Here is a 55,755-nt window from a genome sequence, read left to right as displayed (position 1 = left end):
AAGCGCAAGCTCATTTTGGAAGTCGCTTCGGCCGGACCACATTTAGTGACCGTTTCGGCATCAGATTGGACTTCAGCCGATTGCAGAGTTGGGCAAAGAGAATTCTACGAATGAACTCAAATCGTTCATTCCAAGATGCTATGCACCTTCAAAATCTTTCAAGATGGCCCGCATTACGAGTTCGGGCTGACAAAGTCCGAATAGGTCCTCAATCACCCGCCCCCTCACCTCCCTTGCAACCCGGCCCAGCCGGTCGGATCGGGGGCTGGCCGCTTCAGCGAGCGGCAAAGTCTGACTGTCGCATTTCTATCGGGCTAGCGACGTCGCGTTTCTAAACAGCTTTGACAGTTATAACGTTACATTCAACGTCGCGCATTCTTTTAAATGAAGACATCGCCTACAGAGCCTGAAACACGCCTGCTGACCGATCAAAGTATTTCTCGGGAGGAACTTGTCAGCGGTTCAACAGCCGAGCCTGGCTTTACAAGTTTTTCAGCTCTGCCTCGATCAACTCCCTAATTGCTCTCTTCAAGTTATCCACTTTCGGGGACTTTTTATCGTCATAGTAAATGCGATGGATGTTGAAAGATGCGGCGCTTGCGACGACAGGAGAGATGGAGGCAATATCTAAGATCTTGCCTCCGACGCTCACATTGATCTGCTGGGGATGGCCGCCGACGACACCTCTCGTCTTATAGATTGGCCGATTATACGTGTCGTAATAGCAGCTATCGCTCCAGATTGAGGAATCTGCCTGCAGCTTCTCGGCAACAGCCTTACAGATTCCTTCGATCAGCTGAACGCGTGATAGTGCAGTCAGTTTGCTGGTTCCGACGCGTGCGGCAAGTGCTTCGTCGGCTACCTTCCAGATATCGACCATTGGCAAAATCCGGCGGTCCGAGAGTCGCGTCGCGACGTCGCTAACAGAAGGATCAGTCGCTTCGCGCAATAGATGGAGGGATCCCCAAAAGAGCGTATCGTCGAGAAGGTGCGCGTGGTCGAGATTGTCCGGCTCACGAAAAAATCGAATAAATGGGTGGTTCTCCGAAAGACCTGTGGCTGTCACCTCATTTGAGTCGATCAGCTGAAAAACCTTGCTCAAGAGCTGGGCGAACATGAACTCCAGACCCCTTGTCTTCTTGTGCAGATAGATGGTTGGATAGAGCTGGAACAACGTGACTGTGAACTGTTCGAGCGAGATATAGGCCTTGCTATCGACATAGAGAAATTGAGCATCACCGTTCTGACCTGGCTTAAAATTCCGTAAGAGCCAATCAAGGTCGATTCCTCCAGAGGACACACCGGCGAAGTAGGCGTCCCTTTTCGCGTAATCGAGCCTGTCGGCGTCAAGCTGACTTGAAACGATGGACGTATAGACGCAGTTTTCATCCTTCTTCTTAATGATGTCACGGACCATGCCGGGAAATTCAGAACCACCAAACTTAGTTAGCGCCGTGCCGATCGAAGAGTCGGTGATAATCTTTCGGCTAACAGACTCATGATCGACGGCAGCTTCGAAGCTCTCCGCGCGTTCGCCTTCGAGCGAGTTGCGCGCCAGAAAGAATTCCATGGCCTTCTCGAAAGCGTGGCTAAACATGCCGTGGCCGACGTCATGCAGCAACGCGGCTGCCAGGCAAGCTTCGGCCTTGGGCGACCATTTCCCGTCAGCCCCTTCGGGCTCTATAACCATCAGCATTCGTTTTGCAATTTTGTAAACGCCAAGTGAATGTGAGAAGCGAGAGTGAGCGGCCGAGGGAAAGACGTAATCGGAAAAGCCGAGTTGCTTGACACGACGCAGGCGCTGGAAGAACGGATCAGAGAGCAAGTTTTTGAGCTCATTTTCGCGTTCTCCATAAAAATCGATAAACCCGTGGATCGGATCCTTGATAACCTTGTTCAAAATTTCCGGCATTTTCCCCCCAACATGATATTTCCGGAATTGTAGTAACCAACTGCATTAGGCGAACATGCCACGCCTATTCTGCCAAGCGCGTGCGGATGCTTTTGAGAACTTGATCCAAGACTTCATTGCTATTCGTGGAGGTCAGGATGAGAGATTCGAAAGCCGCCTCGTCGGCGATCGCGCGGATCTTGTTAGCGGCTGCGACCCGAAACTCCTGATTTCCATCCCGTCCTTCACCAAGTCCAATTGCAGGATCGAGTTCTGTCATGACAAGCAGATCATAGTCACCCGCATGAGCAAGAGCGATCGAGCGAAGTTCGTTGAGCTGACGATCAGGTAGAGACCGGTCCGAAATTTCGAGGGCGGCATAAAGATAGCCTAACGCGTCAAAAACAGGACGATCGACAAGAACGACCTCGCAGTGCAAGGCAGCTTCAGCTTCCTGCCTCATGCCCTCCGCCATGATCCATAGTGTGCTTTCGAAATTGTGCTGGGTTAGGATCGGAAAGCCGCGGTCCCGTGCCGCCGTAGCGAGGTCATCTACCCGACCGATGGTCACCCCTTCGGTCGATAGGCGAGCGTCCAGTTGCTCCAGGAAAGTTGACTTTCCGGTCGAATGTGTGCCGGCTATTCCGATTTTAACTTTCCTCGCGCTCACAAAAAGCTCTCCTGCGATTTGAAAAGTATATCGGCTTCCCGTACACGGAGATCACGATCGGCGCGATCGAGCGGCCCTAGAAGTTCAACGAACAACAAGGCCGTCAGCGCAACGTCAAATTGAGCGGAATGGTGTTTCAAGCCTGTTTGCCGCTTTGCCTCGGTCGTCAACTTGAGAGCGGCGCCGAGGTTTTCCAAACTGTATGAGGAAAGGCCCGGGCGGAGGGAACGCGCGAGCTTCAAAGTATCGATTGCAGCGGATGGCTGCCATCCTGGAATCGATCGGCTTATAGCATCAAGCTCTACCCGGACGTTGTGACCGACGATCACACATCCGTCAGTCCATGTGACGACGTCGTCAGCAATGTCGTCGATACTCGGCGCACCGGCTACGACATCGTCGGAGAGGCCGTGAATCCTAGTCACGACCGCGGCGATTGGCTGCTCAGGCTTGATCAGCCAGTGAAATTCTCGGCCGGTGGGACGGAGTTCAACGAGTTCCAGCAACGCGATCTCGACAATCTCTGGAGGGGTAGCTCCGTTGCCTTCCACGTCGACGACCCAGGTCTTTTCCCAAATCATTCCCATCCGATCTCCGCACGCCCATGCCGATGCTGCCTATGCGGCTGCGCCCGGTCGTGGACTTGGAAATTTAATGTATGCTGCATGAAGTAGCGTTGCGCTTCGGTGCTGCCACTGACTACGATCCGACGATCAGAAATCTCGATTCCATTTAGGTCCGCCAGCGAGACGCTACGAGCGAGGCTTCGAACAGCCTCAGTGTCAGGTTTATGGTGATGCTTACTGCAGATCTCACGTTGGCCCTCGGGACAGATGCTACAAATTTCGCTGATGCCGAAATGACCATTAAAATCTGGTGTCCCGTGGGCGAAGGCGACCCCGCATGACGTTTTGCGGAAGATCGGGCGCCCTTCGAAATGGGCCAAAATTCGACTTTCGGTATCACGTGGTAAAATCTTTCGTCGGGCCAAATCCGTGTAAAGGTCAGGCACCCCGGCTTCTCGAAAATAGGCCTGGATTTCTTTCCGGTAAAAGAGGCCCGTGAAAACCGTCGCATCCGCTAACTCAGAAAGCCGGCGTGCAGACGCGAAGTGGTCGATCGTATCATTTAGACCCGAGATAATCGGGCGCCAGTAGAGGATCTTCTTCACACGAGACGCCGATTTAGCCAGCACTTCCAAGCTTCCTGCGGCTATCGCCGACGGTACTGGCTCCACACGTTCGTCATGGATCCCTGACCAGGTGACCAAGATCGTCAGTTGCAGGTTCTTGAGAGCTTCAAGACGCTCAACGTCTGATCGATCAATTCGCCATCGGGTGATAACCAGGACTGGATTGCTGAGCCCTCGCCTATCCAGAGCTTCGAGGGTCTTGAAAAGATGCGTCTTCACACCAGGCAGGAAGGGGTCCGTAGCTCGGTTGAAAATCTGAATCGGAGTCGTGTGAGCACGAAACGCCCAATGGCCGATGAGTTCCTGCACGGCGATTTCGTCATCGACGATGAGGTGGGGTCGCTTCATCGAAAAATTCTCGAACAAGTGGCGTACGCAGTAGCCACAATCCAGAGGACACCCGACGATGTGATTGAGACTTAAGCCCGACTTTCGATAGTCAATGAAATTCCGAAGGCTTCGAGGTAGATCATCCGGCGCAGGGCGCACGGACTTCAAATTTAAGAATTCTGCTTTTGTCACGTGTACCTCCCAAACCCACAGTCGGACAGTGAACTGCAACACAGGAAAACACAAGTTAGCCGCGAGGAAACATCAACCACCATCACTCTATGCTGCGATGTTCCTTCGAAGCGACCTCGCATCGACCACGCAGAGAAGCATGTATCCAAACGGGATATTCTCACCGCCAGACACGGACCAGCTAGCGAGCAAACTAGTAGATCATGAACAGTATCGTCACGGAGATTGTCATGTGACACGTTTTAGCGCGACATGTGGTGCGACTGCTTTGAGGAAGAGGGCCGCTACGCGCCTTAATCACATCCATCCAGACGCGACAAAGAGTTCCGCTGCTGTTTCAGCCATTCTGTATTGCCCGATTGCTGGCCATACAGAATTCTGTTATTCGTTCCTCTGCTTGCGGTGAGCAGAGGAAAGTGGTCATGGCGATCAACACAACGAAGGACGCGCTGAATTCTACAAGCCGTCACTCCATAGAGAAGCTCGAAACTCTGAATTTCAAGGTTCCGGCCGACTTCAAGAAGGCATTTAAAGGTTATGCCGTTGCCCAGGGTATGACGATGGTTGACTTGCTTCGTGAAGGATTTGAACTCAGCAAAGACAATCGTAAGTCCTGATGCAGCCGATCAAAAGCGGAATATAGTATGTCCGTCAGCGGCGCGAAAACGGCTTGGATTGAGCATCTGGATGTCAGCAGTGTCCAGATTGATGGTCTAGTTCGGGTCGCAGGATATTTGCCTGATGGCCGTCCGCCCGAAGAAGTTGTGACCATGGAGAAGGCCGCCTCATATGGCGCCTACGCGGTGTTTTTCGAAGCGGGGAAACAAGGCAGGCCGGGGGCACCGCAAGCGTTCTTATTCGTCGATGATGGGCCTGCTAATAATCCGGCGTTTGCGGAGTTGCACAAACGAATCTGGAGTTGGGGCGGCGTTCCACTCCTTTATCGGCGGATACCAGGCCTGGTGCAGCTCTTCCGATGCGCCCACAAGGCCGATTTCATTTCGGCTTCGGGAGATCTAGTCTGCAAACCAGTTAAAACACTGGGACTCGCTTCACGTATAGTTGCAAAAGAAGCTTGGTGGGACGCAGAAAGACTGCGAAACAGCACGCTTTGGGATGATCCAGCAGCTTGCAAGCTACTTCTATCCGCGTCGAAATCGGCACATCGCCTGCTTGTCGATGCCGTTAGTGGCCTCCATTCTAGACTGAAGAGTAGTGGTCTACTGAACGCAGGGCTTCGACGCCGCCTTCTTATCCTTTCACTCCTCATTGCTTATCTGGAAGAACGCGGCGTTCTCCCAGCCGACTTTTTCGGGCAATTTACTGAAGGTGCCACGAGATTTTTTCATGTTCTTGAGGACGGTCCTGCGCTTGTACAACTTCTTCGATCTCTTGAAATGCGCTTCAACGGCCACATTTTCAGAATTCACGACGAGGACCGCGCCGCACTTGAGAACAGCACGGAACTTCAAGGTTTCAGCACGCTGATAGAGGCGCGGGTTGAAGCAGGAGGGCAGCTCAACCTCTGGGCGCTCTACTCTTTCCGCGATTTACCCGTCGAGGTTATCAGCCATATCTATCAGCTATTCGTTTCCGACACCGATAGCTCCGTCTATACACCTCCTTCGCTTGTCCGCCTCATGCTTGATGAGGCATTGAGCTGGCAACGACTTGACCGGGTGATCGACCGAGACGAACTCATCCTCGATCCTGCATGTGGCTCTGGTATTTTCTTGGTCGAGGCTTACAAGCGCCTCGTGCTGCACTGGAGAAGCCGAAACGGCTGGGCTAAACCTGGTGTCCATGTGTTACGCGCATTAGTCGAACGCCTTCGCGGGGTTGATGTCGAAGGTGGCGCGATCGAGCTAGCAGCATTCAGCTTGTGCCTGGCGCTATGCGACGCGCTGGAGCCTGAAGATATCCGCGCAAGTGTTCAGCTTTTCCCAAAGCTAAACGACCGTACACTAATAGAATCCTGCTTTTTTGAAGCAAAGGAGAAAAAACGCATTGTTGGCCCTATCGGCGTCGTTGTTGGTAATCCACCCTTCGTATCCGCCCTCAAGACGCAAGGTGCAATCCGAAGCTATCAGCGCTTCACAGAAGCTATCGGTACTGGGGCAGACAAGCAGATTGCGTACCTGTTCTTGCATGAAGCCATGGAACTTCTCGTTCCTGGGGGTACGCTCTCCATGCTTCAACAGTATAACCTGATCTACAACGCCAGCTCCGCACCTGTTCGCACTGCCTTTTTTTCACGTTGGGATGTGCGCGAAATCCTCGATTTTGTGTCGATTCGTGGATTGTTTAGCAAAGGTGGCGCAGACACTAAAATTGTCGCCGTCGTTGCGGATGCGGCTGAACCACCCAATAACCGCAGAATCTTGCACGCTGTTTTTCGTCGCGCTGGTCGTGCCGATGCCGAACAAGGTTTCGATATCGATTATTATGATTTGCATTGGCTACCGCGCAGTGACGTTCTCGCGGAACCCGGACCTGAAATTTGGCGTTCGGGTCTCTTGGGCGGGGCGCGCGCTTACAGCCTCGTCAAAAGGCTCAAGCAATATCGTACGCTTAAGCAGCATGCCGCTGAACGAGGGTGGCATGTTCGCGAGGGGTTCGTTGAGGGCCAGAAGGGTGTATCCCGGCCCTCTGATCACCTGATCGGCAAGCCACTTCTGCCCTCGACCGCTCTTTCCGTGACCGGCATCGACAAAAGCCAAATCACTGTAGTGCCAGACAAGCCGATTGAGGGCCCTCGCTCGGCCGAACTCTTCACTCCGCCTATGCTCTTGGTCCGCGAACATGAAGATTTGCCAAATGCGATTTGGTCTGAAGAGTATCTCACCTTTAAGAACCAGATCGTCGGATTCGCCAAGGCTGGCCGCGACGATCTAGAGGTAGTTGCACGCTGGCTCAAAACTGAGTCGATCGCGTTGCGCGCCTATGCAGCTGGGATCAGCACGAAGCTCTTCACCCAGAAGGCGACTAATATTGCCGGAGCTGATGTGCTTGCTTTGCCATTTCCTGAGGATGGCGATCTCGACCTCAGCGACAATGAGCGAATTGTTGCCGAGGATATCGTCCACCAGTATCGAGAATTCGTTCGCAAGGGCAACGAGTCTTGTCTTTTACGCGAGGATGCCTGCCAGGTACTTGACGACTTCGCACGTTTGTTCTGCAAGCAGATCAACACAGTTTATCAAGAAAAGCCGCTGATATCGCTGACACCGCGGCGCTGGTCAGGAATCGTCTGCCAGCCCTTCGTGTTTGGGACTGGGGTGATCGATTGGGACGGCGAAGATACGCTGCACGACAAGATTGATGTTCTACTAAGGGAACAAAAGGGCACGTCGGTTTCCATTACACGCATCGCAAGAATATATGACGGGCATTTTATTTTCCTTCTGAAGCCGGATCGTCTTCGTTACTGGCTACGTTCGGTGGCATTGCGCGATAGCGACGACGTATTGGCCGATCTTCGGGCGCAAGGATTTTGAATGCTGGCGGATTCTGACGGAGTTAATGTTCAGAGTGGGGGGTTATCACCCGACCTACATCGTCCGAAGACTTGGCTTCATCAACTGATAACTTTCATTCTGGAAGAATTGCCGAGCTGGCGGGATCGTGGTGGTCGACCAACTGCGGATTCTGAAACACAACTAACCTCGCAACTCTGCGCTCACCTTAACGGCACCACCCGAAAATCTCCCGGCTGGGACGTTCTCCAGTTCCGCATCGAAGAGCCCGACGAAACGAAGCTTTCGCGCCGAATTGATCTCGTTGCAGCGCCAGCGGGAGAGGTCATCTGGATTGAAGGACGCCGGCATGACGATTTTGATACGCTTCTTCCAATTGAATGCAAACGACTTCCCACACCAAAGGGCAAGAACCGAGACAAGCGTGAGTATTTGCGCGTTGCGAACGGCAGCACTGGTGGCGTACAGCGCTTCAAGGCGGGATTGCACGGCGCGGCGCACGAACAGGCAGTCATGATCGCTTATGTGCAGACGGGCGGCATAGTGTCTTGGATCAACCGACTCGATTTCTGGATTCGCGCCCTATCTCGTGTTGGTATTTCCGGTTGGAGTCTTGATGATCGTCTGAATCTAGTCAGCCACGACACCAATCTGCGTATCGCCGTCCTATCATCCGAACACGAACGAGAACTCAACCTAAACAGAATTGAGCTTCGTCATTTGTGGGTCGAGATGTGAACGTCTCGGGTCAATTTCACCATCGAATAGACGTGAATCAACTAGCGGATAAGTATAGGAGCGGTGGCTGAAAATATCAAAAACATTTCGTTTGCCATCTATGTATATTCGTGACGAAGTTGTTCAAATACATTTCGCACGAAACTTGAAAACTAGGCCATTTAATAAACAGATTTGCGGAAAGCCGACATGATGACGTGAATAATGGCGACGCAGGCGCAAAAGTCTCTTAATACGGTCGCCCGTCAATCCCCATGTTTGACGAATAGAGAAGTTGATAAACTCTAATTTTGTAAGCTGCCAATCAAAAGCGCATGGACATGCGCCGCCTCGTCGGAAAAAATCTCACCCGCCTAAGAGATGAGCGGAATATGACGCAAAAGGAAATTGCGGCGATCAGTGGCATCAGCCAGCAATATCTGAGCAGCCTGGAACGCGGAAAACGGAACCCAACCGTTATTACAATCTATCAGATTTCATTGGCGCTCAACGTGGATCCGATGGAGTTTCTTCGACGGATCAAGAAGCCGAAAGATTAGCACCACGGCTCGCGATGTCCGTGCCACGGCCGGGCAAGCCCCTCGTTGATGAGAATTTGGCTTACGTCGTTGCCGTTGACCAAGACCCTTGCGAGGGTGCGGCCATACTTGTCCTTGCCATTTCGGAGGATCTGAATGCGTTGTCCGTTCGCCAACTCGGCGAGCCGGCGCTTGGCCTTCTTTGCCATCTGGATTTCATAGGAACATTTTCCGTCGATCTCGGCGGTATCCAGGCCGAGAACCCGCACACGCTCCGAGCCGTGCTTCATGCCGATCAGGAAACTGTCACCGTCCCAAACGCGCAATTGCTGTGGCTGGCATGTCGCAGCACAGAGATACACGGCAACAACGATGTGGCTGGTCATTCTCTGTTGAAGTCCCCTATTCCGGACAGATCAACGCCAATGTCCGCCTTGTTTGGATCCTGCGCCCATAGCTGTTGCCGGAGTTCATTCCTGGGGTCCGGACTCGCATTGTCAGCCTCTGGCGCCGGCGCTCCCTCCACTGAGGCGGCCGGGTCCGGAGCAGCCAGATCAACGCTCTCTCCTGGGTCTTTTGCCGTGAACACATACTCACCGTCGAAATACCCGGTCTGGTATGCCTCGATGGCATCTTCGAACGCCTCTTGAACCGGCGTGCCGTACCACTTCGTCACGACCCGATAGACGCGGGCGAACAGCGCGGTCCCGATTTTGATGTTGTTGCAGGTGTCGAACACATCCGCGGTGACCTGGGACTTGTCGGTGACGCCAATTCCAACGGGGTATTGCGTGAGCCCGACGCGCACGACGGCTTTGCCGAGGTGATCCTGAACCAGCTTCATCGCTTCTTCGGGTGATTTGACCTTCGGCACCAGAAACGTCTTCGATCCGGCACGAACGGTCACGTTCAACGGATCTTCTGATCCTGCCGCCGCAATGAACTCTTCAACGATGGCAGGGGTCAAGGAAGGGTCGGCACACTGTTCTATCAGGGCGGCATCTATCATGGCTTCACTCGTTGAATGCGATCACCAGCGGAACATCGAACAGCTTTGCCCAGGCTGTGACGCTGGCACGCTGAATAGCGGTAATGTTGCTTCCGCCGGTCCACCAGCCGTTGGCGATCGCCACGATGATATCGGCGTTCAAAGCCATGGATTGCAGGACAGGCCAGATAATCAACTGCTCGTAGCAGATCAACGGCGCTGCGCGATAGCCCGCGACAGGCATAACTGGATTGTAGAATATGTAGGCGTTGGCTCCGCCGCCGTCTCCTGTGAGCCGGCGCCAAGGCTGCCACATGGAAACCGGGACCGGCATGCGTTCGCGATAGAGGATCCGCGTGTCCGACTTCGCGATCTCCACCATCACCGTGTCATAGCCGCTCTTTTGAATGGCCGCGGCGCCCCCGATCACGGTCACTGACAGATCCGACAAAGCATCTGTCCAGAGCCGTTCCGTCGTCGGAGTCCATAGTCCTAAAGCGCTCTCGGGCAGGACCGCTACCTTAGCCCCCTGCCCGGCCGCCTTGCGAACCATGGCGATTGTTTCCTGCTGCTGCTCATAACCGGCGTGCTGTCCAGCCCCTTCATAGCGGAAAGTGGTGTTGATGCCGGTCCAACCCTCAATTACGTTCGGGTCCGTCCAGAATGCGGCGGACCAAGCAGCACATCCGGCGACAATCGGGACCGCGATCCTCCAAAGGCTTGTGGTCATCATGAGCAACAGGATCGCGGTCGCTGCCAGTCCGAACCAGCTCCATCCCGGAAAGAGCACGCCGGCCGCAGTGATCGGGCTGGCCCAACCCATGATTCCGAAGGGTGGCAAGCTCATCAGAACGCTTGCGATTAGATACCGCAGCATTCGCGGCCAACCGGATCGGCCCGACCACAGCGCGGAATAGACGGCGACAAAGACGAGAGACGCTGCGAACCAAAGGCCGATTCCGATAGCATATTGGGATCCGAAGAATATGGACGCGCCCTGCGGCAAGCCTCGTGAGGCTCCGAGGAAGTGCGCCGCTGCCACCAGCGCCGCCACGGATCGGGACGGAGAATAGGCCCAGAAAGCCGGAAACAGCATTCCGGCCGGCAGCAGAAGCACGTTGCCGGACCAGCCGATTGTGCCGGTCGCAATGCCTCCCAGGACGCAAAGCAGACCCCGCGCGAATTTAGGGCTGGAAGGTGAGCACTTCTCGCGCCAGGCCGAGAATGCCGCTCGCCGGGATGGGGCCAAAATATCTTGAATCATAAGAAGCCACGTAATCGGAATGAACAAAGATATCGCCCGCCGGAACGATACCCCCGGCATAGGCGGTCAATGGACGCCCCTGCTCGTCCTTCGCCTGGATGGAAGAATGCGCCAGGAGCTCGCCATCGACGGCAACCTGATTGCCCTCGATGGTGACGGTCTGTCCCGGCAAGGCCACAACGGTTTTGATGAGCGGTGCCATGCCGCCGTTGCACAAACCTGCAGGAAGATAGAGCCGATCGCGCGCCAGTTCGATCGCCGGCGAATTCGCCGGCGGACAGATGAACAAGGTGTCCCCCCGGCGAGCTTCCCTGGACAGTTCCTCGATCCGCCAAAGTCCGAGTGGGAAACTCGGTGTGGTGTTGATCCGGTAGCCGCCGAGAAAACCGGCGGCGGCAATGCCGCCAATCGCTAATCCGGCCAGCGACAGGATTGCCAAGGCTTTCCGCTTGCCCCGTCGCCGCGCCTTCTCTATCACCGGGTCATGCCCTGATCTTTGACCTGTTCCTTTTTCAACACCTGCGCTTGAGCTTTCTCCTGGGAACGCTTCTTTGCATCGACTTTCTGCAGCGCGTTGAACTTCGGCCATGCATCCGCAAGCTTGCTCCGATCTTCATCGGCAACCCGGGCGGCGGCCTTTTCAAAGGCAGGCCCCTCCGGTTTGAGACCGGCCATGAACGTTCTCTCGCCGAACCTCTGGTCCAGCTTCGCGGCGACTTCACCGAGCTCGGCCTCGACCATCTTGTCCGCCAGAAGGAAGGACAGGCCCGCATTCAGGTCGTTGCGGTCGATGGCATCGCGGATCCGCGACAAGACGCCATCGGCCGCCGGCGACAGCGCCGGCACATCGACGCGCGACAGATCCCGCTCCCGTTCCAACTCCACCGTGCGCAAGTCTCCGATCTCGGCCCTGAGACGGATGTAGTTTTTCACATCGTCGCTGAGCTGCGGAACGTTGTTCAACGCCTGCTCGCGAGCTTCGCGAGCGGACTTGCCCGCAAGCATTCCCGTCTTGCCGCGTAGCGATCCGAACTGTTCGGGCGCATTCGCCAATTCTTCAGCGAGCTTATCGCGGGCGGACACCTGCTCAGCGCCACTCGATTTCACGATGTCATCGATCCGCATCGACTTTACGGCCTCGTCCGGCTGCTCATAGACGAGACGGGCGCGGTTCTGGATTTCAACCCAATGGGCTGTCAACGTTGCATCGGACTGCAATTTGGCCTCCACAGTCTCAGTGACGGATAGTGCCCATTCCTCAACGCCTTTGATCCAGGGCTGCAGCGGGGCCGCCTGTTCGCGTGGCTCTGTTTGGACGGTAAGTGCGTTTGTGGCAAGACCGCGTGAACCAATGCCAAGCTTTGCGCCGAGCACGGCAAGCCGCTCGCCGAGCGCCAAGAGCTTCGCCCTTTGCTCGCCAAACCAACGGCGCTGGTTCTGCACCATGGCCTTCGCAACCCGAAGTCCGTAGAGACCCCGACTGCCCGCGTAGCTGAGCGCCTGGGCATAGAGTTCCGAGCCCGCATAATCGAGCGTCGTATCCTTGGCACCTTTCTTGGAAAGAACCTCGACCAGGCCGCCATTCTTCGCAAACGACAACGCTCCGTGATAGAGCTTCACGTCTTCCCGGTGCCTGGTCATCGCGACATAGGTCAGATGCCGGTCCAGCGAAAGCGTTGCCAGAACCTTGACCTTGTCGACGGTCGCGCCTTGAGATTTGTGGATCGTCGTCGCATAGCCGTGATCGACATTGCGATAGGTCTTCTGGTTGACCTCGACGCGCCGGGTTTGATCCGATCCCCCACTACCACCAACAGCCCCGATCTCTGCAACAATGCGCCCCTCACCCGCTTCGACCACGCGGCCGATCATGCCGTTCTTGACGTTTAGGTCTCGGTCGTTCTTCAGGAACACGATCTGATCGCCAGCAGCAAAGAACCGTTCGCCGTCCTCGGTACGGAACTTGTGCCCTTCCTCAATCAGACCGCGTTCAATGAGCGTGGCGCGTGCCAACTTGTTGAGCTCAAAAACATCAGCTCGAAGATGGGCAAGCATCAGCATCGACTTCGAGGGATCGTAGTCGGCCGACCAGTCATCGATCATGCCTTTGATGACCTGATCCTTGAGCGGCATGCTGACAACGTGACCGTTGGCGCGATACGCGTTGATCGCTTTGGCGACATCGCCCCGTGCAAGATCCATGGACGCATCGCGCATCCACTGTTCGCGCTGACGGTAGATCGTGCCAAGTTCCGCGTAGCCCGTTCGGCCCGTCAGGGACCGAAACGCGGCACCGGCTTCGATCGGCTGCAGCTGCTCCGCGTCCCCGATCAGAATGAGCTTGGCTCCGGCCTTCGCGATCGTCTCGACAAAGACGCACATCTGCCGACTATCGACCATGCCCGCCTCATCAATCACAAACACGGTCTTTCTATCCGGAAGCCCCTCACCCCGCGCCCACGACAATTGCCAGGACGCCAGGGTGCGCGATGCGATTCCAGCTTCCTTCTCCAGCCCCTCGGCCGCCTTGCCCGCCAGGGCGGCGCCGGCGACATGATAGCCGTTCGACTCCCAGACCTGACGGGCGGCTTTCATCATCGTGGTCTTGCCCGCCCCTGCCCGGCCGACAACGGACGCCATTCGCTCATCGGCCGTGATGCGCTCAATCGCAACACGCTGTTCATCGGAAAGCTGCTGGATCTTGGAAAGGACCGCGGCGCGAGACCGCTCATCGACGCCATGGGAGGAAGCGGAAACAAGGTGATCGGCCCGCCGCGCCATCTCCGATTCGAGCCGCATCATCTCCCGGCTGGTGAGCTTCGCCGGTTCCATTTCGCAGGTTTCCGGATCAACCGCTTCGACGGCGAGCTTCACGACATCCGGGGAATTCAGAACGCGCGCCAGCAGGTCCTGGAACTTACCCGGATCGTCCACATAGCGATGAAGGTATTTTGCAATGTCCCGCTCATCGAAAACGCTCTTCTCGCGTGTGATCGCATCAATGACAATTTCCGGGCGGCGTTTGATACGCCGAACGTTCTCCAGGCAACTTTCCGCATGCCAGACCGCTCGTTCCAGATCGGCTTCACGTCCTTGGGCTTTGGCTTCTTTGGCAATGTTGCGAGCCTGAACTCCGATCTTGGATGTCGGGCGAAGCTCGATCCCCTGAGCCTCATAGCTGCGGTGATCGATCCGCGTTTCCTGGCCGGCTTGCTCCAAACTCTTGTTTGCATGCGTGGCCCAAAGCTCCCGCCACTGTTTCAGCGTTTCCTTGTCGCCAGCCCATGCCTTGTACTGGATCTTGCCGTTCTTCTGACCTCCCGCCCGAACCGGTTCTCCTTTCGCATCGAGAAGCGTTTCCCACTTCGACCCGAACCCCGCCTCCGTCAAAGGAGCCATCGTCAGCATGACATGGACATGCGGATTGTTTTCTTTGTCGTGATAGACCCAATCCGCAATCATGCCTCTCGATGTGAAGGCTTCGCGGACATAGCCTTGGACGAGGGCAACGTTCTCTTCGCGGCTCAATTCCGACGGCAGCGCGAACACGATCTCGCGGGCAAGCTGCGCATTGGCGCGGGTCTCATGCGCCTCGACCGCATTCCAAAGAGCCTCGCTCGCGCCGGCGACACTCCGCCCGTCGATCAGTGTCCGGAACCACTGTGGCGTCTGATCCGGCAGCGCCAGTTCCTCATGAACCAGATCGCCGTCCTTATGGGCGTAGTTGAATTTCTTGTGGTCCAGATCGTTCGATACCGTCATCTGGGTACGATGCCGGTATGCCGCCGCCGCGACACTCGACCGGCCTTCGCTCCGGGAGATCACCTGAACATGGAAATGATAGATGGCCATGGAGGGCGCTGAACCTGCGGGCGGCGATGATGGGGGCGAACGGTGGCGGGTTGAAGCGAGCGAAGCGAACAGCCAAGCCTCTGAAATTCATTTCAAGGGCCTGGCGTCAAACTTCGCGACAGAGTTGCGAAGACACTTGACGCTTAGCATACCGGGATTGTATCCACAATCCTATAAGTGCGCATTGGTAAGTTCTGCTTGAAAGCAGTCCTCTTAATGAGCAGCCGCCATGCGGCGGCTGGGCGCAAGCCCATCTCTTCGGTTTCAAGTCGCGAAGCTCATTTTCTGAAAAAGGCATTTCCAAACATGTTTGGCTGGCTCATTCGCAGAAAAGCGCAAACACAGGTCACTCCACCCGCCCCCACCTCTGAACGACAAGCTCCAAAAGTCGAAGCCAACCCAAAGGCGGCCTCGACACTGAAGACCGAAACACGCTCTTTTTCACTGGAGAGGGTCAGGCTTCAGAATGCGATGGGCTTTAAGGTCAGCCACGACGATTTGCCTGACAGCTTCCCGCTTCACTATTTCACCAAACGTCCTTTGCCGAATGGATCGATTGCGCTCTTTCCCGGCACGTGGGGAGCGGAAACACTGGAAATCAATCTGCCCATCCGGACGACGGAACAAGCCGACGCCCAGGAGGCGGGAGCGCAGGTAGAGAATGAAAGCGCTCTCATCGATCTGAGGAAGGTCGATAAGATCCCTGCCGAGCTGGATCTCTTCTTGCCGCTCTTCGCCAAAAGCGAAATCCAGCCACTCATGATTGACATGATCCCCGAAACCTCCTTCGGCGCATCCCTCGCAAACATCCTTACGCAAGGGAGCTGGAACGCGTTGCGGCTTGAGGCTACCGCGCGAAGCGGCGGCTGTTGTCAGGTCTGCGGTGACAAGCCCCAATCAATCGAGTGTCATGAGCTGTGGGAGTATCACACTCCGAAACGCCGCGACGCTGTATCGGATACGCGCGGCGTTCAAACTCTCGTAGCGTTGCTTTCCTTATGCAAGGCTTGTCACCGGATGTTTCATCCGTGTCGCGCTGATGCGCACGGCCAGTCTGACGAAGTGTGGGAGCGCATTGCCTGGGCAAACCGCTGGACGGGCGAACAGACTGCCGCCTATTCCCGTATCGTTCAAAAGATCTGGCAACGGCGATCTGCGATCACTTGGGATCTTGATCTAAGGCTGGTTCGCAATTGGGAACTTGTAGTCAGAAAGGCGAAAGTCAATATGCTTGATGACGGCCGTCTCCAGGATCTCATATCGGATCGCATCACCGGTCTGCTCGGCGTCAACTGGCGCTTTTCCAAAGAGAGCGAATTTCAAAAATCGTTGCCTCTTCCGGATTGGTTGACTGTCTAACCGACCTCCCGCCCGGATCTGGTTTACCACAGGCTACGGCTTTCTCTTCGGCGCTTGATGGGGAGCGCGTTCAAGCCTCCGCCCGCTCCGTCCGGTTTTCCTCAAAACCGGACTGCGGCCCTTCGGGCTGGAAAACCAGATCCTCAAAACCCGCATTTCGAAACCGATAGGCCCATCTCTTTTTACCTGAGCGGACTCCGCATGGGTTGAACGAACGGCTCCCGCTGCAACCCGTCTCGACACGGAGTCCCCGACCCGTTAAGAGCGAACCATGCCGCACCGGCAACCATTCACTTGAAGAGGATTATTTCATGGCTCCACGCACTGCCAAAACCGCCTCCGAACAGATCGACGACATCGAAGCACAGATTGCGAAACTGCAGCAGCGCAAAAAGGAAGTGCTCAAGAAGCAGTCCGAGCGCGTTGCCAAGCTCGTCATGGAGAGCGGCCTGGCCGATCTCGACATTGACGAGGCAGAGCTCTCCAAAGCTCTGAAAGATGTTGCTGCCCGATTTCAAAACCCGGCCACTCCACAAGCTCACACTCCGGCTCCGCAAAATTGAGGGGCAATTCCGAACTCTCGAAAATCGGATAAAGCGGGCTCGGTTCATGGACCGCAAGAAAGACGCAAGAGAGAAGATCCAGCTCGGCGGCCTCATCGTCAAAGCCGGACTTCGCGAAACCGACAAGGCCATCCTTCTCGGCATCCTCACCGATGCCGCGAAACAGCTTGGCGATACAAATCAGCGCGACAGATGGCGCGCGATCGGAAAGGCGGCGTTCAAGGATGACAGTCAAAAGGGCAATGTTGATGCTGATCCCGATAGCCCTCATGCTGGCGGCGGTGTGGGGCTTGAGCGGGATTGAGACGAAGATGGCCGCGCTCGCCACAAATCAAAAAGCCTACATGATGCTCGGCAGGATCGGGCTCACCCTCCCCTCCCTCGTCGCTGCCGGCCTCGGTCTCATTGTTCTCTTTTCAGCGCGCGGCAGCCTCGACGTTAGCTGGGCTGGCGTGGGCGTACTCATCGGCGGCCTGATGGTGTTCACCATCGCGGCGCTCCATGAGGTGCTGCGGCTGAATTCATTTTCGTCTCAGGTGCAGCCTGGGACAATCCTGCAATATGCCGATCTCTATTCGCTCAGTGGTGCAACCGGCGCGCTCTTCGTCGGCCTGTTCGGATTGAAGGTCGGCCTGAAAGGAAACACGGCGTTCGGCGTCAATCGGCCGAAACGCGTTTCCGGCCGACGGGCCATCCATGGCGAAAGCGACTGGATGGACAACGCGATGGCTGCAAGGATCTTTCCGGAGCAAGGCGGAATTGTCCTGGGTGAGCGCTACCGGGTCGATAAGGATAGCGTGACGGAGGTCAATTTCGATCCGCGCCATAAGGAGACCTGGGGCAAAGGCGGCAAGGCTCCCCTCGTTGCATTCGATCAGGGGTTTGGATCAACCCACGGCATCGTCTTTGCCGGATCGGGCGGCTACAAGACGACATCGGTAGTCATTCCGACCTGCCTTAAATATCCTGGTTCGATGGTCGTCCTCGATCCATCGACAGAGATAGCGCCGATGGTATCTGAGAGCCGCAGCGCGATGGGACAGAAGGTTATCTGTCTCGATCCAAAGGAATCTGACGTCGGTTTCAATGTCCTCGATTGGGTCGGACAGTTCGGCTCGTCAATCGAAGAGGACATTGCGACGGTCGCGGCCTGGCTCATGTCGGAAAAGCCGCGGCTTGCATCCGGCGCCGATGACTTCTTCCGCACCAATGCGGAACAGCTCATTACCAGCGTAATCGCGCATGTGGTCTTTTCCGATCAAGAGAACGCCACGGGAAGTCGGTCGCTGCGCGCCGTGCGGAGCATTCTGACGAAACCGGAGGAGAACCTGAAAGAGTTCCTGGCCGACATCCACGACACGGCTCCGACCGAGTTCGTGAAAGAGCTTGTCGGTCCGTTCATCAACATGACGCCTCAGACCTTCTCGGGCGTCTATGCGACCGCGGCCAAGGAAACGCACTGGCTTTCCTATGACAACTATGCGGCGCTGGTATCCGGCAACACGTTTGGAACGGATACGATTACCAACGGTCGGACGACGATCTTTCTCAACATCGATCTGTCCACTCTGGAAAATCATCCCGGCATGGCCCGTGTGATCATCGGTGCGTTCTTGAAGGCTGTCTATAACCGGGACGGCAACGTCAACGGCCGGGTGCTCTTCATGCTGGATGAGGCTGCGCGCCTCGGCTACATGCGCATCATCGAGACGGCCCGTGATGCCGGTCGCAAATACTGCATCTCGCTCTTGATGCTATTTCAGTCTCTCGGACAGATGCGGGAAGCCTTCGGCGGGAAAGATGCCACGTCCAAGTGGTTCGAATCCGCGTCCTGGGTCTCCTTCTCCGCGATCAACGATCCGGACACGGCCCGGTACATTTCCGACCGCTGCGGCATGACGACAATCGAGGTGGAACAGGTCAGCCGCTCCTCGCGCGGTGGTCATGTCACCCGTAACCGGTCCCGCCAGCTCTCTCAGCGTCCTCTCATCCAGCCGCATGAAGTTCTGCAAATGCGATCCGACGAACAGATCATCTTCACCAGCGGCAACGAACCACTGCGTTGCGGCCGGGCCATGTTCTTCCGACGGAACGACATGACCGAGAAAGTCGGCGCGTCCCGGTTTGGCAACTCAAGCCAGGCGAAGAACTGATGAAAAGCAGGATTATCAAACGTCCTATCGGGGTAGGTCCCTGGGGATAGAAGTTCGGCGATACCCTACCAAGACGGTCTGGCGCGCTCGATGCGCGCCAGGCTGTCACCATGATGAAGACTGCGAGAGGGCTTTCGCCCTCTCGCGATTGAACGTTTCAAAAGCCAATATCGAGAAATGCGGCTGTCCGGCCTGACGCCTCCAGAATGGCAAGGGCGCGCGGGTTGGCCTTCAGTGCCTCTTGAGCGGCGGCTAGACGATCCCACGGTTCAACGTTTTCAAAGACTTCCTGTTCGCCGTAAGCATCGACAAATCCGCAGTACTGCGGTTCCGTTTTAAGAGCGTCTAGTCGAAACTGCACGCTGGCGATCACTTGATAAGCCTCGCGGAGCTCGGCCCAGTAAGCTGCACTGCCGCCGTCGATGGTGTTGACTTGATTGATCATTGATTTGTCCTTTCGTTTTTCTGACGAAAGGTCCCCACTTCTGCACGACGAGGGAGTCAAGGACCGCGCAGCGGCCGGCGGAGCCGGTGAGTGGGGGAGCCGATTTTCTCGTGGACGCGCGCAGCGTGGCCGCGTGAAAATTGGGGGAACCGCTCATCCTTTACTCGTGAGGAGTTGGAGTACGATGGGCTTTCACAGAAGAAGCATAAACCTCCCGGCTGGGTGATGCCTCATCGGCAAGCGGAGCGCGCAGGGCGAAGCCCGGAGATCAATTGGGCCTTTCATCGGCCCGAAGGCCGGGGGATTAACCCCGGCGATCGCTGTTCAGATAGTCATTCGGAATGACGGCCTGAAGTGCATCGTCATCCTGATCCGGATACCGGCCGAGGTTCGCGTAGAACTTCGAGTGGCCCGTGTTGATGGTGAGCGAAAAGTACGGATCGCCGTTGGCGTTGTTTCGCTCCCAGATGCCACCGATATCGATGCGCTTGCCGGCTGGGCTCTTGGCATAGAGCCGGAACTTGGGGGCTTTCTCGTTGTCGCTGTGCAAGGCTTCGCCGGTCACATCGACGTCGAAGGCCAGAGTTGCAATGTTGCCTGTGAGCTTGTCACCGGCGAACTGGATGTAGTTGGTGAGGTTGTCGGTCATCTTCCGGTTCCTTTTGTTCGAATTGCCGATGGACAAAAAGAACGGCCGCCAAGAGCGCGGGCCGCACCCCGAAGGGACCGCAACGCCAGTGCAGGACCGCAGGGCGGGAAGAATTTGGGTAGCGAGGAGCCGGGAACCGGCGGGGAAATTCTTTGCGCCCAAGGTTGAGGACGAGCTCAAGGCCGTATTGTCCAATCGTCGGCATATTCGGATAGCTCCAATGGGAACCGGAAGATGACCGGCCCCCTGCCCTCTCCGCAATCTGTTTCGCCTGGCTAGCGGACTGGCCCGCCCTTGCCTCGCTCCGCCGACTTCGCTTGTTCCAGCTTGCGGGCTTCCTGTCGAACACGAACCTGCCCCTTGTCCAGCACTTTCAAGGTGCTCTTCACCCGCTCTATCTGTTTGGGATCGAGGCCGTGTTTCTGGGAGAGCTCCGCATGCCTTTCAGGCTTCATGTGCGCACGGATCTCCCTCAAGTCCGTGCCGAAGCGTTTTTCCAGCGTGGCCATCACCTGCCGGAGCTCGGCCTTGTGCGCCTCGGTCAACGGCATGGTTTCCTGAATGGCTTTCATCAGCGATTGGCTTGGCGCGCTGACCTCAACCCGCGCCTGGTCGACAACGGCGCGGCGCTCCTGGGCCATCGTCTTGCGGATCCCGTGCACCACGTTGATGTGGGTTTCCACGATGGCACGCAGGTTCACGGTACCGGCAAGGGCATTCCGGCGCGCAAGCCGCTCTTCGCGGCTGGAAGTTATGCCGCCTCGCCCTGCGAGTTTGCCGAATTTCTCGGGACCGTCCTTCAATTCATAAGCCAGCGAGGCATCGCCAAGTTTGCCCAGTTCTGCGGCGTCTTTCACCCGATTGATAACCTTTTGAGGATCCGCGAAGACGACCTTGAGATGGCGCTCCAGGCTCTCGGTCGATTTGATGGCAGCTTTTGAAACCGCAAGCCGGTCCTGCAGCTCCTCTCTCGTCACCTCGGGGCTGAGCACCTTTTCCGGCACCATGACGCCGGCGGCTTCATAAACGAGAGATTCAAGGCGCTCCTTGGTGGAGCTAAGAACACGTTCGGCATTCTGTGCCGGCGGCTGGCCCAGAATGGAAAAATCCGATTGGACCGTGATCGTGATTTCTGCATCGCCTGCCGGCAACCTGACAGGAAGGTCCGCCCGGTCCAGCGCGACGATGCCCTTTTCGGTCAACAGGCTGGCAACGCGGTCGCTGTGTCCCAGGATTTGACCGGTCAGGGTTTCGCCTGGACGGGATGCGCGTACATTGTAGTCGAACGGGTTCTCTCCAAGCCGTTCCAGATCCGAGAGTGCGCCCCGGATGGCCTCCCGCCGATTGGGATTTAGGGAGTCCTCGAGGAGATGTTGCATCAACGGGCTTTTCGGATCGTGGGTCGTCTCGATGGAGGCCTCGATCATGCGTGCCTTGGTGATGACGGATAAATCCACCTCGCGGCCATAGTGCTGACCGAGCATCGTAATGAAGGCTTCCTGGGCGCGGCCATTGCCTTCCCGAAAGGGGTGAACGTAGTTGAGCTCCGACAGCGCCAGGGCCGCCCGTCTGGCGAATTCTTCCGGGGTGGCCGATTTCATGACACTCTGGTCTTGAATCGGCTTCAAGGCTTCGTTCAAGCCCAATTCCAGACGGGAACCGTGCAAAAAGGACGTTCCGCCTTTCGATATGACGCCGATCGGCTCAACGCGCTCGCCATCAATGACAGGGCATTCGTTCCGGGTATGCCCTGCCCACTCGTAGACATCCTGAAAAATGAAGCGGTGTATGGCTTTTAAGTGAGCAGCGTCGAAGTTGCCCGAGGGGCCACGGCCTTGAACGACTTCTGCCATCCGCGAGGTCGTTAGCGCGTATTCGGCGGTCGTCAGATCACTTCGGGTTCTGAGGTTCAACTTGTTCCGCAGGACGCCTGAGCGCTCCGGATCCCCTGGAACGTCCGGATAGGTGTAAGAGCCTTTTTGTTCGTTGCTCAAACAGAATTCCTCACAAAAATAAGCCGCCCATTCCGGGGCGGCCTGGACCTTCTCTGAAGGGAATTCAGGACTTTTGAAAGCGGGCCATCATCTCGGCGCGGTGCTCTTCAATCGTTATGTCGCCGGCGACATAGCGAGCGTTGGCGTTTTCCAGAACCGGATCATGAACATAGCCCTGCCGTTTGTTCGCTGCGGTGGCTTGCTCAATGGCTCTGCGGCGCTGTTCCACGGCTTCCGGGGAACGATCTGGACGGGAGGAATGAACGTTCATGGGGTAGTCTCCAAACTACGGACCTAGCAACTGACGCCATAGAGAGCCTGAACCGGGAAAAGTTCCTAACTCTCTAACCTATAATAGCATTTTTGGCTGTCGAAGGCGAATGCCGAGCGTGTTTGCCGTTCATCTACCGAAGGTCCGGCCTTGCAAGCGAGCGATCGGCAAAGCTTATCCCGGATTTCGTCACCGAACGCGGATCTGGCAATCAAGACTTCCAATCAAACGAATGGATCGACAAGTTGCACGCCTGTCGGTTCAAAATCAGACGCGTTCCCGGTAACGACCCATCCGTTACGGGTCAAAGCCTGAGCAGCAATCATCAGATCAGCGCCGTTGTGACCAATTCTCGCGGAGAGCTCACCCCAACATAAGGCATCTGATGCGGTAAACTCCAACAACCGGTCTCCAAACATTGAAACCGTCCGGTCCAACCACTGACGAAGATGCTTGGCAAAATCCATATTCCGCCGTTCCTGAAGCCGGATTCCTCTTTCAATTTCGCCAAGCGTGACAACGCTCACATAGAGCGTTTCCTCCGGCTTATCCGACAACCAGGCAGCGACCTTGGGCGCTCTTTCCGCACGCCTTGCGGCAGTAATCACGTTTGTATCCAGAACATAGATCAAAATTCGACATCCCGGGGCGTTACCTTTGATCGCTCAATGCCCTCTCCCGGGAAGCTGAGGACATGGTCTGCAAAGCTCTCGCGCCGCCCCTTCGCTTCTCTGAGAAGCCGGCGATACTCTTCCGAGGAAATAACGACGACAGCTGGTTTGCCTCTGCGGGACACTTCCTGAGGCCGGCCAGCCATTGCGGCTTCAACCACAGCGCTGAATCTGTTCTTTGCATCTTGAAGAGAAATCATCTCGCCCTCACTAACTGGCTAGCTATCTAGCTAGATAGCATTTTCTTCATCGATTTCCAAGTCTATCGTGTGGTCAGCGCAAGTTTTCGCCGCCCGGTCCGCGCGTCCACCGCCTCACACCAGCCCATGCAGAGACTTGTGAAGGTGGAGTTTGCCCTCCCCTGCCCTGTCAATCATGGCGCGGAAATACCCGCCGGGCGAAGCAATGTGCTCCGGATCCCGCAGCGCCTTCTCTGCGACAACCACAAGGCAGGCCGCGGCCAGATATCTGCCTTGCCGCTCGACAGCGAGCTGATATCCGGCTGGACTTAGGCCGATCAGCAGGCGCAACTGTTCAGCAGCTCCACAAAGGGCTGGCCAACTGTTCAAGTTGATCCCGGTTTCTGCCTGTACCGATGAACATGCCGACTGGATGAGTCCTATGGAAACGCCATCCAGGTTGGTTTCGGGTAATTTGCTTGGTCCTGCCCTGCCCGCTTGCGATTTCGGCCGTTGTGTTTCCGAGCGACCGCCGCAAGGCTCTTTTTCAAGAGCCATTTCAACGGCGAAGCCGTTGTCAGAAGGAAACTTAGTGTCTTGCTCGTTAGAGCAAGTCCGCTGAGAATTACTTCTAAGAGAGTCGGTTTGGGTTGTAATAGATAAAGGGCTGACATCAATGTCACCCGCGGATGACAATTTATCCTTTATTTCCAACGAGTGGGCGTCATGGAGAGCCAGAATTTCCGTGTAGATCGTTTCCAGGATCCCCGCCTTTTCCACGACAGTCAGTTCATCCCGGTTCACAACTGAATGGGCCCGTGCTGCAAAGCCGTGAAACTCCGCAGGCTCCAATTCGACCACGTCGGCGATCGCCCGTGAAAAGCGCGTGACGGCCCGCTTGGCTTCCTGCTCTGCCTTAATCCGGCGCTGGAACGCATCCGCCTGAGCCTTGAAGGCTTCCAAGTTGAAGCATGCAGGCGTGAAGTCGAGCCCGTAGGCCTGCGCGAAATCTCCGTCTGAACCGCGGTACATATAACGGCGCCCAGTCGGGCTGTCCCGATAGGCAAGCACTCCGGCTTCGACGAGCTTCTTCAGGCAGCGGGTGACGGTGCGTGTGGTGCGCCGTGTGTATTCGGCGAGCCGTTGATTTGAGATCGCCACCACCGGCCGTTTCCCTGTCTGGAAGTCGTCCGCCTGGACGAGGCCCAGGAGAATATCCAGGACATGGTAGGCCGTGCCATCAATACCAAGCGCCGGCGCGACGCGTTTCAGAACCAGGGAGATTTCCTTTTTGGTGACCTTCGGCCGATCCTCCTGGGACGCCAGATGCGCGCTCGCAAGGATCCCGGCAGACACCTTGCGAAAACTCGCAATCTGCTGAGACGAAGACATAAGTCCTCCTTTGCCGGAAGCGCATAAACGCGACCGGACACTGAGTGTTCAGATGCGAGACAAGCAAAAAGACGCAAGAAATCGTGCTCTGCTCAAAGACAGAACTTGCGTTGCGCTACAAGTGATTCTATGATTTTAGCTGCTACACATAGAGCATAGGCACTCGTGCTTATCTCAAGTTTGGACCCGCCCTTGTGGCGGGTTCTTTCGTTTAGAGCCTCATTTACTCCCCCCTCTCTTTCATGTAATCCGCATAGAGACTGTTCAGTTGAGCCTTCAAAAACTCATCGAATCCTGGAGCTTTAGCTCCATTTACGGTGAACGTAGTGCCGCTTTTGGTCGATCTGATCGTCACCGGTACGTGCTCAACATGTTGGACCACCATCTTTGGTTTTTTCGGCTTTATTGCTTTCTTCGCGCTGCGAAGCACGAATTCGAAACGCTCGTCCGAAGTCAGCTCTGCGATGTTGTCCGCGGACAACATTTCTCGAAGTGGCTTCCAATCAACCAATTTTGCTAACTCAGCAAGTTCCATCCATTTTCGTCGCCCTGTACCAGGAGCGGCGCCAATCGCAACAATCAATTCGACGGGCAATTCTCTGATCAGCTTGATCATTTTTGATACAGCCGCTCTGTCCACTTTGAGCGCAGATATAATGACATTCCGCTTGAACTTTTGGTCTTCCAATCGCGCTGCAAACAACGCACGTTCTATATAGGAAAGATTGGTTCTGGCACTGTTTTCCTGCCCTTGAAGAACGACCAGTTGCTCATCGTTCAACTCCCGAACGACAGCCTTGACCTTTCGATTGAGGCTTCTGGCCGCCCGAAGTCTACGATGGCCGAATGCCACCTGCATGCGACCCTTTTGAGCCGGGTTTGGACGAACAAGGATTGGTACTAATTGCCCGTGCTCATCGATTTGTTGAACAAAGTCCCTCTCGACTTCCGGGTCCGCTTCCAAACGGTCGCGAACAAATGAATCGTCTATTTGAGAGGGATCCAGTTCAACGACCTTTTGTCCTTCCAACAGTTGCCGTTCTAATTCACTAGCACGGTCCATCTGACTTGAGAGTGAGCCAAGAGTTTTTGCGATGCCTCCAACCGGTGAACTTGACCGTCTATTTGGCGTGATGCCCGCCAGTGGGCGATCCGATTTATTTGGATCCCCTTGGATTTCACCATCCTCGTCCGACGAAAAACTGATCAGGTCTTTGCGTGCCATCCCTTACCTCCGTCCCCAAGTCACGTTTAAGAGGTCTTCGATTTCCTGGTTCACGAGAGACATAGATTCCATTGCGCGATCATAAGTACCGCGCACAAATTGGCTTCTTTCGACTTCATACAAAGTTTGCTTGGTAACACCGGCATCAGAAATAGCAGTAGATTTAAGCATCGCATGTTGAAGCATGCGATTTCCAAATATTGAACGCATAAACCCGGTCATCTGGCTTTGTGGTCCATCGTTTGGTTCGAAGCGAGTAACCAAGTAACGCATCCAATCATAGCTGGTACGCCCTCCGGCCTTTTCGACAACACTCATCAATTCAGCTGTCATAGAAAGAAATTGGGACATAGACATAACGTCCAACATCTGTGGATGTACGGTGATCAATACTCCTGTGGCCGCACTTAAGGCCGACATCGTTAGAAAGCCAAGCTGAGGTGGGCAATCAATGACTACAACGTCGTAATAGCTTTCAACGCTTGTCAGCACCTCCCCTATTCGGGCGAAAAACATGGACGCTGAACGTCCTTCAGACATTGCTTTGGGCGTTTCATGCTCGAATTCCATCAATTCAAGATTGCCTGGAACAATATGGAGGTTTGGCGTATATGTGGATCGAATGATTTCGCTTAAGGCTCGAGGGTCTTCATAACGGATAGCACCGTAAAGCGTTTCTCCCTCGTCGACATCTAGTTCGGGTTGATGTCCGAACATCGCTGACAATGATGCTTGTGGATCAAGGTCAATTGTTAAAACGCGGTATCCACGCAACGCCAAGAACTGAGCCAAATGAGCAGATGTGGTGGTTTTTCCGGAACCACCTTTGAAGTTCATTACAGTGATAACCTGAAGCTTTTCATCTCCCCGACGGATCGGCACATATTTTGGCGTGCCATTTTTCTCGTCCAAGACCTGACGTATATGATCCATGTCCTCGACAGAATATGTGCGCCTACCGTTCTCGTTTGGTTCGGGGCCATGCCCATCAGCGGCGACCTGACGTAAATAGCCTTCCTTAATGCCAATCAATTTAGCTGCTTCTGCAGGCGAAAATCTTCGGATAGTCTTTTGAGAAGCAGGTGGAAAGATTTTTCGTTGATGTATCTGCAATTGATGAGCGAGCTCATTCGCGTCCGCCGAAAGTGTCGTTGGCAGGTGTTCAGCAGCACCTTCAACCAGAAGATTGGTGTCCATCTCGAAAAATCCTCGAACTGCGCATTTTTGAAAACTACGCCTCAAACTGCGCTGTTACAATATGCTCCGATTCGTTACCAATTTACAAACGCTTAACCAAGTGCATTTTTCAGCCTAGTTTCGACAAGAACTTCGCATTGTTGTCCGCGGACAACTTTTTGGAGTCACCCGGCACATTTCCTTCAACCTTTTGCCGCCAAAGTGACAGCACTTCCTCGTCGAGCCAAGCATCTCTGTATTGACAAACGCACGTGGATGATGGCCGATGGCAACGTTACCAGGGGTGCCCCGGCAAGGGGCTGAGATACTGCTGGGCCGTTGATTGATGGCAGCGCAGTGACCCGTTGAACCTGATCCAGTTCATACTGGCGTAGGGACGGTGCAAGCGCTGCAGTACGACGTTGCCCAGAATCCGGAGCGTCATGGCGTCTTTCCATCATTCCGGCTTCGAACTGGGTCTCCAACTTGAAAGATTGGAGCCTCAGAATGAACATTGCCACCAAGACTATTACGCCCGAAATCACCAAGGGGCCGCTGCCTGCCTCTACAAAGGTTTACAAGCCGGGCGAAATTCATCCCGATATCCGCGTACCAGTGCGCGAGATCGCAGTCCATCCGGCCGCCGGCGAACCGCCCGTCACGGTCTATGATGCCTCCGGTCCCTATACCGACCCGACCCAGGCGATCGATATTGAAATGGGACTGCCGCGCCTTCGCGCCGAGTGGATCGCCGCCCGCGGTGACACGGAGGAATATGAGGGCCGCATGGTCAAGCCGGAAGACAACGGCTTTGCCACCGGCGAGCGCCTGACACTGCAATTCCCTAACCTGCAGAAACCGCGCCGCGCCAAAGACGGCAAGACCGTCACCCAGATCGCCTATGCCCGCGCCGGCATCATCACGCCAGAGATGGAATTCATCGCCATCCGGGAAAACCTTGGTCGCAAGGCTGCAAACGAAAAGCTTCCCCGTGATGGAGAGAGCTTCGGCGCGGCGATCCCGGATTTTGTTACACCGGACTTCGTCCGCGAGGAAGTCGCCCGCGGGCGCGCGATCATCCCAGCCAATATCAACCATCCGGAAGCGGAGCCGATGATCATTGGCCGGAACTTCCTGGTGAAGATCAACGCCAATATCGGCAACTCTGCCGTCACCTCGTCGATGGCGGAGGAAGTCGAGAAAATGGTCTGGGCGACTCGCTGGGGCGCCGACACCGTCATGGACCTATCGACCGGGCGCAACATCCACAACATTCGTGAATGGATCATCCGGAATTCGCCGGTTCCGATCGGCTCGGTGCCGCTCTACCAGGCGCTGGAAAAGGTTGGCGGCATTGCCGAGGACCTTACCTGGGAAGTCTTCCGCGACACGCTGATCGAGCAGGCCGAACAGGGCGTCGACTATTTCACCATCCATGCCGGTGTCCGGCTCTCCTACATTCCGCTCACCGTCAACCGCGTTACCGGCATCGTATCGCGCGGCGGTTCGATTATGGCCAAGTGGTGCCTGCATCATCACAAGGAGAGCTTCCTTTACGAGCATTTCGAGGAGATCTGCGACATTTGCCGTGCCTACGACGTTTCCTTTTCACTTGGTGACGGCTTGCGTCCGGGCTCGATTGCCGACGCCAACGACGCAGCGCAGTTCGCCGAACTGGAAACGCTCGGAGAGCTGACGAAGATCGCCTGGGCGAAAGACTGCCAGGTCATGATCGAAGGCCCTGGTCATGTGCCGATGCACAAGATCAAGGAGAACATGGACAAGCAGCTTGCGGTCTGCGGCGAGGCGCCGTTCTACACGCTCGGACCGCTGACGACCGACATCGCGCCGGGTTACGACCATATCACCTCGGGCATCGGTGCCGCGATGATTGGCTGGTTCGGCACGGCGATGCTCTGCTACGTCACGCCGAAGGAACACCTCGGCCTTCCCGACCGCAATGATGTGAAGACCGGTGTCATAACCTACAAGATCGCCGCCCATGCCGCCGACCTCGCCAAGGGTCATCCGGCAGCGAAGGTCCGCGACGACGCCCTGTCGCGCGCCCGTTTCGAGTTCCGCTGGGAGGACCAGTTCAACCTCGCGCTCGATCCGGAAACGGCCCGTTCGATGCATGACGAGACCTTGCCGAAGGAAGCCCACAAGGTCGCGCACTTCTGCTCCATGTGCGGTCCGAAATTCTGCTCCATGCGGATTTCCCACGATATCCGCGACGCTGCTCGTCAAGAGGGCATGGAGGCGATGGCAGTCAGATATCGTGCTGGCGGCGATCTCTACATGCCAAAGGATCTGTAGTTCATTCGCAGAGGGGAGGGGAGATTCGAGGGGAGGGGTTTAGGGCTCCCTTCGCCCGATGGCCTACCGCTCGATGCGGTAGGCGAGCGGAATGGGCTCCAAAATCGGTATTTTGATAAAAGGCCTTTGCTCAGCTATTCCGGGAGCGGTCCTGCGGCACCGTTTCACGGTTTTGTCACGCTTGGCCGCCGTTTTTCACGTTTGCACACTACCGGCCGATGTCGCGAGGACATCCGATTGCCTGTTTGACATCCATCATTTGGAAAATTCAGAGAATTGACTTATATTCTTGTCCGGAGTGGGATGGCAGGTTTCCCCGCCGCCCCCTTCCCTAAAGTATGAATTGGACCCGGATTTCGATTTGCAAGGTCGTCCGGGTCTTTTTCACTTTAAGGGTAACGCTGATAGGCCAATGCCACATCGTCGTTACCTCCGGTTTGAGAGCAAGGCTGTTGCCTCAGCCGGGCTAGCCAATCCGGCCCGGTCGCGCCGCTTGCTCTGCGCTGCTGCTTTTGCTGCTCAAAACTGAATCAGGTTTCCTCTTTGTAGAGCGCTAAAACTCTCGGGTTCGTTAACTGGTCGTGCGTTGTCTCAAATGTGGCACCGTCCCATTCAATCCACGCTTCCCAACCGGTCGGCGTCGCTCTGCCGTACCATACTCGAACGCTAATCCGATTGTTCGGCAATTCTTCGACTATGGAAACTGTGTGCGTGCCGCCGAGGCCGGAATCAATGTCATAGACTTTGACTTTTCGTATCGGTCCCATGGTTCCCCTCACAGCAACGCAAGTTGTTCGGCTGGGCGAAGTGGGACGACCGGGACCGGCAGGGCGCTTAGGCGCTCCTGCACCTGACCTTGCCGGGCGCGATCCTGGGCAAACTCGTAGCAGGCAATTTCGCAAATGATCGAGGTATCCTTCCAATCGTCCCTGTACATCGAGGTATCGACGCCCGCGCCTTCATACATGTGGAACCCTGACAACTTCTGATATTCAGCCGCAGGACCGGTTTCAACCCTCTGAAAGCATTGCGCGCCGGAATATCGGAAGGCGGCGGACGCTTGCGGGACGATGAATGCGCCCCGATTGGCCAGTTCGGCCGCGATGTCGATCACGTGAAACTCAAACTGGCGGCCACGATAGCGCGGTCCATTGCCGGCGCGCTTCACGGCACCGAACGGCGGATTGGACACGGCCACGTCAAAACGCTCTCCACCAAGCTCCCTTTGCCAGTCCCTCCAGTCAAAGACATCGGCGCAGATCCAACGAGCCTCCGGCAGCAGCTTTCTGCCCACCTCGACATATCGGGGATTCAGCTCAACGCATGTCAGGTCCGGGCAATTGTCGGCCCATTTCGCGCGGTGGTGCAGGAAGTAGGACAGGATTCCGATCCCGGCGCAAAGATCGATGACGCGGCTGCCAGCGCCCCCGGCATCGATGGAGAAGTCTGCAGCCAGCCCCCAGGGCGTAAAGAACGCCCCGGATGCTCCGTTGATGTGGTTCGCGCCTTCGTGCCAGTTCTGAAACACGAAGTCTTTTTCGTCTTCGCTCAAGCGATCCTTGGTCAGGACCGCCTCGGCCTCCGCGTGGGCCTTGCGCTGCGATTTGGTGAGTTTCGCCATGGCTTAAAACTCCCCATCTACAACGATGATGGGTTCGCTCTTGTCCATGCGAATATTCAAACCTGTCAGGCCGATTCCGATCAGGTCCGGGCCTTCGAAGTTGGTCAATTCAGGATCCATCACAGGCCGGTAAACCGTGATCAGCTCCGCGATCTCCTCGACGGTCATGCGAGGCTCGGCAATGTCTCCGTGCTCATCCCTGCCCACGATGACAAGGTTTCCGGCAAACGGATTTGGAAAGTCCTTGAGGCGAACGATTGTATGAAGACCGTCTGTCAGGCCGTTGTCGTCCACGAAGACATCGTGATTGTCATCGAGGCGGGCGACATCGAAAAAGCTGCACTTGATGCGCTGTTTGACTTCCGCAATGTAGTTTGCCCGGCTTAGGGAGATATTGGCCATTGCCCCGAAAAAGGCATCGTAAAAATAGGCCGTGACGAACTCGGATTTGTTGGTCATAGAGCGATCCCTCAACCTGCGAGGCCGACACAGCAAGCGACCAGCCCGAAGCTGAACAGGCTCACGCTGACAAGCGCGCAGAATTCTTTGATAAACATCTATTTCTCTCCTTCTTCCCGTGGAACGCGGGTTCTGTCCCCGAAAGGGCAGGAGCCCGGCTCCTGCTCCTGAGACCTCGGCGGCGAGAGTGTGGGGGAGGGGGACAAGGGGAAAAAACGGAGGGGACTCCCCACCTATTTCAAGTGCTAATTTCACTTGTTTCGATCCTTGATTTCCCGGCTTCTCCCGCTGCCTTTCTGCGAGGGTTCGCAGCGCTGCGCTGCAACCCTTGCCTCGCGGCGAGCAGCGGGTGTGCAAGCGGAGAGGTCCTTCGCGGGGACCCTGCTGCACGAAGCGTGGAACGCGCGTAGGAAGCTGGGCGGAAGGCACCTTGAAGCGCGCCGAGGGCGGAGCCCTAAGCGTTTTCGAAGGAAGATGTGGAGCGTGCTTTGCACGCGATTCCATTGTTGGCGGCGCGTTGCGCCGCATCGCCGGCCGGGCTCTTCGCTATTTGGGGCTTCGCGCTCGTCCGGCAATCACCTATGCAGCCAGGACCTGTGGCTTTCTATCCTTGTCGAACAGCTCTCCGCTTTCCAGCATGGCGCAGGCGACGCCTATCAGACGACTACCGACCGAACGTAGAGCGCGAGCATGAGAATGCCCTCGTTTGCGCATGTCACTGTACCGGTTCCGGGAATGGAAATCGTGCAGCACAGCTATTCGTGCCCAATGGAATACAGCCGTTCGAAGCCTATGCGGGCAGGACTGGCGCATCGCGACAATATATTGTTTCCCGCTACGCCGGGTCACCGGCGCTACACCCGACAGGGCTCGAAGAACGTTGGCATCCCGTCGGCGAACAGCTTCAGGCGCTTCTGAAAGCAATGCCGCCAGGACGATTGGCCCGATGCCAGGCAGAGATCTCAATATCTCCGGATCACAACGCGTATCCGGGTCTGTTGGCTCGGTCGAGGGTAACTCGGCAACCGCGGCACACAGACGTTCAAGGTGCTTCATGCCGATCTTCATTTGCTGCATTACCAGCCGAAGACGGGCAAGGATGACTTCGCAATGGGCGACGCAGGCCTCCGTAACCCCAGGTGCGACGGAGATTGGTGTCGAACGAAGGTGAGCAAGCAGGGTATCCGCCGTCCATTTTCTGACCCGGCACCTTTTTAACAGTCGTGCGATCGTGGCCTGCCGAACGTTCCGCGCTTTCGCTGGCGTCGGCACAAGTTCCCACAAGTCCAAGACCCAACCTCGCGCCCAATCTTCCGACAACTCAATTACTTGCGGGTAGTAGCGCCAGAGTTGATGACGAAACCGGTTGGCCAGCCGGTTCCGCTCAGCCGAAAGATCCTCAACCATCCGAGACCATTCCCGAAGTTCAATGACCGTTGGATGAACAGGCCTCAGGAAGCGGTAAAACCGCGCGTCAGTTCGCAAAGAGTCAGCCAAAACGTAGGCATCCAAACGATCATCCTTGGCTCCTGCCACGGTGAAGCGGTCACGGAGCCGGTCGAGCTGTTTCGGATTGATGGCATGCACCAGGAAGCCAGCGTCCATAAGATGTTCAACGACCGGCCCATGGGGCACTTCTATACCGACGGCGACATTCTCCGGTTCCTGACCTGTGACCGATCTTATCCAGGAGGCAAGTTCCGCAAGCCCGTCACCACCGTGCGAGAATGCACGATGACCTAACTTCTCCCCGTCTACATCGAGGGCATAGGCATAGTGGGTCGCCGAAGCCCAATCCACGCCCACATACGCTGCAATCGTATTTTCCATGAATTCTCCTTCGTAGCTCGAACGGGCGGCCGCGAACCTCGCCGGACCTGTTCTGGCGCTCGAAGGCGCAACTCCCCACGGGGCGTCGATCGCGGCCAATCCAACGGGGCACTTGTCCCCTCTAGGCGCTCGCGGCGCAGTATCACCAGGTTACTCCCGAAGGACTGGCCCGCAGGTCGATCTATACCACCCCGCGAGGAGCGTTTTGATTGGAACAGGGATCGCCCACCGGGACGGCCAGGTGTGGATCCGCGGGCCCGGCCGGCACGCGGATCTGCGCCTGGTCCTGCACGAGGGAGCGACGCCGGCGTGCCGGCTGCGTGAGTGAGGAAGGATGGGGAGACCGATTTTTGCCCTTGGTGGGGGAGGGGGAGCGGCGTTTCCCCTCTCCCGGCAGGGGTGTGATGACCGCCTGCAGGGCGGCCTATTTGAGGATGGCAAGCGGAGTGCGCAGGGCGACGCCCGGAGGTGGGAGGATCGTCACCGGATGGCCGAGACGGGCGCTTGCGCCTGGCTCGGGGAGCGCAGCGACTAGAGCCGTGCCCAAAGGGTGCCGCCCGAACCTATTTACTTAGTAGTATAACGAGCCTAAGAACGGTTCTTCACTTACATTTAGGTAATTGGCGAAAAGGAATTCTTATGTCCGAAGCTGCTCAAAACGACATCTCTCTTGAGCCTGATTTCGTTGATCTGACGGCGGACATAGTTTCGGCCTATGTGAGCAACAATACGGTCGCCTCGGGCGATCTGCCGGCGCTGATCGCAACCGTTCACGCGGCGCTGTCATCCACCGTTCAAGAAGCTTCGGAGCCTGTTGTTGAAGAGCTGAAACCTGCGGTTCCGATCAAAAAGTCCGTGACCAACGATCACATTATCTGCCTGGAAGACGGCAAGAAGTTCAAATCCCTGAAGCGGCATCTGCGGACCCACTACGACCTGACGCCGGAAGAGTATCGAGCAAAGTGGGACTTGCCGACGGACTATCCGATGGTCGCGCCGAGTTATGCGGCTGCCCGATCCGAGCTTGCGAGAAAGATGGGCCTAGGTCAGAAGGGTGCGCGGAAGACAAGAAAGCCCCGTTCCAAGTCTTGAGGATCCAGTCGGCTTCAATCGCTGTCGGTTTTGGGTTCGCTGGCGCTGTCCCGCAAGACTCGAATTCCATGCCGCAATAGTGTCCGATCCTTGGGACTGTCGCTCATCACCGTTCGGAAAGCGTCGTGTCCAATTGATATCTTTTGCGTCGCGACCAGAAGCTCAAGTGGCTGTTTTCCTTCGCGGTCCCAGGTTTCGACCCGGAAATGCAAGCCTCGAACGAATGGGTCGGAATCGGTAATGAGCATGCGATCGGCAACCAAAACGGCGGTTTCCGGGGAAAGCAGTACTGGTTTCTGTTTGCCGATAGCTTGTTCCAGGATCATGCGAGCAAGCTGATCGACGCTTGCCCACTTTCTGCGGTATTCAGCCATTAATCGGTTGCTCGGTCGCGTGATGGATCGATCACATAGAATGTTCTCTTTTTGTTTCTGTGACAATTCAAATTGTAGGCCGCCCATCTAGCTGTCGCTGCTCGTCAGGCCAGTCAGAGATCTGAGCTCCCCGGCAAGCGTTCGAAGTTCATCCTTATGGTCCCGGACCCATTCGAGAGTCCGGAGGGCGCATTTGAGCCGGAGAATGTGTTCCTCCTCCTCGCTGGCCATATGGCCGCGCAGGCTCGAAAACCGTTGTTCGCGCTTTTCAAGAACATCGCGGATTTCATCGATCTGGGCGTAAATGGACCGTTCCGGCACGACAGACCCTCCAATTATCGTTCGCGTTGAACGAATTGGAGCCGCTTAGCGCGGATCGCCTCGGCGAGTTTTCTCAAGATCTGCCCAACGAAGGCGTGGCTGAATTTTCCATAGGATATCGTCAGCGGATCATAGCTGATCGGCTCAACATGAAAAGATCCGGGCAGAATGTCCGTATTGGCTTCATCAAGGAGGATCCAGCAGGGGGCGTCACCCTTGAGCTTCAGGCGTTTGCGTTCGGTTTCCGGAACGCGCAAGCACAAGCGGCCGACGCCTGGATCTTTCGTTGTGAGGGGAAACAAAACCACGTCGCCACTTTTGGACGTCAATGGAACGACAACGCATGCCGGCCGTGCCTTTCGGCCTTGTTCCTCGCCTTTTGCGTTTTCTCTTGACCAAAGGAAGCTATAGGAGATGACCAGACCAGTTTCCGGATCAATCATCTGCGCCTGTTCCTTGCTCATATTGGTCTGCCAAGGCCAGAAGCCCGTCCTCGACGTCGGCAGGCATCGTCTCCAGCGTCACGGCTTTGCGGGGATCCTTGGTGCCCTGCAAACGCTCATAATCTTCGAATGCCATGAGAACGAATCTCGGTTTGCGGTGATGGGTGATGCAGACGGGTTCCCGCCTGGCTGCATCAGTTACGTCGCCGACGTGTTTGTTGAGATCGGCGGTCGTGAAAGTTCGCATCGGAAACTCCCTTAAAATCCAAATTTTATTGATAATATGGATATTCTGGAATTTCAAGATGTGAGGCACAGTCGTGCAGATATGAATCAGCTCTATGTTTGAGGGCATGGCGTTGATTTCCCGCCAGACAACGCCATACCGGTACAACACTGAAGCACAGGGCGGAAACAAAAAGCCTCCGGGCGTTCCGGAGGCTTAGCGGGGACTGATGATTTTTCGAGGAAAATCAGGCTTTATTGTTGTGTTGATTGTCGTCCAAACAACTTAAGAATGGCTTTAAGGCCATTCGTCAGAGCAGGGAAGAAAGCCCGCACGGGCTTGCCGCTAAACAGAACCGATTGCCGGCCGCTCGATGCGGCTGGCAATCGGCCCCCGCCGCGCCGACCTGGTTAGTGGCGCCAATTACGACGGCCATATTTGCGCCCGTCGATGATGATGCGGTCCTGCTGATCGATGGGCGTTCGGGCGTGGCAGAGGACTCCGGCTTCATCAAGGCGGTAAACGACGCAATCGGAATCCCCGAGTGCATAGACCACAAAGCACCACGGGCCTTTCCCGTCTTCGCGATCCTGAAACCATCCGTTCATGTTCCGGCACTGCCAACGCCCGGCCCACCATGTGGCTCCGGGCTGTCCTTTGTCTGTGCGCTGGAAGAGTTCAAGCTGAAGCATGATCCTGTCCCGTGAGCTTTCGTTGGAAAGGGAAGCCGGTCGCGGGAGGAGAGGCCCGCGACCGGCGACGGCTGATTATTCAGCCGCCACGGGAAGAGTTTCGACGTTGCCCATGTCGTCGTCGGTTTGCTGCTCATGTGTGGGCATGCCGCAGCGGATCGGTTCGGGCAGCCAATCCTTATCTTTGAGGGCTTTCTGGGCGAAGGCTGGACATGCAGCGGCTTTTGAAATCGACCATGCGCTTGCGTCCCGACAGGATCATTGTCGGCGAAGTTCGCGATGGTGCGGCGCTGACGCTGCTCAAGGCATGGAATACGGGCCACCCGGGCGGCATCGCCACGGTTCACTCCGACAACGCCTTCACCGCACTGACGCGCCTCGAACAGTTGATCGCGGAAGTGTCTCAGCAGCCGATGCCCCAAGTCATCGCAGAAGCGGTTGACCTCATCGTCTCGATCGAGCGCTCCCCCGAACACGGGCGCATCGTTCGGGACATCGTGACTGTGTCCGGCTTTCGGGACGGCACGTATGACGTCCGCTCAGCCGTTGCATCTCAGTTCCTCAACAAAAATTCCAACGACAGACAAGGGACCCTTCATGTCGCGTAATTTCTTGACTTTTCTGACCCTGGTCGGGGCCGGACTATTCGTCATCGAACCAGCCTTTGCCTCCGGCGGCGGTTCGCTTCCCTGGGAAGGTCCGCTTCAACAGATCCAGGCGTCTATCAACGGTCCTGTCGCTGGCGCCGTTGGCCTGATCGCGGTTGCGATCGCCGGCGCAATGTTGATCTTCGGCGGCGAACTTAACGACTTTGCCCGTCGTCTCGCCTACGTCGTTCTAGTTCTCGGCGTGCTGCTCGGCGCGTCCACCATCGTCGGCCTGTTCGGATCCTCCGGCGCCTCCATCGGAATTGCTCCGGAAGGGAACACGGCAATCGTGGAACCGGCTCGTGACTGATGCGCCGGGCCTCAACAGAGCGCGGGTTCACCGCGCTCTTTCACGCCCGACACTGTTGTTCGGAGCAGACCGGGAGCTGGTGCTCGTGACCGGTCTTGCCTCGGTCATTCTGATTTTCGTGATCCTGAAGCCCTATGCCGCTGTGCTCGGCGTGGCGATCTGGATCGTGGTCGTTGGCGTGCTGCGGATGATGGCCAAGGCAGACCCTCTGATGCGCGCTGTCTATCTGCGGCACGTCAAATACCGCGCCTACTACCGGCCGACATCCACGCCCTGGCGGAAATACTGAACATGGTTGCCCTCAAAAGATTCCGGCACGTCGCGCCATCCTTTTCCGACCTGCTCCCTTATGCCTTCATTCTGCTCGCCGGCATGGCAATTGCCGAAATGCGCGGTGCGGTTATAACGGGTCGCAACGGCCTGCTCTGGGGCGTTGCAGGGTTCGTCGCGTTCCACTTCGCGCCCGGATTCAGCCTAGCTCCCGAAGTGCCCGGCGTCGCGGCGGCGGATGTTTTTGCCCGGCAGATTTGGTGGTGGGCCACCGTCCTTACCGCAGGCGCCGGATTGTGGCTGATCGCATTCGGCCGTAACTGGGTGGCCTGGGGCGCAGCAGCAATGCTGCTGCTGGCACCACACGTGATCGGCGCGCCAGAGCCGGACACCTTCACCGGCCCAGTTCCGACCGAGATCGGGGCAATGTTTGCCAGCCGTGCCTTTGGCGTCGGAATGGCAGCCTGGCTTCTGCTTGGTTGTTTTGCAGGTTTTTTCTGGCAGCGCGAGAGGGCGAGGGTCGGCGCAACGCAGGCGGCCTGATCCGGAATCTAAATCATAACCGACCGGGCGAAACATCTCGTTTTGCCCGGTTTCTTTTTAAGGAAACCTGAAACCCCATGGAACGCTCTCTCGCACTCTTCGCCATCGGGCTGGTCTTTGGCGGAGGCATCGGCTTTGTTGTTGCCGCAAGCAATGGTGTCGCACTTGACGGTCACGACCACTCATCAGCCAGCGATCACCAGATGCAGACCACATCAGTGCAGCTCAGAACTAATCATTCCGGCCAAACCGCTGGCCACGACCACAACAGGACCACCTCAGTACCTGGCGGTCCCGATGCACCGTCCTTGAAAATCAGTGTCTCGCAGGATCCGGTTAGCGGCTACAATCTCCATATCATGACAGAAAATTTCACCTTTGCGCCCGAGCGGGCTGGCTTGGATCATGTGTTGGGCGAGGGCCATGCTCACGTATATGTAAATGGCGTGAAAGTCGCGCGGCACTACAGTGCATGGCTCCACCTGCCGACTCTTCCAAAAGGTGATGCGACGGTTGAGGTTACGCTCAATTCCAACGATCACCGAATGCTTGCTGTCGAGACGGAACCGCTCAAGGCTGCGGTAACTGTGAACGTGAAATAGGCTTATAGCGCCGGAATGCGCGCTCTGAGGCAGAACCGGAGACGTCCACATGGTCGGGCGTCTTCGATCCAGCCTTTGTCCGCTGCCAGAAAGTTTCCGGCCGTCGAGACGATATCGGCAATGTCGTCCGGAAAGATAACACCGGAAAAAAGGTATGCCGCTCTACCAACTCCCTGAAACGCAACCGTAATTGGCTGCTCGCAGGCCCCCATGCATTCAATCTGTGTAACTTCCATTGCCATTCCTGCCTCGTTCAATGATCGACGCAATGCATCCAGATCTGGCGGAGGGTCGCTTTTGCATGTACTGCAAACGATAATACGGTTCATTCGGTCACCTTTGCCGGCAGTGGTGGCACAGCACTGCGAAAGCGTACAAAGCAACACATTTTTTGTCATTCGGATTAAGTCGTATTGTGTTCGACAAATTTATTCTTCCAATTGAGAAATCACTTGAATCTATAGTGGCTAGAGGGTGTATACGCCTGACGAATTAAGAAATCCGACTCAGGCACATCTTTTGGCCAAATCGCAATCTCGTAAATACCCGGCTACAGGTAACGGCTATAAGTTTGCCCATTCTGCTGACCTCGACGGGCCTGCGCGCGCGCTCTGGCTATTGTTCCATGATCCGGCCTATGTATCCAAAAGTTGCCTGCCGGAAGCAACTGCTCTGAAAGTAGCAGTTAGGGATGACTGTCAAGTTCCTACAGACGATCTAGCGACTAAGCGTCATCACTGGCCTCATTTTGCTCTGGAACAGCACGACCAAAAGATCTTCAGAACCATAATCTCAATGCTAGCAAGGCTGGCAATAGTACTTGAGCCAAATCTGCCGGCCTCATCTCTGAAGGTTTCCCGCAAATGAACAACAAATCAATTGTTCTCTCAGTGGCTGTATTTGGGCTGATACTGCTCAGCGTTGCGGCCTGGTTTTTCGTTCGTCCGATGTTTATGAGAGCAGCGATTCCAACCGAACAGACACTGGCGGTGTTGAGGCCTCATTCGCCCATTATTGGGCCTGAGGACGCACCTGTTACTATCGTCGAGTTTTTTGATCCTACTTGCGAAGCCTGTCGCAAGATTTATCCGGTTGTTAGGGATATCATGGCTGAGTATGGCGATACAGTGCGCCTGGCGATTCGCTACGTGGCCTTTGAAGGCAAGGGATCAGTGGAAGCGATCCGAGTACTGGAAGTTGCGCGGAAACAAGGGGTGTTTCAACCCGTGTTAGAGGCACTTTTGCGCGACCAGAAAAGATGGGCCAAAGACGGAGCGCCAGAACAAGAACTCATCATTCAGATATCAACGGAGGCCGGCCTCGATCCAGAAGCTGCGCGAACTCAGATGCTGGAACCCATTATAGCTGCAACGATTAACCAGGACCGCGCCGATGCTGAAGTCTTAGGCGTAACCCAGACGCCCACGTTTTTCGTTAACGGCCGGTCCGTCAATTCGTTTGGCGAGGCGGAACTGAGGGCTTTGGTGAACGAAGAGGTGGCCGCTTCGCGGAAGTAACCAACAGCAAACAGGGAACAGGATCTGTTTGAGGGGCGATGGCAATCTAATGGCATCGCGCTGCACAAACGAATTTGATCCGCAGATTAGTTGCCTAACATCGGACAGATTGCAATGCACTTTGGCGCTACCCCAAACGCCCAGTCCTCAAAAATCGAACTCGGTCAAGAACCGCCGCTGCTTGGTTACGAAGGGTTGTATGGCATGCCGGACCGGCGAGGGGTTTCACTGCGCTGGTTCGCTGGTTCAGCACTCACTGGTGTCACATCCCTGTTCTTGATGGGCGGCGCGCTATTCGCTGCCTTTGACGGCCAATACGAAGTTGAAAGGGCGAAATCCTCGAGTGCTTTATTGAATGAGTTGTCGATCTCGAACAACGGTTACAGCAAAGAAGACAGGGTTCTGCGATCGGCGACTGAATATTCCAGCAAGCAATTAATAGATGTGAATATTGTCTCCCGTGAGGGCGACAGAGATAACATTCGCGCTCAACCACATATTTTCATCAGCGCTACGCTTGCTACCAAGAAAGACCCGTCGCTTGCATCTCAAATTCCGGCCTTCAGTACGCTGAACATATTTTCTAGGAGTGCGGAGAAAGAAGCGACAGGGGCAACCGAGGGAGTTGCAACTTCTCTTCTTGCCGACTCGCTGTACGGTGCGAAATTGGCCAATGATGTCAGTATAAGCCTTACACCATTTCCATCATCGAACACGGATTTCGATTTGGACAAGACGTTGTCAGAATCGGAAATTGAATTGAAAGTTCGCAAATTTATCCGGACCCGTTCGGTGGATGCAACTAACATGGGTTATGAAGCAGTGATTGATCCTGGGCGTTTCGACTTCAATTTGGCGCTTCAGCCAGATTTGGAGCGCTATGCGGTTCGGATAACGCCGGAAAACGTTTCTTTCGTGTCAAAACGCGATGACGATATTCGGTTAGCCGGAATGGATGAAAGCATTGTGCCAGTGGCTCAGGGGCAAAACCTTACGGGGACCCTCCTAAATCAGCAGGTTCCAGAAGTAGAAGCTGCATCGATCACACTTGCGTTTCAGCGATTGTATGGAATCTCCAAACTTGAAGACGGACAACGACTCCGAATAGCGTACGCGCCCTCACAGGACGATCCGGAGCGAAAGCTGCCCGTGCGCATCAGTCTGTATAGCGATACGAAACACGAAGCGACCGTTGCCCAATCAGACGGCGGCGATTACATCAAAGCCCGGCCGCCTAGCACCTTTCCAGCAGCAGCCTTTGCTGACGCGGATCGTGTCTCCCATAGCGGGCCAACGCCAGCGCTATACGATAGTCTTTATCAAACTGCACTTGAGCAAGACATACCAAAAAACATTGTAAATGAACTTGTTCGCATGTTTTCCTTTAGCATCGATTTCAATGCCTCGACTAGGCCTGGTGCTACCATAGAGCTTCTATATTCCAGAGATGACCGTAACTTCGGATCTGAGATCCACTTTGCTGCGCTGAGCAATGGCAAGACAACGCTGGAATTTTACCGTTTCCGGACGCCTGACGATGGAGCTACTGACTTTTACGATGCGTTCGGCCAAAGCGCAGAGAAGTTCCTGATCAGGAAACCGATTGATGGTGGCAGGTTCCGATCCGGCTTCGGCATGCGTCGGCATCCCGTCTACAAATATTCAAGAATGCATAAGGGAGTGGACTGGTCTGCTCCGCGCGGGACACCGATCATGGCAGCTGGAGATGGTACCGTGATAAAGGCAGGTTGGAGTTCCGGCTATGGGAAGCGAATTGAACTTCAACACACCAATGGATACACGACCACCTACAATCATCAGACCGGATTTGCCAAAGGCATAAAGGAAGGTGTTCGCGTCAAACAGGGACAGATCATCGGCTATGTTGGCTCGACTGGACTTTCAACAGGACCTCACCTTCACTTCGAGATGCTAGCTAATGGCCAACCTTTGGATCCAATGCGAGCCAGGCTTCCAGAAGGACGCGTGCTCGATAGAGAAATGCGTGAAAGATTTGAGTCCGAACGAAGTGCGCTCGACAACTTATTACGTGACGCCCGTAGGCCCCGAATTTTGCAACATGACTACAATGAGGAAGCGTTCAATCAAGCAATCTGATGTTGAACTAAAAAGAGGTGTTTCTTAGAGGTTGTTCGATCCTTTTCATTACACTAAGGCCACCGCAAGTGTGCGTTACCATTTGGAACCGTGCCGCCGGTAAAGCCAGCCGGGTCTGCAACACGTATACTGAGTGCTTGTTAGCCAGATCCAAAATATCCTTCTGCCGCGTCGTTTGCCGCAGTGCATAATATCGGAAGTCTTTGGCTGCAAATCTCCTCCGGCATGAAATCAGCGCCCATAGGATCAAACTCGGGGAAACGAAAGGCCGTTCCATAAAACTGTGCTTACCGTCGCCTTAGTCTTTGAAAACTCAGTTGCAGAAATCTTCCAAGAGCTGTCATCCATTCGTCCAACGAACGATCACTCACAATCGGCCGCGTTCTTTGAAAGAACAGATGAAAGACTGCGAGAATGAGTAGCAGCGTTACGCCCCAGGAAATTAATGTGTCAGAAAGGAAGTGACCGCCGAATGCGATTCTGTTGGATGACAGGATGAAGCAAAGCGGCAGCACCAATAGCAGCATCGCTTTGCGCCACGTAGCGGGAACTAGAAAGGCGACTGAAGTCAACCAAATGGCGGAAGACGCTTCTCCAGAGACGAAAGAACAGTTTCGGTCACAATAGTCAGTGACTTTCCAGACAGTTTGATAGGGTAGGTCTCCGCCGAACTCAGCCACATGTTGCGGTCTCGGGCGACCCCAATTGTCCTTCAAGATCAAATTTACGAGCACGCCGGGGCCAAGAACCAGAGTCGACAGCAGAAACAAGGGTTGGCGGAGTGGCATGAGCGGTGTAACCGTCCGGTGAACACCGCGGCGATGGCGGTTTGATCAATTGTCGGATTTCGAGCGGGTATTCTTTGTCAATCGCACTTTGGCGGCATTGCGGCGGTTTGCGATGCGCAAAAGCGCATATTTGATCGGAAGTTCGTCGATGGTGTCCGGGTCGTACTCGTCGGCCCATTCAGTTGCGTCGGCGTGATTGGGATGGCTCGGATCGGCCAGCGCGTCAAGCATGCCATAGAAGCCAGGAATTCCGCCGCAATCCTCTGGTGGTGCGTTTCTACCGCCGCCGACATAGCACGGATAGGGGGTCGCCGGATTGCCGCTCCGGACGTCGGTCACCGTGAGCCGATGCTCCCAGCTGTCACCGAAGTCATAGAGGTAATTGATCGTCGTCTTGCGAGGCTTCAGTATGTCGCGCAGACGCACCGTGGCCGCCTCCCTGCGTGGCTCCGTTCCCCAATTTTCGTCCATCGGCAGGCCGTATCTTTGCTTGTCGACGGTGAACTCCCAGAGATGGTGGTCGAACCAGCCCATCACGGCCTGGATAACGTCGTGCAGCACTTTCAGGGTGATTGAGGTCGGCACTTCGACCTCGCGCCAGATCAGGGGATCGGTGTCCTGCAATTCGATGCGGACCGTTGCGATCTCGTTTATGCTGTCGGATGCGGCGGTTTTTGGTGATTTGCTCATGCCGCCGATCTCGCAGATTTCGTCTGCCAGTTCCAGGGTAGCAGTTCCTCGACCTGGGATACGGGCGTTTCGGCGATGCGGCCGAGGACATCGGCAAGCCAGGCTTGCGGGTCGACATCGTTGAGCTTTGCCGTGTTGAGCAGCGTCGCCATGAAGGCGGCGCGGTCGGCACCGCGATCCGATCCCGCGAACAGCCATGACTTCCTTCCGAGGGCAAAGCCTCGCAAGGCCCGTTCGGCCGCATTGTTCGTCAGGCAGATCCGGCCGTCGTGAAGGAAGGTGGTGAAGCCGTCCCAACGCTTGAGTATGTAATCAATTGCCTCGGCAACCGAGGAGCTGCGCGACAGCTTGCTCCGCTCAGACCGCAGCCATTCCTCAAGACCTTCAGCAAGCGGAACGCTGTCCCCGCGCCGCCGCTCCAGGCGTTCGCCTGCGTTGAGCCCGTTGATCTCGCGCTCGATGTCGAACAGGGCATCGATGCGCTTGACCGCCTCCAGCGCTATCGGTGAGATCGGTGCAGCGTTCTTCCTGCGCCTGGCGTTGGCGGCGATATCGGCAAGCACGAAGAACTTGCGGCGCGCATGTGACCAACACAGCGCCTGGGTCAGCGGACCAGGATCACGGTCCACCTTGAACAGCGGATTGTAGCCGCTGTAGGCGTCAGCTTGCAGAATACCGGTGAAGCTCTTCAGATGGCGCTCGGGATGTTCCTGGCGCCGGTTGCGAGAGGCATAATAAAGGGCTGCCGGCGGAGCCGTCCCTTTGGCATTCGGGCCGCCGAATGGGCGATCGTCGCGGACATAGGTCCAGATGCGGCCGGTATCGGCCTTGCCCTTGGCCAGGATCGGCACGGTGGTGTCGTCGCCGTGCAACCTCTCGGCACTCAGCACATGCGCTTCGATCAGCGAATGGATCGGCTTGAGTGCCCCCGCGCAGGCGCCGACCTGGTCGGCCAGCGTCGACAGGCTGAGATCGATGCCCTCGCGCCAATAACGCTCACTTTGCCGGTTCAGCGGCTGATGCTGTGCAAACTTCTCAAACAAGATCATCGCCAGGAGGTTCGGACCGGCAAAGCCGCGCGGCGTCACATGGAACGGAGCCGGTGGCTGGGTGATCTTCTCGCACTCCCGGCAGGTGAACTTCTCCCGCACGGTCTGGATCACCTTCCACTGGCGCGGGATCACTTCCAGCGTCTCGGTGACATCCTCACCGAGCTTCGCCAGCTTTGCGGACCCGCAGCACGGGCAACTCTCCGGTGCGGCGACAACAACACGCTCGCGCGGCAGATGCTCCGGAAACGGTTTCTTTGACGGACGTCGGCGTTCAAACGCTTTGATGGTCGATGTTCGCGCCGAGACCTCAGCCGCCAGCTCGTCCTGGGCTGCATCGGCCTCCAGCTCTTCGAGCTGTAATTCCAACTGTTCCAGAAGACGGGCCTTGCGCTCAGAACGGTGTCCGTGGATCTCCCGCTTGAGCTTCTCGATCTCCAGCTTCAGCCGGGCGATCAGGACTTCCGAGTGCGAGTTCACCGCCTGCGCACGGGTGGCGAGTGCCTCAGCTTCACGGCGAGCCGCACGCTCTGCGAGGATCATCGCGTGTGCACTGGCAAGGTCGTCGGGAAGGTCTTCGGCCGCATCGAGCATGGCTGGATGGAATCACATTCGTACCCACCACGCCAGCGCTTTCCACTATCCGGCCGAGCTCGGCCGCCAGGTTTTTTGCGGCATCCGCCAATCGATGCCTTCCAGCAGATATCCGAGTTGGGCCGGGGTGATGGACACCGTGCCGTCCGTCGCCGATGGCCAGATGAACCGGCCGCGTTCCAGCTTCTTCGTGAACAGGCAGGCCCCTTGTCCATCGTGCCAGATCACCTTGATCAAGCCGCCGCTCCGGCCGCGGAAGACAAACAGGTGGCCGCTCATAGGATCATGCCTCAGTGTCTCCTGAACCATCAGCGACAGGCCGGGAAAGCCTCTGCGCATATCCGTATGGCCTGTCGCGAGCCAGACCTTCACACCGCTCGGGACCGGGATCATCGCCGCTCCAGGAGATCGAGAATGCGTCCCAGAGCTTCCGTGTCGATATCACTGTCGACCCGGACCCGTTTACCCCGGCCCAGATCGATCGTTACAACGCTCGGCTTGCGACGCGCACGTTGCGGCGGTGTCGGTTCCGGCGACTGATCCGGAGCCAACAGAGACCGCGCATCGGAAATTGTCACCGGGATAAATTGCGGAGCAGGCGAAGGTGCGGGTGTTGCACGGTCCGTCGACGCCCGACCGTCGGAGATCGTGCAGAGTTGTTTGCGCCACCTAAATAACTGGCTCACGTGGCAACCCGCCGCCCGGGCAATCTCCGACACGCTTGCTCCAGGTTCAAGGCACGCCGCGACAAGCCGCTCCTTATCTTCCTGCGACCACCGCCGGCGGCGCTCCACCGACGTGATCACCTCAATATGCTGATTGGTCATATGACTACTCCTCTTATGTTCGTTTACAAGAGGTGGAGACACAACTTCCCCGCCGCCTTGAGGCGGATGCGGCTAATCAACACCGTTGAACAAAGCAGGAGGCAAGGCATTTCGACGACGGTTGGCATACTCTTATTCGCGGGTTGATTACCGCATTTCCGTTTGTTCGTCTGGGGCTGCCTCGGTCTAGTGTCGGGCGTAGAATAAATCTGCCACATAGGAGTATCGAGGGTTCCCCACCGCGGCCCTGCCTCCAACTTTGATCAACAGATAATGTTTTCCAAGAGGACCTGATCGGACGTGCAGCAGGCCTGTTTCAAGGTTTACTGAGGGGCTCTACTTCTTGCCCGATCGCCCATATGAAGGCGGCCATTTCTCGCGCGATGGCTGTCACGGCGACTGTCTTGGCCTTGCCGGCACTTATCAGTCTTCGATATCGAGTGCACAGCCTCACTTGCCCTTTCCAAGCAATCACGCAGACCGACTTCGGCAGGCCTGCCAGTCTCGCGCTGATTGTGGGGCTGATCCGTGCTGGATAACGGTATGTCCAGGCCCCCTCAATCAGCGCTCGGCGCGCCCGAGCATTGCCTGCTTTAGTGATCCCTCCGCGTCTGACGCGATCGCCCGTTGAACTTTCTGTAGGGACGAGTCCGAGATAAGCCATCAACTGCCGTGGGCTGTCGAACCGACGGACATCTCCAATTTCGACCACCAACGTAACGGCTGTCATGAACGCCACCCCGCGCATCGCCTGGTACGCGGCGACCACTGGGGCCATTGACCACGAGGAAGAAGTTTCTCCAATCAGTTTGTTCAGTCGATCAAGACGAACTCCGGCGTCCTCAACGGTCTGACAATATTCGGCGAGCAATATTTGATGCGCGGGATGATCGAACGCTTGAGATGCCAGCCACCGTCCATGCGCGCGGGTCCAGGCTTTCCGTCCTGCATAGTATCGGCCATGGCGGAGTAAGAACGAATTGAGTTGTTGTCGCGCCTGTTTTTGTGCCTCGAAAGCCGCGTCGCGGGCACGGACGAGGTCGCGAACTGCTTCATGCGCTTCATCCGGCACCCAGACAGGTGTCAACTCGCCAGCTCGATGGAGCCTCGCAAGACTGATAGCATCGCGACGATTGGTTTTTACGCGATCACCGGCACGCTTTGGTACCAATGACGGCGCGACAACACTGCATTCGTGACCCAATTCAACGATTTGCCTATAGAGCCCATACCCGGTAGGGCCGGCTTCATAGCAGAAGTGGAGCTTTGCCCCACGCTTAGCCAATTTCTTGACCATTGCTGCTACCGAAGATGGTTCCGAGGATATGTCGCCCAGAAACCGTACCTCGCCATTGCGCTCGCCGTCGGCAATCGCCACCGAAATCTTCAACTTTGATGTGTCTAGGCCGATGAAAGCTGCGTGCTCGTTTGTCATGTCTTCCCTCGCTGGTCGGTAGGTCGCCCTGGCCAATTCCAGAGCCCACACAATCTACAGCGTGGGTAAGCGGCCCTCGCCAACGAACATACGGTCTAGTGCTATCACTAGGACTGGCAGTCTTCAGCCTACGCCAGCAAGACGGCCTTCACCGGAGGGGTACTGAGCGGTGGACGATCGGGGATAAGCAACTTCAGAACGAACACAGCAACACAAGTAGTCGCAACCACCTGAACGAGAAATATGCCGAGATACCTTACGTCTCTGAGAAACGCCATGTTCTTCGCCCAGAAACCGAAAACTTCTGAATAAAACAATCCGGTCGACCAAATATCGGCACCGGGAAAGATAAAGAAAAACAGCGACACGGCACAGACATACAACCCGACCGAAATCATCGGATGTGAAACACAGGAGTCGGTCAGCTTTTTTAGAATCGGCTTCCGGCCGTTTTCATTAGGAACTTTGTTCTTCATCGCCGCCATTTTGAACGAATTTCGAGGACTGATCCTGAGCATCTAGAAGGTGTCCGAGGTGTTTCACAGGTGTCAAAATGCCGCCAGCTCGAACAAACCGGAGACGTGTTCAAGCCAACGTTCTGGGTTAACCGTCAACCTGTTGTTGGATGCCTAAATCCGGTTCATTCGAAGGTCGATTGCTCGCGCTGGCCTTCTTCCTTGGAGCTGATCTTGCTTCGCCAGCTGTACAACTTGCGATTAGAGTTTCTGGCCGATCAAGGATAAGTCGCTGCACGACCCACAGCGGGGTTTCATTTAGTTTTGCGGCTTCGCGTTGAGTGCACAGGTTGGTCCCATTCCACTCAATATGCTCTTTGCTGGGTTTAGAAGATTGATTTGACGAAAAGTTGCCGCCAACTCGAGCGGTGCTCAGTCGGCGCCGGACGCGTTTCTTTTCACGAAATCCTGAAACACTTTCAGCGTCTCTTCGCTGACATGATGCTCGATACCTTCCGCGTCTTGCTCGGCCACTTCCGCGGAAATTCCTAGTGTAATCAGGAAATCGACGACAATCCTGTGCCGCTTGCGGCAGGCTTCCGCCAGTTGGCGGCCCGCCTCGGTCAAGCGGATATCGCGGTAGCGCTCCTGAAGGATAAGTCCTTCTCGCTTCAGCCTAGCAAGATTTTTCGATACCGTCGGCTGCGCAACACCGAGCCGCTCGGCAATTTCGACCGGACGCGCAGACCCGTTCAGGTGAATCAGTTCCGCGATGAGTTCCACATAGTCCTCGACCATTTCACTCTGGTGCGCGGTGCGCACAGCCTCGAACCCGCTGGCCTGTTCATCGACACTTCTATCGGACACCTTGGGTGAAGGACCGGTCATGAATGGAACACATCCTCTTTGTTTTCATTGTGATTGTGTATGCCGCGAAATTTGCCACTTGACAATGTGTTAGATTACCCTAAGAAAATTTGCCAGAGCTAAACTTAATAGGCGTAGCTATGAAAACTCTCCTTGCCAGCGCGGTGATCTGCCTTGTTCCGGTCATCGCGCAAGCCACCGCAATCAAAGAAGCCCTCTGGGCTCCACGTGCAGCCGCCTATCGGCACACCTTGTTTCTGGGAAACCTTTCCCCAGTCCCCTGGGAGAAAATCGAAGCCAGCTGGAACCGTGCCGTTCCAGGCAGCTCACTTCCGGATGCCGCGGTTTCCCGGGCAAGTGACGAGGAAGCCGCTGCTCTTAACAGTGCTCTTCAGGTGCAGGACAGGCAGGCGCTGTTTGAAGCGGCAACGGTCATCGTTGCTCAGGGGATACTGCGTCACCTGGAAAATGCGGATGCCGGGCTCGGAACTCCGGAAGCAGCCACTGAGTTGGCCAAGGCCGAAACGCTTTACCGCGCCTTTGAAGATGCTATTCGCACCGTCGATGAGCCTGCCGCTCGCCAGCTTGGCAGGGCATGGCTCATCCTGAACTCGTCCCTAGGCAGTGGCGGCGTTCTGGGCCAAGGCGGACAGGAAAGCAACAAGTCAGAATTCGCAAACGCCCGCAAAGATGTTTCCGATTACATTCGTACCAACTACCTGCCGGCAGAATTTGCAACCCGTGACAAGCTGGCTCCTGTTCCGGAAACGGTTTTCCTTTCTGGACAGGAAGTGAAACTGCCTGCAACATTGCCTCCGGGATCAAACATCGCCGATCAAAGCGAGCTGCCGCGCCTTATTCTTCAACTCGAGGAAGCCGGTGAAGACGAAGCCAACCTGCCGCTTGTCGCTTATGGCGACATGCTGTTTGACAGTCCTGAGATCTTCGGCGGTCCTGCGCAGGAACTCGGGATTGCCTGTTCCACCTGCCATAACAGATCCGACATCAACAGGGAGTTCTTCATTCCGGGCCTCAGCTATCGCCCCGGGGGAATGGATGTCGACGGTGCCTTCTTCAATCCGATGTTCAATGACCGGAAGGACGATCACCTCGATACGCCGTCGATGCGCGGTATACGGTTCACCGCGCCTTATGGCCGTGACGGACGCGAACCCAGTCTGCGCCGTTTCATCCGCAACGTGATCGTTACCGAATTTGCCGGCAAGGAGCCGACCCCGTTCCAGCTTGATGCGCTAGTCGCCTATGTCCGTGAGTTCGACTGGCTGCCGAATCCGCAAATCGACCGGGCAGGCCGGTTGACCGACAAGGCCTCCGACGCGGCAAAGCAGGGTGAAGCCATCTTCAACACTGATTTTCCAGGACTGAACGGCAAGTCCTGCGCGTCCTGCCACACGCCGGATCAGAATTTCACCGATGGACTGACACACGATATCGGCAGCTCGGAGCCACCCTTCCCCGGAGGCACGGCTACCGCCTTCGAAACGCCAACGCTGCGCAACATTAACTTCACCGCCCCCTATATGCATGATGGTTCGCTGCCGACGCTGGCCAGCGTTGTGGATTGGTTCAACGACACCAGGAATCTTGGGTTGGACGAAGAGCAACGAGCAGACCTGACGGCGTATCTGGAAGCCATCGGCGATGGCGAAGAGCCCTATCAGCGCTTTGAAGGCCGTGACAGTGTCTTCCGCCTGTCCTGGGAAGAGCTGACTACTTTCGCGTCAACCCTGGACACTCTTCTGCCCGCCCGCGATGTCCAGAATATCGCGTTGCTCATCGATACGGTTGCGCCGGATCTTGCAGCCGACGCCAGCGTGATGACCAATCAGGCGGCAAAATCCGAAATCTATGAACTCAGCGCCATCCTGAGGGCCGTGGGCGATGCCAGCGCTGAAGGTGACTGGGGCGACGCGGAACAGCAATGGCAAAAGTTCAAGACCATGCAGGCCGCAATTGACGAGAGGATGTTTTGATGCTGAACCGCCGTACGTTCTTGGCCGCTGCCTCCGCCAGCTTCGTCCTGCCGGCTTTTGCCGCCGAGGAGGGTCTGACCTTGGCCTTCATACCGCAGGAGAACCCGGAAAAGCTTCTGGGAGATATCAAAGTCATCACCGGCTGGCTTTCGGAGCAAATGAGCGTCCCCGTCACCGGTTTCGTCACTTTTGACCATGCAGCCGCCGTCGAGGCGCTTCGAAACGGCGATGCTGACATTTCCTTCATGGGCGCCCTGCCATTTGTTCTCGCGGAAGATCAGCTCGGAGCGGTACCGCTTTTGTCGGAAGTCTACCGGGGTCAGCCCAGCTACTCCGGACGAGTCTTCGTCCGCAAGGACAGCGGCATTGAAACCCTTGCCGATCTCAAGGGGCGTGACATTGCCTTCGCAGACCCTGTATCGGAATCCGGTTATATCTATCCGCTGGATCTGTTTGTCCGCGAGGGCCTGATTGCCGATGCGGCGGATGCCGACAGCTTCTTCGGCAGGAAATTCTTTGCCGGTGGATACCAGCAGGCGATGCAGGCCATGGCAAACGGATTGGTCGATGCCTCCGGAGCGAGCCAATATGCGGACCTCTTTTTAACACCGGACCAGCAGGCAGAAGTCAGGGTTCTGGCGGAATCGGAACAGATCCCGAGTCATGCGGTCATTGCACGCCCCGGCCTTGATGCCGGATTGCAGGCAAAGTTCGTTAAGGTGATGCTCAGCCTGAACGATCCGGAAAACCGCTACCTGCTGGCCTATCTCTACGGCCCGGACGGTTACGTTACCGCCGACCCGGAAGTCTATGAAGGCGTTCGCGAAACCGCGCGGCGCTATGGTTTCCTGAAATGAGTGTTGCCGCCGCCCTTTGCGATGTTACGCATCAGTTCGATGAGCATCCAGCCCTGTCGAATATCTCCCTGACCCTGAAGGAAGGAGAGACCGTTGCGTTTCTGGGGCCGTCAGGGGCGGGAAAGTCAACCCTGCTGGCACTTCTCGACGGGCGGTTGCGGAACTGGCGCGGTACGGCAGAAGTTCTGGAGACACCTTACTCGGCGACAGCACGTCCCCCGAGAGATGCAAGATCGGAGGTAGGCTTCATTTTCCAGGAATTCGCGCTGGTTGACCGGTTGAGCGTTTACCAGAACGTGATGAACGGAAGGCTTGGCCGGATGCGGACCTGGCAATCGCTCTGGAGCCGCTTCGGTGAACGCGATCACCTTGTCGTCTCCGGTGTTCTGGAGGATACCGGATTGACCGATCTGGCCGCGCGCCGCGCGGACAAACTCTCCGGCGGACAACGGCAACGCACCGCCATCGCCCGGTGTCTGGCCCAGGAACCGAAACTGATCCTGGCAGACGAACCGGTCAGCAATCTCGACCCGGCCAATGCCGAGAAAATTCTCGGCCTGATTACAGGTGCTGCCCGCAAACGCGGCATCACCGTCGTCTTCAGCTCGCATCAGCCGGAGCTGTCACAGCGTTTCGCCGATCGCATCATCGGCCTGCGCGACGGCAAACTGCTCTTCGACCGGCCTTCGGGGCAGGTAAGCGCTGCCGATATTTCGGAGCTTTATCATGGCGCGTCTCCGAGCGCCGAACTGCGTGTGGTGAGTTGATGTCGCGCACCGTGACCTGGCTTGTGCTGGCCGCTGCCATCTTGTGGTCACTGGGAAGCGCAGATATGGGATTGGAAAAGCTCCCCGGCGCAAAGGCGCGCCTGGGCGAATTTTTCGGCCGGATGCTGCCGCCAGACATGTCCATTTGGCCGGAAGTTTTGCAAGGTCTGGCGGAGACCCTGCGCATTGCCATTCTGGGAACTTTCTTCGCCGTCCTGTTTTCCGTCGTTCTTGGCATTTTGGCAGCGGAAACACTGGTTCCGCCGGCAATCTGGCGGCCCGTCCGATCGCTGCTTGCGATCGTGCGGGCAATTCCGCTGATCCTGGTTGCCATGCTGATGGTCGGTGCAGTCGGCCTTGGACCGTTGCCCGGTATCCTGGCAGTGACATTTCACGCAACGGGCATGCTGGCGAAATTTTACGCAGAGGCGATCGATACCGTCTCGCCCGAACCGGTGAAGGCACTGGAAAGCGCGGGCGCCAACAGATTACAGCAACTGCGCTGGGGGATCTGGCCGCAAATGGCGCCGCTGGTTCTGCGCGATACCGTCTTCCGGTTCGAACTGAATTTGCGCGAGAGCCTGATCCTCGGCGTCGTCGGCGCAGGCGGCATCGGTCTATATATTCAGACCTACGTCCGCTCGTTTCAGTACGACAAGGCAGCGACGGTGACGCTGGCGATCATCATTCTTGTGCTGCTATCAGAAGCCGTGAACACCGCTTTGCAGAAACGCTTCTCCTGATTAGATGTGCAGCTTTTCGAACTGATCATGATGTCCAAAGAAGCTGCGACCCTAAAAACGCAACTAATTCCGAAGCCTAATCAGCGGGCTCCTTCCTCACTGTTCTGCGCATCAATTAAGACCGCGGTCCCAGAGGAAGGCTCCAGGACGTCTAGAGTAAACCGTTACTTCCTTGGTACGCTGGCAACAGTGGTCACGCGGGCGTCGTCAATCCCGGTCCAAAGCGCGGCGGAATACGGAGATTGACGTTTAATGTATCGGTACGGCGTCGAATACCAAGGCAGAACTGTTTCAGCTTGGTTGTCCAATATCATGTCCCCGTAGTCCGTGCGGACTGTCAGCACAGCATGACCACCATTCTGGAGGTCCTTTGCGACGGTGATTAGCAGAGTGCTGCGCGGCCATCCCGCATTTAGAAGCTCTCGTTGCTTTTCAAGGACATATTCCTCACAATCTCCATATCCGTCGTCTGGGTAGGTCCAATACTCTGGTTTGCCATAGAGATCGTCATCGGTCATTGGCCGAACACGACGATTTACATCCGTGTTAATCGCGAGCAATTCCTGCCATCTTTCTTCCGTCAATTTTACGACGACCGGCTCATAGCGTTCATTTGAACAAGCACCAATGTTGTCTCGGCAAAACTGTACGTATCCGATGGGTGCTTTGACGTCTTGTTTCATGTCCATAAAGCGCCCGGTATCGGCTGACGCAGACGCGGAAGAAGTTACCAACAATGCCAGAAAAGTTGTTGGCAGAAGTATATTTTGTAGTCTTTTCATCCCAAAGCCCTCCCTTAAGGCTGGCTTCACGATGTCATCTTGAATTTTATTTTAATAAAAGCTTCTCAGTAAGTATTGAGTCAAATAAAAAGAAATATAAACTAATATTTGAATTACATTTTACTATAATTCTAATTAGACTTGTCTAAAATTTTATCTTTCTCCTGCAACAAACTGATATGCTTACATTTCTTCCGTTGATGGTCCTTGAATTAAATAAAGGAGGATTTGGCGTGCACCCTGACAATCGAGAGCTTAAAAAGAAATCCAGAAGGCAATTCAGGTGAATATTTCGGCAAGTTTTTTGAAGGCAGAGCAACCCATTGATTGGATCGCCGCGACCAAACGAGGTTCCACAGCATACGTCCAACAACTACAGGCGGCCTGATCCCGCTCGTGACAATTCAACCTTTTTGAGAATGGCCTTACGGCCGAAAAAGACGGCCCTCGCAGAGGGCCTCTCACTGCTACCTTGGAAAAACAATCCAACACAGTTCCAACGTCGTATGTACAGTACCGATATGTTGGCTGGGTATAGTCGATGGACGCACTTGAAGAATGGATCAGAGTAAATTCGTACTTGGTATACGGGATACTATTTTTTTATTGTGCGATGAAAAGTGGGGCTCTGCCGCTGTTTGCTGCTATCTTTGCCAGCACTGATGATCTTTCGATATTTGCAGTATCTGCGGCATCCTTTCTTGGCGGATACTTAGGTGATGAAGCACGGTTTTATCTTGCGCGGCGATATGGTGACTATTTGACAAGCCGGCTGCCAAGATTAGGTGTGATTGTCAAACGAGCTGAAGGCTTGCTTGCGAGGCACGGAGCCAAATACATTTTTTTGTACCGATATCCAAAAGGTATGCGAACGATCGGCGCATTTCCGGTCGGGTTAAGCAATATGTCCTGGTTGCGTTTCACTGTTTTCAACGCAGGATCCGCTGCCTTGTGGACCACGTTGCTAGTTGCGTTTGGATATGTGTTTGGTGTTGCGATAGTAGAGACTGTAGAACGTAATTGGGGCTGGCTTAGCGTTGTCGCGATAGGGGTATTCGCACCTTTGGTTTGGCTTGTGTATCGCAATAATTTGACGAGTGCGCAAAAGGGATTAAGAACTCCCTAGTGTCAAAAACAAAAAATAACCACTTTTCCGGACAATCAAATGTACGGTCGATGTGCTCGCATTTGTAACAGCTCTGTTCTGTCCTTGTTGCGAGAGAACCAGAAGACCTCAACGATTCCTATTGCGAGGAAACCGAACAATGAACGTTGCCCTCCTGAGATGCGAGTATTCTAGCGAAATGTCAGGTAGTTATGCGTCCGGAGATATTTGAA

General features: G+C 56.0%; 58 protein-coding genes, 2 pseudogenes and 1 riboswitch (1 of these 61 only partly in view). Of the genes and pseudogenes, 23 read left to right on the top strand and 37 right to left on the bottom strand.

From position 1 onward, the window contains the following. Positions 1-114 carry the end of a DUF1194 domain-containing protein gene (locus tag J7447_RS30520; protein ID WP_152508016.1) on the top strand. Its footprint begins 732 nt before the window's first position, so the window shows 114 of its 846 coding nt (coding positions 733-846); its start codon lies off the left edge, out of view; it ends in the stop codon at positions 112-114. 367 nt (positions 115-481) lie between these two features. Here J7447_RS30520 and J7447_RS30515 read toward each other — a convergent pair whose 3' ends face one another. The 4 genes from J7447_RS30515 to J7447_RS30500 all read right to left on the bottom strand — a co-directional run bounded on the left by J7447_RS30515 (position 482) and on the right by J7447_RS30500 (position 4,275). Further along, positions 482-1,912 carry an HD domain-containing protein gene (locus J7447_RS30515; RefSeq protein ID WP_062492166.1) on the bottom strand — a complete coding sequence of 477 codons (1,431 nt, stop codon included), beginning with the start codon at positions 1,910-1,912 and terminating at the stop codon, positions 482-484. Between the two features lie 64 nt (positions 1,913-1,976). Beyond that, positions 1,977-2,561 carry an AAA family ATPase gene (locus J7447_RS30510; protein ID WP_152508015.1) on the bottom strand — a complete coding sequence of 195 codons (585 nt, stop codon included), beginning with the start codon at positions 2,559-2,561 and terminating at the stop codon, positions 1,977-1,979. Continuing rightward, the gene (locus J7447_RS30505; RefSeq protein WP_062492232.1) at positions 2,558-3,142 is read right to left on the bottom strand and encodes a 3'-5' exonuclease; all 585 of its coding nucleotides are present in this window, start codon (positions 3,140-3,142) and stop codon (positions 2,558-2,560) included. The genes J7447_RS30510 and J7447_RS30505 overlap by 4 nt, the downstream gene beginning before the upstream one ends. Next, positions 3,139-4,275 (bottom strand): hypothetical protein, encoded by a 1,137-nt coding sequence (locus J7447_RS30500; protein WP_062492234.1) that lies wholly within the window; start codon positions 4,273-4,275, stop codon positions 3,139-3,141. The genes J7447_RS30505 and J7447_RS30500 overlap by 4 nt, the downstream gene beginning before the upstream one ends. 422 nt (positions 4,276-4,697) lie before the next feature. Here J7447_RS30500 and J7447_RS30495 point away from each other — a divergent pair, with 422 nt between their 5' ends. The 4 genes from J7447_RS30495 to J7447_RS30480 all read left to right on the top strand — a co-directional run bounded on the left by J7447_RS30495 (position 4,698) and on the right by J7447_RS30480 (position 9,028). Then, the gene (locus tag J7447_RS30495) at positions 4,698-4,892 is read left to right on the top strand and encodes a hypothetical protein (protein WP_062492162.1); all 195 of its coding nucleotides are present in this window, start codon (positions 4,698-4,700) and stop codon (positions 4,890-4,892) included. A gap of 27 nt (positions 4,893-4,919) precedes the next feature. Beyond that, positions 4,920-7,772: an N-6 DNA methylase gene (locus tag J7447_RS30490; RefSeq protein WP_209171745.1), complete on the top strand. Its 2,853-nt coding sequence runs from the start codon at positions 4,920-4,922 to the stop codon at positions 7,770-7,772. After that, on the top strand, positions 7,773-8,489 hold the full coding sequence (locus tag J7447_RS30485; RefSeq protein ID WP_152508014.1) for a hypothetical protein: 717 nt from the start codon (positions 7,773-7,775) through the stop codon (positions 8,487-8,489). It begins immediately after the preceding gene. 314 nt (positions 8,490-8,803) lie between these two features. Continuing rightward, a complete protein-coding gene (locus J7447_RS30480) occupies positions 8,804-9,028 on the top strand; it encodes a helix-turn-helix transcriptional regulator (RefSeq protein WP_062492156.1) in 225 nt (74 codons plus the stop codon). Here J7447_RS30480 and J7447_RS30475 read toward each other — a convergent pair. From J7447_RS30475 to traA, 5 genes are read right to left on the bottom strand one after another with little or no spacing between them, the layout of a single operon-like run. Beyond that, on the bottom strand, positions 9,025-9,393 hold the full coding sequence (locus J7447_RS30475) for a thermonuclease family protein (RefSeq protein ID WP_062492154.1): 369 nt from the start codon (positions 9,391-9,393) through the stop codon (positions 9,025-9,027). The two genes, J7447_RS30480 and J7447_RS30475, sit on opposite strands and share 4 nt — an antisense overlap. Beyond that, positions 9,390-10,016 (bottom strand): TraH family protein, encoded by a 627-nt coding sequence (locus tag J7447_RS30470; protein WP_062492152.1) that lies wholly within the window; start codon positions 10,014-10,016, stop codon positions 9,390-9,392. The genes J7447_RS30475 and J7447_RS30470 overlap by 4 nt, the downstream gene beginning before the upstream one ends. A gap of 4 nt (positions 10,017-10,020) precedes the next feature. Further along, positions 10,021-11,259 carry a conjugal transfer protein TraB gene (locus J7447_RS30465; protein ID WP_077294757.1) on the bottom strand — a complete coding sequence of 413 codons (1,239 nt, stop codon included), beginning with the start codon at positions 11,257-11,259 and terminating at the stop codon, positions 10,021-10,023. Continuing rightward, positions 11,180-11,734, bottom strand: a complete 555-nt coding sequence (gene traF, locus J7447_RS30460) for a conjugative transfer signal peptidase TraF (protein WP_077294863.1) — start codon at positions 11,732-11,734, stop codon at positions 11,180-11,182. Before traF ends, J7447_RS30465 begins: the two co-directional genes overlap by 80 nt. Beyond that, entirely contained in the window at positions 11,734-15,111 is a 3,378-nt protein-coding gene (gene traA / locus J7447_RS30455) for a Ti-type conjugative transfer relaxase TraA (RefSeq protein ID WP_152508012.1), read from the bottom strand. Before traA ends, traF begins: the two co-directional genes overlap by 1 nt. A 216-nt stretch (positions 15,112-15,327) precedes the next feature. Here traA and J7447_RS30450 point away from each other — a divergent pair, with 216 nt between their 5' ends. From J7447_RS30450 to traG, 4 genes are all read left to right on the top strand, one after another. After that, positions 15,328-16,470 (top strand): hypothetical protein, encoded by a 1,143-nt coding sequence (locus J7447_RS30450; RefSeq protein ID WP_152508066.1) that lies wholly within the window; start codon positions 15,328-15,330, stop codon positions 16,468-16,470. 311 nt (positions 16,471-16,781) lie between these two features. Beyond that, on the top strand, positions 16,782-17,033 hold the full coding sequence (locus tag J7447_RS30445) for a TraC family protein (protein ID WP_062492145.1): 252 nt from the start codon (positions 16,782-16,784) through the stop codon (positions 17,031-17,033). A 46-nt stretch (positions 17,034-17,079) separates the two neighbouring features. Further along, positions 17,080-17,337: a conjugal transfer protein TraD gene (traD, locus tag J7447_RS30440; protein WP_062492143.1), complete on the top strand. Its 258-nt coding sequence runs from the start codon at positions 17,080-17,082 to the stop codon at positions 17,335-17,337. Beyond that, positions 17,282-19,186, top strand: coding sequence for a Ti-type conjugative transfer system protein TraG (gene traG / locus J7447_RS30435; protein WP_265733584.1), 1,905 nt, complete (start codon positions 17,282-17,284; stop codon positions 19,184-19,186). The genes traD and traG overlap by 56 nt, the downstream gene beginning before the upstream one ends. A gap of 157 nt (positions 19,187-19,343) precedes the next feature. Here traG and J7447_RS30430 read toward each other — a convergent pair whose 3' ends face one another. The 10 genes and pseudogenes from J7447_RS30430 to repA form a co-directional block, all read right to left on the bottom strand. After that, positions 19,344-19,631 carry a hypothetical protein gene (locus tag J7447_RS30430; protein ID WP_062492139.1) on the bottom strand — a complete coding sequence of 96 codons (288 nt, stop codon included), beginning with the start codon at positions 19,629-19,631 and terminating at the stop codon, positions 19,344-19,346. A 304-nt stretch (positions 19,632-19,935) separates the two neighbouring features. Next, positions 19,936-20,280 carry a DUF736 family protein gene (locus J7447_RS30425; protein ID WP_062492226.1) on the bottom strand — a complete coding sequence of 115 codons (345 nt, stop codon included), beginning with the start codon at positions 20,278-20,280 and terminating at the stop codon, positions 19,936-19,938. 275 nt (positions 20,281-20,555) lie between these two features. Further along, the gene (locus tag J7447_RS31460) at positions 20,556-21,287 is read right to left on the bottom strand and encodes a BID domain-containing protein (RefSeq protein WP_228148177.1); all 732 of its coding nucleotides are present in this window, start codon (positions 21,285-21,287) and stop codon (positions 20,556-20,558) included. Between the two features lie 96 nt (positions 21,288-21,383). Continuing rightward, positions 21,384-22,274: pseudogene (locus tag J7447_RS31455) on the bottom strand (Fic family protein); the annotation flags it as partial. Positions 22,275-22,338: 64 nt separating this feature from the next. Continuing rightward, positions 22,339-22,545: an antitoxin VbhA family protein gene (locus tag J7447_RS30415; protein ID WP_062492137.1), complete on the bottom strand. Its 207-nt coding sequence runs from the start codon at positions 22,543-22,545 to the stop codon at positions 22,339-22,341. 224 nt (positions 22,546-22,769) lie between these two features. Then, positions 22,770-23,177 carry a type II toxin-antitoxin system VapC family toxin gene (locus J7447_RS30410; RefSeq protein ID WP_062492135.1) on the bottom strand — a complete coding sequence of 136 codons (408 nt, stop codon included), beginning with the start codon at positions 23,175-23,177 and terminating at the stop codon, positions 22,770-22,772. Next, complete coding sequence (locus J7447_RS30405) at positions 23,174-23,416, bottom strand: type II toxin-antitoxin system Phd/YefM family antitoxin (RefSeq protein ID WP_082809967.1); 243 nt, start codon at positions 23,414-23,416, stop codon at positions 23,174-23,176. The genes J7447_RS30410 and J7447_RS30405 overlap by 4 nt, the downstream gene beginning before the upstream one ends. A gap of 114 nt (positions 23,417-23,530) precedes the next feature. Further along, positions 23,531-24,787: a plasmid replication protein RepC gene (gene repC, locus J7447_RS30400; protein ID WP_062492133.1), complete on the bottom strand. Its 1,257-nt coding sequence runs from the start codon at positions 24,785-24,787 to the stop codon at positions 23,531-23,533. Between the two features lie 223 nt (positions 24,788-25,010). Continuing rightward, complete coding sequence (gene repB / locus J7447_RS30395; protein WP_152508057.1) at positions 25,011-26,012, bottom strand: plasmid partitioning protein RepB; 1,002 nt, start codon at positions 26,010-26,012, stop codon at positions 25,011-25,013. A 3-nt stretch (positions 26,013-26,015) separates the two neighbouring features. After that, entirely contained in the window at positions 26,016-27,209 is a 1,194-nt protein-coding gene (gene repA, locus J7447_RS30390; RefSeq protein ID WP_088665297.1) for a plasmid partitioning protein RepA, read from the bottom strand. A gap of 269 nt (positions 27,210-27,478) precedes the next feature. Then, a riboswitch (TPP riboswitch) is annotated at positions 27,479-27,604 on the top strand. A gap of 91 nt (positions 27,605-27,695) precedes the next feature. On the opposite strand from repA, the gene thiC reads away from it, so the two are divergent. Beyond that, positions 27,696-29,504 carry a phosphomethylpyrimidine synthase ThiC gene (thiC, locus tag J7447_RS30385; protein WP_152508056.1) on the top strand — a complete coding sequence of 603 codons (1,809 nt, stop codon included), beginning with the start codon at positions 27,696-27,698 and terminating at the stop codon, positions 29,502-29,504. Positions 29,505-30,279: 775 nt separating this feature from the next. Here the strand turns inward: thiC and J7447_RS30380 are convergent. From J7447_RS30380 to J7447_RS30370, 3 genes are all read right to left on the bottom strand, one after another. Then, positions 30,280-31,125 carry a methyltransferase gene (locus tag J7447_RS30380; protein WP_062492124.1) on the bottom strand — a complete coding sequence of 282 codons (846 nt, stop codon included), beginning with the start codon at positions 31,123-31,125 and terminating at the stop codon, positions 30,280-30,282. 3 nt (positions 31,126-31,128) lie between these two features. Then, complete coding sequence (locus tag J7447_RS30375) at positions 31,129-31,584, bottom strand: hypothetical protein (RefSeq protein ID WP_062492122.1); 456 nt, start codon at positions 31,582-31,584, stop codon at positions 31,129-31,131. Between the two features lie 579 nt (positions 31,585-32,163). Next, positions 32,164-33,414: an IS110 family transposase gene (locus J7447_RS30370; protein WP_152512499.1), complete on the bottom strand. Its 1,251-nt coding sequence runs from the start codon at positions 33,412-33,414 to the stop codon at positions 32,164-32,166. A 639-nt stretch (positions 33,415-34,053) separates the two neighbouring features. Between J7447_RS30370 and J7447_RS30365 the strand changes: the two genes are divergently transcribed. Beyond that, positions 34,054-34,506: a MucR family transcriptional regulator gene (locus tag J7447_RS30365; RefSeq protein WP_152508077.1), complete on the top strand. Its 453-nt coding sequence runs from the start codon at positions 34,054-34,056 to the stop codon at positions 34,504-34,506. Positions 34,507-34,520: 14 nt separating this feature from the next. On the opposite strand, the gene J7447_RS30360 is transcribed toward J7447_RS30365, so the two are convergent. From J7447_RS30360 to J7447_RS30340, 5 genes are all read right to left on the bottom strand, one after another. Next, on the bottom strand, positions 34,521-34,967 hold the full coding sequence (locus J7447_RS30360) for a hypothetical protein (RefSeq protein WP_152508076.1): 447 nt from the start codon (positions 34,965-34,967) through the stop codon (positions 34,521-34,523). Next, positions 34,968-35,201, bottom strand: a complete 234-nt coding sequence (locus J7447_RS30355; RefSeq protein WP_152508075.1) for a hypothetical protein — start codon at positions 35,199-35,201, stop codon at positions 34,968-34,970. 14 nt (positions 35,202-35,215) lie between these two features. Further along, a complete protein-coding gene (locus J7447_RS30350; protein ID WP_152512500.1) occupies positions 35,216-35,665 on the bottom strand; it encodes a hypothetical protein in 450 nt (149 codons plus the stop codon). After that, on the bottom strand, positions 35,637-35,891 hold the full coding sequence (locus J7447_RS30345; protein ID WP_062492109.1) for a type II toxin-antitoxin system Phd/YefM family antitoxin: 255 nt from the start codon (positions 35,889-35,891) through the stop codon (positions 35,637-35,639). The genes J7447_RS30350 and J7447_RS30345 overlap by 29 nt, the downstream gene beginning before the upstream one ends. A 389-nt stretch (positions 35,892-36,280) precedes the next feature. After that, on the bottom strand, positions 36,281-36,562 hold the full coding sequence (locus J7447_RS30340; RefSeq protein ID WP_062492108.1) for a hypothetical protein: 282 nt from the start codon (positions 36,560-36,562) through the stop codon (positions 36,281-36,283). Positions 36,563-36,768: 206 nt separating this feature from the next. On the opposite strand from J7447_RS30340, the pseudogene J7447_RS30335 reads away from it, so the two are divergent. From J7447_RS30335 to J7447_RS30315, 5 genes and pseudogenes are all read left to right on the top strand, one after another. Beyond that, positions 36,769-37,170: pseudogene (locus tag J7447_RS30335) on the top strand (ATPase, T2SS/T4P/T4SS family); the annotation flags it as partial. Further along, complete coding sequence (locus tag J7447_RS30330; RefSeq protein ID WP_152508073.1) at positions 37,160-37,519, top strand: TrbC/VirB2 family protein; 360 nt, start codon at positions 37,160-37,162, stop codon at positions 37,517-37,519. The pseudogene J7447_RS30335 and the gene J7447_RS30330, both read left to right, overlap by 11 nt. Next, positions 37,512-37,808 carry a conjugal transfer protein TrbD gene (locus J7447_RS30325; RefSeq protein WP_062492104.1) on the top strand — a complete coding sequence of 99 codons (297 nt, stop codon included), beginning with the start codon at positions 37,512-37,514 and terminating at the stop codon, positions 37,806-37,808. The genes J7447_RS30330 and J7447_RS30325 overlap by 8 nt, the downstream gene beginning before the upstream one ends. Positions 37,809-37,810: 2 nt before the next feature. After that, positions 37,811-38,332, top strand: coding sequence for a CbtA family protein (locus J7447_RS30320; protein WP_209171744.1), 522 nt, complete (start codon positions 37,811-37,813; stop codon positions 38,330-38,332). Between the two features lie 77 nt (positions 38,333-38,409). Then, on the top strand, positions 38,410-38,934 hold the full coding sequence (locus tag J7447_RS30315; protein ID WP_062492102.1) for a hypothetical protein: 525 nt from the start codon (positions 38,410-38,412) through the stop codon (positions 38,932-38,934). Between the two features lie 2 nt (positions 38,935-38,936). Here J7447_RS30315 and J7447_RS30310 read toward each other — a convergent pair whose 3' ends face one another. Beyond that, entirely contained in the window at positions 38,937-39,263 is a 327-nt protein-coding gene (locus J7447_RS30310; RefSeq protein ID WP_077294808.1) for a DUF1636 family protein, read from the bottom strand. A 534-nt stretch (positions 39,264-39,797) separates the two neighbouring features. On the opposite strand from J7447_RS30310, the gene J7447_RS30305 reads away from it, so the two are divergent. Further along, entirely contained in the window at positions 39,798-40,451 is a 654-nt protein-coding gene (locus J7447_RS30305) for a thioredoxin domain-containing protein (protein ID WP_062492099.1), read from the top strand. Between the two features lie 114 nt (positions 40,452-40,565). Further along, entirely contained in the window at positions 40,566-42,569 is a 2,004-nt protein-coding gene (locus J7447_RS30300) for a M23 family metallopeptidase (protein ID WP_062492224.1), read from the top strand. Between the two features lie 287 nt (positions 42,570-42,856). Here the strand turns inward: J7447_RS30300 and J7447_RS30295 are convergent, their stop codons facing one another. The 8 genes from J7447_RS30295 to mntR all read right to left on the bottom strand — a co-directional run bounded on the left by J7447_RS30295 (position 42,857) and on the right by mntR (position 49,295). Then, entirely contained in the window at positions 42,857-43,357 is a 501-nt protein-coding gene (locus J7447_RS30295; protein WP_209171743.1) for a phosphatase PAP2 family protein, read from the bottom strand. Positions 43,358-43,402: 45 nt separating this feature from the next. After that, the gene (locus tag J7447_RS30290; RefSeq protein WP_152508072.1) at positions 43,403-44,047 is read right to left on the bottom strand and encodes a plasmid pRiA4b ORF-3 family protein; all 645 of its coding nucleotides are present in this window, start codon (positions 44,045-44,047) and stop codon (positions 43,403-43,405) included. Further along, the gene (locus tag J7447_RS30285; protein ID WP_228866888.1) at positions 44,044-45,639 is read right to left on the bottom strand and encodes an IS66 family transposase; all 1,596 of its coding nucleotides are present in this window, start codon (positions 45,637-45,639) and stop codon (positions 44,044-44,046) included. The genes J7447_RS30290 and J7447_RS30285 overlap by 4 nt, the downstream gene beginning before the upstream one ends. 96 nt (positions 45,640-45,735) lie before the next feature. Beyond that, a complete protein-coding gene (gene tnpB / locus J7447_RS30280; protein ID WP_152508070.1) occupies positions 45,736-46,083 on the bottom strand; it encodes an IS66 family insertion sequence element accessory protein TnpB in 348 nt (115 codons plus the stop codon). Beyond that, positions 46,080-46,517, bottom strand: coding sequence for a transposase (locus J7447_RS30275; RefSeq protein WP_152508069.1), 438 nt, complete (start codon positions 46,515-46,517; stop codon positions 46,080-46,082). The genes tnpB and J7447_RS30275 overlap by 4 nt, the downstream gene beginning before the upstream one ends. 316 nt (positions 46,518-46,833) lie before the next feature. Beyond that, entirely contained in the window at positions 46,834-47,952 is a 1,119-nt protein-coding gene (locus J7447_RS30270) for an IS110 family transposase (RefSeq protein ID WP_152508068.1), read from the bottom strand. 128 nt (positions 47,953-48,080) lie between these two features. Further along, positions 48,081-48,470 carry a hypothetical protein gene (locus tag J7447_RS30265; protein ID WP_209010120.1) on the bottom strand — a complete coding sequence of 130 codons (390 nt, stop codon included), beginning with the start codon at positions 48,468-48,470 and terminating at the stop codon, positions 48,081-48,083. A gap of 369 nt (positions 48,471-48,839) precedes the next feature. Next, entirely contained in the window at positions 48,840-49,295 is a 456-nt protein-coding gene (mntR, locus tag J7447_RS30260) for a manganese-binding transcriptional regulator MntR (RefSeq protein WP_062492097.1), read from the bottom strand. Between the two features lie 119 nt (positions 49,296-49,414). Between mntR and J7447_RS30255 the strand changes: the two genes are divergently transcribed. Genes J7447_RS30255 through phnE form a run of 4 tightly spaced genes read left to right on the top strand, consistent with a single transcriptional unit; the run spans position 49,415 to position 53,635 of the window. Next, positions 49,415-51,268, top strand: coding sequence for a cytochrome c peroxidase (locus tag J7447_RS30255; protein WP_077294814.1), 1,854 nt, complete (start codon positions 49,415-49,417; stop codon positions 51,266-51,268). Further along, positions 51,268-52,125, top strand: a complete 858-nt coding sequence (locus J7447_RS30250) for a phosphate/phosphite/phosphonate ABC transporter substrate-binding protein (RefSeq protein WP_062492093.1) — start codon at positions 51,268-51,270, stop codon at positions 52,123-52,125. Before J7447_RS30255 ends, J7447_RS30250 begins: the two co-directional genes overlap by 1 nt. Beyond that, the gene (locus J7447_RS30245; protein ID WP_077294817.1) at positions 52,122-52,892 is read left to right on the top strand and encodes an ATP-binding cassette domain-containing protein; all 771 of its coding nucleotides are present in this window, start codon (positions 52,122-52,124) and stop codon (positions 52,890-52,892) included. Before J7447_RS30250 ends, J7447_RS30245 begins: the two co-directional genes overlap by 4 nt. Beyond that, the gene (gene phnE / locus J7447_RS30240) at positions 52,892-53,635 is read left to right on the top strand and encodes a phosphonate ABC transporter, permease protein PhnE (protein ID WP_062492091.1); all 744 of its coding nucleotides are present in this window, start codon (positions 52,892-52,894) and stop codon (positions 53,633-53,635) included. The genes J7447_RS30245 and phnE overlap by 1 nt, the downstream gene beginning before the upstream one ends. A 164-nt stretch (positions 53,636-53,799) precedes the next feature. On the opposite strand, the gene J7447_RS30235 is transcribed toward phnE, so the two are convergent. Beyond that, a complete protein-coding gene (locus tag J7447_RS30235; RefSeq protein ID WP_152508051.1) occupies positions 53,800-54,417 on the bottom strand; it encodes a transglutaminase-like cysteine peptidase in 618 nt (205 codons plus the stop codon). A gap of 541 nt (positions 54,418-54,958) precedes the next feature. On the opposite strand from J7447_RS30235, the gene J7447_RS30230 reads away from it, so the two are divergent. Further along, positions 54,959-55,543: a DedA family protein gene (locus J7447_RS30230; protein WP_082809966.1), complete on the top strand. Its 585-nt coding sequence runs from the start codon at positions 54,959-54,961 to the stop codon at positions 55,541-55,543. Positions 55,544-55,755: the final 212 nt, after the last annotated feature.

Origin of the sequence: Labrenzia sp. R5_0, assembly GCF_017743835.1 — a bacterium.
Classification (GTDB): domain Bacteria; phylum Pseudomonadota; class Alphaproteobacteria; order Rhizobiales; family Stappiaceae; genus Roseibium; species Roseibium algicola.
The sequence above is the reverse complement of the archived record's forward strand: the minus strand, read 5'-3'. Positions and strand labels throughout refer to the sequence as shown.

Bases quoted from the DNA above. Each gene is read 5' to 3' on its own strand.
- J7447_RS30515 (WP_062492166.1), bottom strand. From the start codon at position 1,912: ATGCCGGAAATTTTGAACAAGGTTATCAAGGATCCGATCCACGGGTTT.
- J7447_RS30505 (WP_062492232.1), bottom strand. From the start codon at position 3,142: ATGATTTGGGAAAAGACCTGGGTCGTCGACGTGGAAGGCAACGGAGCT.
- J7447_RS30495 (WP_062492162.1), top strand. From the start codon at position 4,698: ATGGCGATCAACACAACGAAGGACGCGCTGAATTCTACAAGCCGTCAC.
- J7447_RS30490 (WP_209171745.1), top strand. From the start codon at position 4,920: ATGTCCGTCAGCGGCGCGAAAACGGCTTGGATTGAGCATCTGGATGTC.
- J7447_RS30485 (WP_152508014.1), top strand. From the start codon at position 7,773: ATGCTGGCGGATTCTGACGGAGTTAATGTTCAGAGTGGGGGGTTATCA.
- J7447_RS30480 (WP_062492156.1), top strand. From the start codon at position 8,804: ATGGACATGCGCCGCCTCGTCGGAAAAAATCTCACCCGCCTAAGAGAT.
- J7447_RS30475 (WP_062492154.1), bottom strand. From the start codon at position 9,393: ATGACCAGCCACATCGTTGTTGCCGTGTATCTCTGTGCTGCGACATGC.
- J7447_RS30470 (WP_062492152.1), bottom strand. From the start codon at position 10,016: ATGATAGATGCCGCCCTGATAGAACAGTGTGCCGACCCTTCCTTGACC.
- J7447_RS30465 (WP_077294757.1), bottom strand. From the start codon at position 11,259: ATGATTCAAGATATTTTGGCCCCATCCCGGCGAGCGGCATTCTCGGCC.
- traA (WP_152508012.1), bottom strand. From the start codon at position 15,111: ATGGCCATCTATCATTTCCATGTTCAGGTGATCTCCCGGAGCGAAGGC.
- J7447_RS30450 (WP_152508066.1), top strand. From the start codon at position 15,328: ATGAGCAGCCGCCATGCGGCGGCTGGGCGCAAGCCCATCTCTTCGGTT.
- J7447_RS30445 (WP_062492145.1), top strand. From the start codon at position 16,782: ATGGCTCCACGCACTGCCAAAACCGCCTCCGAACAGATCGACGACATC.
- traD (WP_062492143.1), top strand. From the start codon at position 17,080: ATGGACCGCAAGAAAGACGCAAGAGAGAAGATCCAGCTCGGCGGCCTC.
- traG (WP_265733584.1), top strand. From the start codon at position 17,282: ATGCTGATCCCGATAGCCCTCATGCTGGCGGCGGTGTGGGGCTTGAGC.
- J7447_RS30430 (WP_062492139.1), bottom strand. From the start codon at position 19,631: ATGATCAATCAAGTCAACACCATCGACGGCGGCAGTGCAGCTTACTGG.
- J7447_RS30425 (WP_062492226.1), bottom strand. From the start codon at position 20,280: ATGACCGACAACCTCACCAACTACATCCAGTTCGCCGGTGACAAGCTC.
- J7447_RS31460 (WP_228148177.1), bottom strand. From the start codon at position 21,287: ATGGTGCCGGAAAAGGTGCTCAGCCCCGAGGTGACGAGAGAGGAGCTG.
- J7447_RS30415 (WP_062492137.1), bottom strand. From the start codon at position 22,545: ATGAACGTTCATTCCTCCCGTCCAGATCGTTCCCCGGAAGCCGTGGAA.
- J7447_RS30405 (WP_082809967.1), bottom strand. From the start codon at position 23,416: ATGATTTCTCTTCAAGATGCAAAGAACAGATTCAGCGCTGTGGTTGAA.
- repC (WP_062492133.1), bottom strand. From the start codon at position 24,787: ATGTCTTCGTCTCAGCAGATTGCGAGTTTTCGCAAGGTGTCTGCCGGG.
- repB (WP_152508057.1), bottom strand. From the start codon at position 26,012: ATGGCACGCAAAGACCTGATCAGTTTTTCGTCGGACGAGGATGGTGAA.
- repA (WP_088665297.1), bottom strand. From the start codon at position 27,209: ATGGACACCAATCTTCTGGTTGAAGGTGCTGCTGAACACCTGCCAACG.
- thiC (WP_152508056.1), top strand. From the start codon at position 27,696: ATGAACATTGCCACCAAGACTATTACGCCCGAAATCACCAAGGGGCCG.
- J7447_RS30380 (WP_062492124.1), bottom strand. From the start codon at position 31,125: ATGGCGAAACTCACCAAATCGCAGCGCAAGGCCCACGCGGAGGCCGAG.
- J7447_RS30375 (WP_062492122.1), bottom strand. From the start codon at position 31,584: ATGACCAACAAATCCGAGTTCGTCACGGCCTATTTTTACGATGCCTTT.
- J7447_RS30370 (WP_152512499.1), bottom strand. From the start codon at position 33,414: ATGGAAAATACGATTGCAGCGTATGTGGGCGTGGATTGGGCTTCGGCG.
- J7447_RS30365 (WP_152508077.1), top strand. From the start codon at position 34,054: ATGTCCGAAGCTGCTCAAAACGACATCTCTCTTGAGCCTGATTTCGTT.
- J7447_RS30360 (WP_152508076.1), bottom strand. From the start codon at position 34,967: ATGGGCGGCCTACAATTTGAATTGTCACAGAAACAAAAAGAGAACATT.
- J7447_RS30350 (WP_152512500.1), bottom strand. From the start codon at position 35,665: ATGAGCAAGGAACAGGCGCAGATGATTGATCCGGAAACTGGTCTGGTC.
- J7447_RS30345 (WP_062492109.1), bottom strand. From the start codon at position 35,891: ATGCGAACTTTCACGACCGCCGATCTCAACAAACACGTCGGCGACGTA.
- J7447_RS30340 (WP_062492108.1), bottom strand. From the start codon at position 36,562: ATGCTTCAGCTTGAACTCTTCCAGCGCACAGACAAAGGACAGCCCGGA.
- J7447_RS30330 (WP_152508073.1), top strand. From the start codon at position 37,160: ATGTCGCGTAATTTCTTGACTTTTCTGACCCTGGTCGGGGCCGGACTA.
- J7447_RS30320 (WP_209171744.1), top strand. From the start codon at position 37,811: ATGGTTGCCCTCAAAAGATTCCGGCACGTCGCGCCATCCTTTTCCGAC.
- J7447_RS30315 (WP_062492102.1), top strand. From the start codon at position 38,410: ATGGAACGCTCTCTCGCACTCTTCGCCATCGGGCTGGTCTTTGGCGGA.
- J7447_RS30310 (WP_077294808.1), bottom strand. From the start codon at position 39,263: ATGAACCGTATTATCGTTTGCAGTACATGCAAAAGCGACCCTCCGCCA.
- J7447_RS30305 (WP_062492099.1), top strand. From the start codon at position 39,798: ATGAACAACAAATCAATTGTTCTCTCAGTGGCTGTATTTGGGCTGATA.
- J7447_RS30300 (WP_062492224.1), top strand. From the start codon at position 40,566: ATGCACTTTGGCGCTACCCCAAACGCCCAGTCCTCAAAAATCGAACTC.
- J7447_RS30295 (WP_209171743.1), bottom strand. From the start codon at position 43,357: ATGCCACTCCGCCAACCCTTGTTTCTGCTGTCGACTCTGGTTCTTGGC.
- J7447_RS30290 (WP_152508072.1), bottom strand. From the start codon at position 44,047: ATGAGCAAATCACCAAAAACCGCCGCATCCGACAGCATAAACGAGATC.
- J7447_RS30285 (WP_228866888.1), bottom strand. From the start codon at position 45,639: ATGATCCTCGCAGAGCGTGCGGCTCGCCGTGAAGCTGAGGCACTCGCC.
- tnpB (WP_152508070.1), bottom strand. From the start codon at position 46,083: ATGATCCCGGTCCCGAGCGGTGTGAAGGTCTGGCTCGCGACAGGCCAT.
- J7447_RS30275 (WP_152508069.1), bottom strand. From the start codon at position 46,517: ATGACCAATCAGCATATTGAGGTGATCACGTCGGTGGAGCGCCGCCGG.
- J7447_RS30270 (WP_152508068.1), bottom strand. From the start codon at position 47,952: ATGACAAACGAGCACGCAGCTTTCATCGGCCTAGACACATCAAAGTTG.
- J7447_RS30265 (WP_209010120.1), bottom strand. From the start codon at position 48,470: ATGCTCAGGATCAGTCCTCGAAATTCGTTCAAAATGGCGGCGATGAAG.
- mntR (WP_062492097.1), bottom strand. From the start codon at position 49,295: ATGACCGGTCCTTCACCCAAGGTGTCCGATAGAAGTGTCGATGAACAG.
- J7447_RS30255 (WP_077294814.1), top strand. From the start codon at position 49,415: ATGAAAACTCTCCTTGCCAGCGCGGTGATCTGCCTTGTTCCGGTCATC.
- J7447_RS30250 (WP_062492093.1), top strand. From the start codon at position 51,268: ATGCTGAACCGCCGTACGTTCTTGGCCGCTGCCTCCGCCAGCTTCGTC.
- J7447_RS30245 (WP_077294817.1), top strand. From the start codon at position 52,122: ATGAGTGTTGCCGCCGCCCTTTGCGATGTTACGCATCAGTTCGATGAG.
- phnE (WP_062492091.1), top strand. From the start codon at position 52,892: ATGTCGCGCACCGTGACCTGGCTTGTGCTGGCCGCTGCCATCTTGTGG.
- J7447_RS30235 (WP_152508051.1), bottom strand. From the start codon at position 54,417: ATGAAAAGACTACAAAATATACTTCTGCCAACAACTTTTCTGGCATTG.
- J7447_RS30230 (WP_082809966.1), top strand. From the start codon at position 54,959: ATGGACGCACTTGAAGAATGGATCAGAGTAAATTCGTACTTGGTATAC.